Below are 57,671 nucleotides of genomic sequence, written 5' to 3'. Positions count from 1 at the left end.
GCTGGGCCCAGTCCGTGTCGCCGTCGCCGACGTTGGCCTCGGTGTACGTGGAACCCAGCGCGATGCCGGCGAAGGACGGGACCGTCGACGGCAGCGACATGCCGGGCACGACCTGGAAGTCCAGGCCGGCGGCGGCGGCGGCGGCGATCTCGGCCTTGACGCCGTCGCTGGTCAGCGGGTTACCGGCGACCAGGCGGACGACGTTTCCGGTGCCCTCACCCTGGGCGAGGGCCGCGGCCGCGTCATCGAGCGCCTGCGTGAGCAGCTCGACGGTCTGCTGCGGATCCTGCGCGCTGATTTCGCGGATGTCCGCGGCGGTGGGGGCCGCTGGGCGGGCGGGCTTGCGCCGGGCGCCCGCCTCCTTGGCCTCGGCGCAGAGACGCTCGTACGCTTCGTCGGCGGCATCGACTATGGCCTTGGGCACGGGCAGGTGCTCGGCCACCACCTCGCGGATTCCGGCGGAGACATCGGCGTCCGTGACGGCGATGGCGTTGTCCGCCAGCACTTCGCGGGCGCGGACCGTGAGGAGATCGGGATTACCCGGTCCAGCGCCGACGAAAACGATCGTCCCCCGTCGGGGGGTCGAGAGGGCCTGGGTCATGGGGATCTTTTCTAGTCTCGGAAGCGTCGGTCACCCGCACAGCGGGCGCACCCCGGCAGACGGCGAGCAGTCGGCGTAGCGGGGGCGGTCTTTCGCGGCGACCCCGGTGAGCAGCGGTTACAGCTAAAGGGGGCCTATGTCCACCCGTGGTGGATGCCGTGTGGTATCCACAACCATAGGGCAGGGGACCCCAGAAAGAAAAACGTCAACCGGCCTGCCCGGAACACGTCCCGGGCCGGATCAGGCGCCGATGGCCTCCGCGTATTCCTCCGCCGCCGCCAGGCCCGGGGTGGACAGGACGATGCGCCGGAACGTCGCCCCCTGCAGGTGGAGAACCAGGCCGGGTCCGCGGCGGTGGCACAGGGCGAAGGTGCGGTCGCCGCTGCCGTCCTCGGACACGACCGTGCCCGAGCGGGTCAGCCCGGGGACCTTCGCGGACTGCTCGTAGCGGCCCTCGCCGACGGCGTCCCAGGTGTCGGTGACCACGGTGACCCCGGTGATGGCGCGGCGGGGAATGGTCAGGTGCGAGCGGCGGATGGCGGCCTTCTCCCACCAGAAGAGCTGCACACGCACCCGGTCGGACTGGACATCCAGCCGTGCCATGGCGGGCTACTTCTCCATGACGGCCGCGGCGCCGTCGGCGAGCAGCCGCTCGGCCACCTCGACGCCCAGCGCGTGGGCGTCGCTGCCGGTGGCTTCCGCGGTGAGCTGTTCGGAACCGTCGACGGCGAAGACCCCGGCGCGCAGGTGGATCGTGCCGTCCTCCGCGCGGGTCGACCATGCCGCCACGGGGGCGGTGCATCCGGCCTCCAGGCGGGCGAGCACCCAGCGCTCGGCACGGGCGCAGTCGAAGGCCCCGCTCTCCAGCAGGGTGTCGATGGCCTCGCGCGCACGGACATCGTCCGCGCGGCATTCGATAGCCAGTGCCCCCTGGGCCGGCGCCGGGTAGAGCTCCGCGGGGGTGAACACCTGGGTCGCCCGCTCCTGCAGGCCGACGCGGACCAGGCCGGCGTAGGCGAGCACCACGGCGTCGAGCTCGCCGCTGGTGACCTTGCCCATCCGCGTCTCGATGTTCCCGCGCAGCGGGCGGATGTCCAGGTCCGGGCGCTGGGCCCGCAGCTGCGACACCCGGCGCGGGGCGGAGGTGCCCACCCGCGCGCCGCGGGGCAGTTCGTCCAGGGTGAGTCCGTCGCGGGCGATGAGCGCCTCCCGGTTGTCCTCCCGCACGGGCACGACGAGGTGGAATCGTTCGTCGGGGGCCGTGGGCAGGTCCTTGAAGGAGTGCACCGCGAGGTCACACTCCCCCGAGGCCATGGCGTCGCGCAGCGCCTGGGTGAACACACCGACGCCGATGCGCTCGACCGGCGCCATGTTGACGTCGCCGGCGGTGGTGATGATGGTGAGCTCGGCGTCGTGTCCCGCCTCGATGAGCGCGTCGCGCATGTGCCCCGCCTGCGTGGTGGCGAGCAGCGATCCCCTCGTGCCGATCTTCAGCTTCTGTGTCGTCACTGGCCTGCGATCCTTTCCTTGAGCTTCCGGCCCCTGCGGCCGGCGGTGTCCTCCTCGGGCAGTTCTGCGGCATCGACGGCCACGGCGGTGGTGTCGATCACGGAGCCCAGCCCGAAGAGCTGCTGGAGCGCGGTCTCGTAACTCAGCGATCCCGAGTCTGCTGCGAGTCGTTTGGCCTGAATCGTCGGCTCATGGAGAAGCTTATCGACGACCCGGCGCACCGTCCGCGAAATCTCCGCGAATTCCTCGTCCCCCACGTTGTCCAGCTTCGCACGCAGCCGCGCGAGCTCGTCCTCGGCGATGTCGTTCGCCCCCTTGCGCAGGGCGGTGACCGCCGGGGCGACGTCGCGCACGCGCTGCGCCGACGAGTAGGCCTCGAGTTCCTCGGCCACGATCTCCTGGGCCCTGCGGTGCGCGACGGAGGTGGAGTCACGCGAGGTCACGGACTTGTGCAGGGACTCAATGTTGACCAGGCCGACCCCGTCCAGCCCGGCGGCCGCGTCGTCGATGTCCCGCGGCAGCGAGAGGTCGATGAGCATGAGCCGGTCATGGCGGTCGGCGGGGATGTCGGCCGCGGTGATGGTGAAGTCGTCGGCGCCCGTGGCGGAGACGGCGAGGTCGACGTCGCCAAGCACCTGCGCGCGGGAGGCGAAGTCGATGGCCTCGGCCGCCACCCCCGCCTCCCGGGCATGGGAGGCGAGGCGCTCCGCCCGGGCGAAGGTCCGGTTGGCGACGATGATCTTGTCCACCCCCAGCCGGCCCAGATGGGTGGCCGCGAGCGAGGCCATCGCCCCGGCGCCGAGGACGAGGGCGGTGCGGCCGGCGAGGGTGGTCGTGCCCAGCTGGCCGAGGGCGTCGCCGATGGCGAAGCTCACCATGGAGGAGCCGGCGTCGTCGATGGCGGTCTCCGAGTGCACACGTTTGCCGGTGCGCAGGGCCGACTGGGAGAGCGAGTGCAGGCCGGGTCCGACCGTGCCCTTCTCCGCGGCCTCCTGGTACGCGGCGCGTACCTGGCCGATGATCTGCTGCTCACCCACGACCATGGAGTCCAGGCCGGAGGCGACCACCATCAGGTGCTCCGCGGCGGCGTCGGCGTAACGCACGTAGAGGAATCCGCGCAGGGTGTCGGTGTCGACCCCGGAGATCTCCTCCAGGACGGTGACCACGTCACGCACGCCGGCGTGGAAGGAGTTGGTGACCGAGTAGACCTCGAGGCGGTTGCAGGTGGAGATGATCATGGCCTCGGACAGCGACTGCTGCCCCACCAGCGACGTGGCGGCGTCCTCGCGGATCCGGTCGTCCATGCTCAGCCGCTCCAGCAGCGTGACGGGCGCTGACCGGTGCGACATGCCGACGACGAGAACACTCACAGATTCCTCCAGGGTCTACCGCTCCCCGCACCACGACGGGCGGGTTCTATCCAACCAAAGACTACCCCCGGACCCACGGGTGCCGTTAACCCGCCCTGTTTCCCGCCAGCTCGGCGGCGAGCTCCTCGTCGTCGACCTCCCAGCAGGCGAATTCCTCGCCGTCGATGACCACCACGGGGACCCGGTCGCCGAATTCCATGGCCAGCTCCGGGGATTCATCCACGTCGCGCAGGGTGAGCCCAGCTCCCGCCCCCTCCACCACGGGACGGATCTGCTCCGCGACCCGCGCGCAGGACCCGCACGTCCGCCGGACCATCAGTTCCACCTGTCGTGCCATGCCTCTGCCCTTCGTCGCGCGCTCTCTGTGGCGCGCTCTGTGGCGTCACATTCTACGATGGGGGCTCACGAGCCACCCGCGCCAACCCCCGAAAGGTCTTGCCTGCCCTGTGAGTCCGGAATCAGCCGCCCCCGACGAGTTCCCCTCCTCCGCGATGGACTTTCTGTCCTCCTGGACCCTGTCCAGGGGCAACATCCGTAGCTGGGTGGAGGAGTTCGCCGCGCCGCCGCTGGGCGAGGACTTCCAGCGTGAGGCCGGTGAGGCCGCGGCGGAGGCGGCGATCTCCGAGGTCTTCGGGATCGAGTTCGACCAGTACACCTCGGGGGTCGACTCCGTCCACGGCTCCTACGCGGCGGCCGGTTCCCAGCGCCTGACCACCCCCGACCCCGACATTCCTGTCGATGCCGGCGCGGCGGCGTTCTTCGACGTGGACAACACCCTGATCCAGGGGTCCTCGCTGGTGCAGCTCGGCATGGGCATGGCGCGCGGACGGTTCTTCCGGCCCCGCGACGTCGGGTCCATGGTGTGGAAACAGGCCAAGTTCCGCCTCACCGGCAGCGAGAACGCGGCCGACGTGGCCAGCGGAAGGCAGCAGGCGCTCGAGTTCATCCGCGGTCGGGACGTGCGAGAGCTGGTGGAGCTCGCCGAGAAGATCGTCGACACCGCGATGATCGACAAGGTCTACCCCGGCACCCGGGAACTCGCCCAGATGCATCTCGACGCAGGCCAGCAGGTCTGGCTCGTCACCGCCACGCCCGTCCAGCTCGCCCAGGTGCTGGCGGAGCGGCTCGGCTTCACCGGAGCGCTGGGCACGGTCCCGGAAACTATCGACGGTCGGTTCACCGGTCGCCTGCTCGGGGACATCCTGCACGGCTCCGGCAAGAAACACGCCGTCGCCGCCCTGTCCGCGCTGGAAGGCCTGGACCTGGAGCGGTGCACCGCCTACTCCGACTCGGCCAACGACATCCCCATGCTCTCGATGGTGGGCACCGCGGTGGCCATCAACCCGGACAAGACGCTGAAGGCAGAGGCGCAGCGTCGCGGCTGGGCCGTGCGCGACTACCGCGGGGTCCGGCGGGCCGTGCGCACCTGGGGGGCGCCCGCGCTGGTCACGGCGGCGGTCTCCCTCGCCGGTGTCCGACGTGCCCGGAGAAACACGTCAGCCCCGGTCAACGACCGGGGCTGAGCATGAGCGGCAGGAATTTACTTGCCGAGTTTACGACGCTGAACTCGCGTACGACGAAGCATCTTGCGGTGCTTCTTCTTGGACATGCGCTTGCGACGCTTCTTGATGACGGAACCCATAAGATTTCCTCGTTTCGTTGTAGTACGTACCAAAAACCTGCCAGCCGACCCGCCACACCTCCGTGGTGCACACACGGTTGCGGTGACACCCGCGCCCCGGACAGGCGGCGCGGACATCGGATGCGTGATCGAGACCGACACGAATACTGCCCCAGCATAGCGGCCTTGCTGCGGGTGAACAAAAAAGAGACCCGCTCCGGCCCGGAGGCGGAGCGGGCGGGCACCGAGGAACCGGCACCCTGCAACTAAGACCTAGCCGGCCTCGTAGTACGAGGATTCGAGGTATTCGTTGACAGCCTTTTCATGCACACGGAACGATCGCCCCACACGCACCGCCGGAAGTTCACCGGAGTGAACCAGGCGGTACACGGTCATCTTGGAGACCCGCATGATTTCTGCGACCTCCGCGACGGTGAGGAACGTTCCTTTATCTTCGTTAGCCATAAAATATTCAACCCTTCAGCCACGTATCGCGCTGCAGGCTTCCCCTCCCGCAGAATCAACACGCACGTGTCTCAATCATCCTAGCGGGAAACGTGTGACTCTTGCGACTCAGGTTCCCCCGTGGGGTTGTCAGTGGTCCCCGTCCGAGGTGGTCGACGGGGCCCCGAGCTCTGCAGAGCGCTGCGCGCTGATCTCGATGGCGCGGAAGAACGCCCCGCGCAGGCCGGATTCCTCCAGCTCACGGAGCGCGGCGATGGTCACCCCGCCGGGAGAGGAAATGTTCGCGCGCAGCTTGGCCGGCTCGTCCTCACTGGTCTCGAGCAGCGCTCCCGCGCCCGCGGCGACACTGCGGGCGAGCTTCGTCGCCACGTCCCTCTTGAGACCCTGCTGCACGCCGGCCTCGATGAGCGCCTCGGTCATGAGGAAGTAGTAGGCCGGGCCGGCACCGGAGACGGCACTGACCACGTCCATGTCGTCCTCCCCCACGACGACGACATCCCCCACCGCGCCGAGCAGCTCGGAGACGGCGTCCATCTGGTCCTCGGTGACAAAACGGCCGGCGGCGCACGCGCTCAGACCCTTGCCGATGAGCATCGGGGTGTTGGGCATGACCCGGACGACCGGCGAGCCCGCCGACAGCGCATCCTCCATGGCCGACGTGGTCACCCCCGAGGCGAGGGACACGACGATCGAGCTGCCGCTCTGGTCGATCGTCTCGGACAGCTCGCCCAGCAGGGGCACGATCTGCGGCGGCTTCACACACAGGAAGATGTAGTCCGCGCCGTCGGCCGCGGCCTGGTTGTCGTCCGTGGTGCGGATCCCGTAGGTTTTCTCCAGGTACTCGGAGCGGGACCGGGTGCGGTTCGTGGCGATGATGGACTGGGGGTCGCGGTCAGCTGCGAGGAGGCCCGAAATCAGGGCCTCGCCGATGTTGCCTCCGCCGATAATTGCGATAGTGCTCATGCTGCCCCATAGTGCCAGAGCCTCCCCCGGCTCAGCAGAAAACCCCGCCTGCCCCCGGGGACTGCGGGGTGGGCGGGGCCGTGCTGGATGGCGCTTGACGGTGCTGCGGTCAGGTCAGAAGAGCACGAGCGCCGCGGGACCGAACGTCAGGACCAGGCCGACAAGGCCGGCCAGGGTCATGGACAGCCCGTCGCTGGCGGTGCGCAGCCGGTGTGTCACGGCCACCAGGGCCGCGGTGACCACGAGGGCGAGGACTACGACGAGCCAGACGTCGAGACGCGCCCACAGCGCCTGGAAGAGCAGGAACAGAACGATGCCGATGACGATGCCCACGATGGCCAGCACGACGGCGGCTCCGACACCGGAGCCTCCCTCGGTCTCGGCGTCCGGAGCCACCGGCTCCTCGACGCGCTCGGGGGCGATGTCCGCGGGGGCCGGAGCCGGAGCGGTCGCAGGCGCCTCGACGCGCGGAAGAACGCCGGTCTCCGTGGTGTCCTGGACGGCGGGCTTCCCCTTCGCCACCGGCCGGGGCTTCTCGACGACGCGGTCGATCACCCCGGTGTCGTCGTTGGACGGCGCGGCCTTCGCGGGCACGGCTTTCACGGGCTCGGCCTTAACAGGCTCAGCCTTCACCGGCTGTGCAGCCGGCTCGTCCAGGGGCACCGACGAATGCCGCGACTCCACGGGGCTCGCCTTGACGGCCTTGAAGGATCCGGTGAGCTCGGCGACGGAGACTCCGCCGTCCTCGAGGCTCCGGCGGCGCCGACGCTTCGGCTGCTCACCGGTGCCTGCGGACGCTGCCGCCTCCCCGCCCTGGCGGTTGCGGGCGAGCAGCTCGGCGACAGTCAGTTGTTTCTCATCGGCCATGGTGGCTTCCGTCCTTAATGTTCATTGTCAGTCCCTGTCCCAGCTCTAGTCCAGACCTTATTCGAGACTTTATCCAAGACCTTATTCAAGACCTTTGTCGATCCGGCGCAGAATCACGCCTTCTCGCAGCGCCCACGGGCAGATTTCCATCTGTTCCACCCCTAAGGCTCGCATACTTGCCTCGGCAACGAGGGCTCCCGCGACGATCTGGTGGGACCGGTCTGCGCTGATCCCCTCCAGCTCGGCCCGGTCCGCGGCGGTCATGCGCGAGATGAAGGCGATGAGCTGGCGCAGGCCGGGTGCGGTGAGGGTCCTCTTCACGAAGGGCCCGGCGGAGCTGGGTGCCGCGCCGGTCAGGCGCGCCAGTGTACGGAACGTCTTGGACGTTCCCACCGCCAAGCCCGGCTCACCGTAGCGGGCGAATTCTTTGGCGGGGCCCATCAGCTCGGCGTCGATGTAGTCGCGCAGCGAGTTGATCCGGCGCCGCTCGGGGGGATCCGTGTCGAACCACTGGTGTGTCAGCCGACCCGCGCCCAGGTCGAGCGAGCGCGCAAGATCCGGCTGCTCGTCCGTGCCGGTGGAGATCTCCAGGGAGCCGCCGCCGATGTCGAAGTTGGTGATCCGGCCGGCGGACCAGCCGTACCAGCGGCGCACCGCGAGGAACGTCAGCCTGGCCTCGTCCTCGCCGGAGAGCACCTCGAGGCGTACCCCGGTCTGCTTCTCCACGTAGTCGAGGACCTCGTCGGAGTTCGTGGCCGAACGCACGGCGGAGGTGGCGAAGGGAATCATCTCGCGGCAGCCCAGCTTCTCGACGATCTCCGCAGCCTCACCGACGGCACTGGTGAGTTTCTTTTTCCCCTTGTCGTCGATGGCGCCCGAGTCGTCGAGCATCTCCACCAGTCGCAGGGTGGTCTTCCAGTCACTCATCGGGGCCGGTCGTCCACCACCGGTGGCGTCGACCGCCACGAGGTGGACAGTGTTGCTGCCCACGTCTAATACACCTAATCGCACACGTACAGGGTAGACGGTCTACCTTGGTAAAGCGTGAATCACCCGCCCGAACCCCCGGTCAGCACTCCCGTACACCTCGGCTTTCCCGCCTCGTCTCCGGCCGCGGCCTCCATCCGGGCGGGCCGGGAGCTGCCGCCCGATTTCCCGCGGGAGTGGTTCGAGTTCACGGATCCGACGGATCCCGAGCATGTGTTCTCCATCGACCTGACCTGGGTGGAGTCGTTCTACACCTGCAGGTTCGGCCAGCCCGAGTGCCACGGCATTGACGCCGCCCTGCCCGACGTGGGGTGCTGCACCCACGGTGCCTACCTCGCGGATGAGACGGACCGCGATCAGCTCTACGACGCGGTGGCGGAGATGCCCGCCAAGTACTGGCAGCACCGTCCCCGCCGGACGGATGCGTTCCTCGCCGACGCCGAGGCGGTGGAGGTGGAACCGTGGCTGGACTGGGACGAGCTCGACGACGAGGACGGCAACCCCGAGCCGGCGCTGAAGACCAGCGTCGTGGAGGGGGCGTGCATCTTCGCCAACCGCTCGGGATGGGAGACCGGGCCCGGATGTGCGCTGCACCAGTGGGCGATCGCGGAGGGGCGGGAGGTGACCGTCGTCAAGCCCGAAGTGTGCTGGCAGGTGCCCATGCGTCGCCACGAGGCGTACGAGGACCGCACCGACGGCGTGGAGATTCTCCGCACCACCATCGGCGAGTACGACCGCCGCGCGTGGGGCGGCGGGGGCGAGGACTTCGACTGGTGGTGTTCCACTGACTCCGCGTGCCACGTGGCCCAAGAGCCGATGTGGCGGGCGCAGAAGACGGAACTCATCGCCATGATGGGCGAGCCGTCCTACGAGGTCCTGGCCGCGCACTGCCGCAGCCGCGAGGACGTGCCGCGGCTACGGCACCCGGCGAGCAGTCAGATCTCGAACTTGTAACCCAGCCCGCGCACGGTGACGAGGTGGCGGGGGCGCGAGGGCTCCTCCTCGATCTTGGAACGCAGGCGCTTGACGTGCACGTCGAGGGTCTTGGTGTCGCCGACGTAGTCCGCGCCCCAGATCCGGTCGATGAGCTGGCCGCGCGTGAGCACCCGGCCGGAGTTGGAGAGCAGGTACTCCAGCAGGTCGAACTCCTTGAGCGGCATGGGGACCGGCTCGCCGCCCACGGTGACGGTGTGGCGGCTGATGTCCATCTTCACCCGGCCGCCCTCGAGGATCTGCGAGTCCGAGGTGGGTTCATCCTCGGCGATCTCGCCGCCGCGGCGCAGCACCGCGCGGATACGCGCGATGAGCTCGCGGGAGGAATACGGTTTGGTGACATAGTCGTCGGCGCCCAGCTCGAGGCCCACGACCTTGTCGATCTCGGAGTCGCGGGCGGTGACCATGATGATGGGCACGTTCGACGTGGCGCGCATCTGCTTGGCGACGTCCGTTCCCGCCATTCCGGGAAGCATGAGGTCGAGCAGGACAATGTCGGTCTCCCCGCGCTCGAATTCGCGGAGTGCGGACGGCCCGTCGACGACGGTGACAACCTCGAACCCTTCCTTGCGCAGCAGGAACGCCAGCGGATCGGCCAGCGATTCCTCATCTTCCACGATGAGAATCTTTGTCATACCGTCTTGTCCTTTCCGAGGGAAGCCACCCTGGTGACCGCTTTCCGAAGACCTGTCTCCCTGCCTTCACCCACCTCGTCCTCATCACCCTCCGGCGTGGCGGCCGGGACGTAGATGGGGAGCTCGATGGTGAAGGTCGACCCCGTTCCGGGGCGGGACCACAGCCTGATGTTACCGCCGTGGTTCGCGACGACATGCTTCACAATAGCCAACCCGAGTCCGGTGCCGCCCGTCGCACGGGAACGGGCTCTGTCCACGCGGTAGAAGCGTTCGAACACCCGCTCCTGATCGGCCGGTTCGATGCCCATTCCGCGGTCGGTGACCCGGATGTGCACGACCCCGTCCGTCACCTTCTGCGTGACGGAGACGGGCATGGCCTTCGGCGAGTAGTTGATCGCGTTGGACAGCAGGTTGCTCACCGCAGTGACCAGGAGCGAGCGGTCGCCGATGACGACGACTCCCGACGGGTCGCTCTTGGTGAGCTCGATCTCCGCCGCCTCGGCGGTGAACTGGTTGCGCCTCATCGCCTCGGTGATGATGTCGTCGACACGCACCGGGGTCATCTCCGGGAGCGCCTCCGCGCCCTGCAGCTTGGACAGGGAGATGAGTTCGCTGATGAGCTCGCCCAGGCGGTGGGATTCGTCGAGGAGTTTGCTGCCGAAGTACTCCACGTGTTCGACGTCGTCCGGCGAGTCCAGCAGCGCCTCGGCGAGCAGGCTCATGCCCCCGACCGGGGTTTTCAGCTCGTGGGAGACGTTGGCGACAAAGTCGCGGCGGGCGTTCTCCATGCGCACGGACTCGGACTCGTCGGTGCCGTAGATGATGAGGAACCGGTCGTCGACCAGCGTCAGCGGCTTGATCAGTGCCCGGACCTGGGTGACCCGGTTACCCGTGCGGCGCTTGGGCACGGAGAGCTCGATGTCCCGGGACTCCTTGTCGCCGAACACCTGCTTGGCCGCGGTCCAGATTTCCGGGTTGATCGTCCGGTCGTGCACGATCGCCATCTCGTGGGCGCGGGGGTTGGAGAGGATGACGTTGGCCGCGCGGTCGACGACCGTCACCGCCGTCGGTGAACCCTGGGTGGCCAGGTGCAGCACCTGGCTGACGGTGGTGACCTGGTTGTCCTCGAGGGTCGCCGACGGCCGGATGGTGTTCAGCCGGGTCCGGAAACGGGAAGCAAGCGGGAGCCCGATGGCCGCAGCCAGGACTCCCGCGAGAAAGGCGAGAAAAAGTTCCACGGTGTGAAGTGGCGCGCCGTTACTTCTGACCCTGGTTGGCCACGGCGGCCGCACCGGCCGCCGCGGCCTCGGGGTCGAGGTAGGTGCCGCCGGGGTTGACCACCGAGCCGTCCGCGGCGATCTCGTAGACCAGCGGCATGCCGGTGGGGATGTTCAGGCCGGCGATGTCGTCGTCGGAGATGCCGTCGAGGTACTTCACCAGCGCACGCAGGGAGTTGCCGTGGGCGGCGACCATGACTTTCTCCCCCTTCATCGCGCGGGGGAGAATGTTGTCGGTGAAGTAGGGCACGAAACGCTCCACGACATCCTGGAGGCACTCCGTCAGCGGGACCTGGGGCAGGTTGAAGTAACGCGGGTCCCCGACCTGGGAGTACTGGTCGTCCGCAGCGATCTCCGGCGGCGGGGTGCCGTAGGAGCGGCGCCAGGTCATGAACTGCTCCTCGCCGAACTGGTCGCGGATCTCCGCCTTGTTCAGGCCCTGGAGCTTGCCGTAGTGGCGCTCGTTGAGGCGCCAGTTGCGGATGACCGGGATCCAGTGGCGGTCACACGCGTCGAGTGCGATGTTCGCCGTGCTGATGGCGCGGCGCAGGAGCGAGGTGTACACCACGTCCGGCAGGACGTCGTTGTCCTTGAGCAGCCGGCCGGCGTTGATGCCCTCCTGGATGCCCTTCTCCGTGAGGTCGACGTCGACCCATCCGGTGAACTGGTTGGACTCGTTCCAGACGCTCTGACCGTGACGGACGAGGATCAGCTTTCCATTAGTCATGCGCCCCAGCATGCCACTTTTTCCCCCGCCCCGCCCAGCATTTGCTAGCCCCCTGCGTTGCGCTGATGGCAGCCGCTGAGTTCCTCGCTCAGCGCGCGTTCGTAGACGGATTCCAGCCGCTCAGCGGCGCCGGCCCAGCTGAACCGTGCCGCGTGGCCGACGGCCGCCTCTCCCATGGCGCTGCGTCGGGCATCGTCGTCGAGAAGCGCGGCGAGCGCGTCGGCCCAGTCCGAGGCGTCATGGGTGTCCACCAGCAGGCCGGTCTCCCCGTCCGCCACGGCGATGGACAGCCCGCCCGCGCGCGCCGCCACCACGGGTGTTCCCGTCGCCTGCGCCTCCACGGCGACCAGCCCGAAGGACTCGTTGTAGGAGGGCATGGCCACGATGTCCGCGGCCTGGTAGACGTGCACGAGCTCCTCCGGCGGGCGCGGGCCGAGGAAACGCACCCGGCGGGAGATTCCCAGTTCAGCGGCGAGGTCGCGGTAGGTGGTGTCGCTACTCGACGCCCCGGACACCCCTCCGCAGAGGAGAATCCGCAGGTTGCGGTGGGGGTCGCGCTCGAACAGCTCGGCTGCGGCGCGCAGTAGCACCTGGGGGCCCTTGAACTCCTGCAGCCGACCGACGAAGGCGACGACCTTGGCGTGGAGCGGGATGCCCAGCTGTCGCCGGGACAGCTCGGTGTTGCGGTCAGTGCCGGGGGTGAACAGCTCGGTGTCGGCGCCCGGGGGGATGATCTCCACGACGTCCGCGTCCGCGTCGTAGTGGGCGACGAGATCCCGTGTCTCCTCCTCGGTGTTGACCACGAGCAGGTCGGCGTTGTCCACCAGCTGCTGCTCGCAGATGCGCCGCGCCTCGGACTCCGGGGTGTCCTCGTCGGAGCGGTGCGCGTTCTTCACCGCGGCCAGGGTGTGGGCGGTGTGGATGAGCGGGGCCGCCCACAGGTCGCGCAGCAGCCAGCCCACCTGGCCGGAGAGCCAGTAGTGCGAGTGGATGACGTCGTAGGTCAGCGGCTCCCGGCAGCGCACGTACTCCAGGACGCCGCCGGCGAAGGCCGCCAGCTGCGTGGGCAGTTCCTCCTTGGCCAGGCCCTCGTAGGGTCCGGCCACGATGTTGATCACCCGCAGGTTCTCCTCCACCTCGACCACCTGGCCCTGGCTCGGGCGGGTGGCCCGGGTGTAGATGTCCACCTCGACCCCGCGCCGGGCCAGCTGGCGGGCGGTGTTGATGACGTAGACGTTCATCCCGCCCGCGTCGCCCACCCCGGGTTGTTCCAGCGGGGAGGTGTGCAGGGAGATCATGGCCACTTTCATGGGTAGCCATCCTAGGCGAGTCCTCCCGGGGGCTAGTTACGTTAATCTAGGTTCATACCGGCTTGTGACCTACAACGCATGAGCCCCGACGCATGAAGGACGGAGCACGACACCTATGTCCGCATCTGAGACCAAGGCGTGGCTGTCCAGCTACTCCGAGTGGACCCCCCCCGAGCTGGAGTACGGCAGCACCACGCTGCTCGACGTGTACGACGACAACCTGGCCGCCAACCCGGAGAAGACGGCGACGTGGTTCTTCGGCAAGTCGATGACCTACCGGGAGATCGACGAGCAGGTCCGCGGCGTCGCCGCCGGCCTCCGGGCCTTCGGCGTCCAGCGGGGGGAGCGGGTCGCCCTGGCCCTGCCGAACTGCCCGCAGCATGTCATCGCCTTCTGGGCCATCCTCAAGCTGGGCGCCACGGTGGTGGAGCACAATCCGCTCTACACCGCCCACGAGCTCGAGGGCCCCTTCAACAACCACGGCGCGCGCATCGCCATCGTGTGGGACAAGTCGGCCCCGGTCGTCGAGAAGCTCCGAGGCCGCTCGCAGCTGGAGACCATTGTCTCGGTGAACATGATCAACGCCATGCCGAAGATCAAGCAGCTCGCGCTGCGCATCCCTCTTCCTGCGGTTCGCGAGTCCCGCAGCCAGCTGCACGCCGCCGCGCCCAACACCGTGGCATGGGAGTCGCTGGCCGGCACCGCTCTGGGCGGCGACGGCCGCGACGTGAAGTCCGATCCGACCGTGACCAAGGAATCGTCGGCGGTGATCATGTACACCTCCGGCACCACCGGCGAGCCCAAGGGCGCCATGCTCACCCACGGTTCCCTGTTCGCGAACATCTACCAGGGCAAACACTGGGTCAGCGGCCTCGGAGACCAGGAGGAACGTTTCCTCGCGGCGCTTCCGTTCTTCCACGCCTACGGCCTGACCATGGCGCTGACGCTGTCTTTCTACGTCGGCGGCGAGATGGTCATCGTGCCCACCCCCAAGACGGAACTCATCCTCGACGCGCTCAAGCAGCGTCAGCCGACGTGGTTCACGGGGGTGCCCCAGCTCTTCGAGAACACCCTGAAGGCGGTGGACGGGGACCCCAAGGCCTCGCTGAAGTCGGTGCGGTACGCGTTCTGCGGCGCGGCGACGCTGAAGAAGAGTCTCGTCGACAAGTGGGAGTCGCAGAGCTCGGGCATGTTCGTCGAGGGTTACGGGCTCACGGAGACCTCCCCCATCGTCATCGGCACGCCCATGAACGAGCACCGCAAGATCGGTTACATCGGCCTGCCCTTCCCCGACACCGAGGTGCGCGTCGTCGACCCCGAGAACCTCGACGAGATCCAGCCGGACGGCAAGGAGGGCGAGCTCCTCGTGCGAGGCCCGCAGGTCTTCGCCGGGTATCTGGATAACCCCGAGGCGACGGAGAAGGCGTTCCACAACGGCTGGTTCCGCACCGGCGACGTGGGGGTGATGGACCCGGACGGGTTCGTCAAGCTGGTCTCGCGCATCAAGGAGATGATCATCACCGGCGGCTTCAACGTCTATCCCCCGGAGGTCGAGGCCACCATGCGTGAGCACCCGGACGTCGAGGATGTCGCGGTCGTGGGCATGAATCGCCCGGACGGTTCCGAGGACGTGGTGGCGTGTGTGGTGCTGAAGAACGGCGCGGTGCTTGATCCCGAGGGCCTGAAGGAGTTCGCGCGCAACAATCTCACCCGCTACAAGGTGCCGCGTCGCTTCTACCACTTCGACGAGCTGCCCACGAACATGATGGGCAAGGTCGTGCGCAGGGACGTCCAGGCGAAGCTCCTCGAGATGATCGAGGCGGCCGGGCACTCTTAGTTTTTCACAGCAAACTCTATAGACACATCCTATTGTCCTTTCTAGCTGGGACAACACTCATCGACGGCCGTTTTCCCGCGGTTATCTGGCTCACACCTTCGCCGCCGGACGTGGTTTCTACGCCTGCGTAGGTTACGGTTACGTAGTTGATAAGTATTGCCCAGCAAAGTAAGGACCTTTCGCATGTCGTTGACCCCCCTGCTGTCCATGGACAAGGCCGCGCTCATATTCGCCGGCCAGGGTTCCCCGTGGCAGACCGCCCTCGCCGACACCGCCGTCGGCCACCACGCGCAGGTCCGCCTCGCCGAGGCCCTCTCGGACGCCAGGGCACAGATCGGCCCCGTGGCCCGCCTCGTCGCCTCGACCGTGCCCGGCGCGGTGGAGCGGCTGGAGCAGCTCACCGGCCCCGACGCCGCCGATCACCTCTCCGCCCGAGAAGTCGACGCCCACCCCGCCACGAGTATCGCGGGTATCGTCCTCGGCCAGATCGCCGCGGTCGACCAGCTACGCGACCTCGGCCTGGAGCTCTCCCAGGCAGAGATGATCGGCCATTCGCAGGGCATCCTCGGCGTCGCCGCCGCCACCGACCCACGGAGCGCGCTGGCCTTCGCGCTGCTCCTGGGCACCGCGGCCAGCCACGTTCACGGTGCCACCGACTCGCGCAGCCGGATGCTCTCCGTCCGCGGACTGCGGGTGGACGACGTCGAGAAGCTCCTTCCCGGTGGCGCAGAGATCGCGGTCATCAACGGCCCCTCGCACGTGGTGCTCTCCGGAACACCGGACGAGCTCGCCGCGGCGCGCACCGCCCTCGAGGACGCCTCCAGCGCCTTCAACGCCCAGCTCGAGGCCGCCGTCTTCGGCGGCTCCGAAATGCTGCCGCTCTTCGACGAACTCCCCGTCGCCTTCCCCTTCCACCACTCCGTCAACCGCGCCGCCGCGGACAAGGCCGTCGAGTGGGCCGACCTGTGCGGCATCGGGTTCCAGCACACCACCGCGCGCGAGCTCGCCGACGCCATCCTCGTCGACCGCCACGACTTCCCTGCTCAGCTGGACACGCTGCGCCGGGCCCAGGTCAGCCACGCCATCGTCCTGGACAGCGCGGTCGCCCGCATCGCCGCCAAGGCGCTCGCGGGAACCAGCGTCGCCGTCGTCGCCGCCTCCACCACCACGGAACGTGACCTGCTGGCCACCCCCGGCTCTGAGCTGCCGGGGGCCGCCGACTACCGCGACTTCACCCCGCGCCTCGTGCGCCTTCCTGACGGACGGACCTACACCCACACCCGTTTCTCCCGGGTCACCGGACTGTCGCCCGTCATTCTCGGCGGCATGACCCCGACCTCGGCCGACGGCGAGATCGTCGCCGCGGCCGCCAACGCCGGGCACTGGACCGAACTCGCAGGCGGCGGAATGTACTCCGACGAGGTCTTCAACCTGCACAAGAACAACGTCGTCGCCCAGTTGGAACCGGGGCGCAACTTCCAGTTCAACACCATGTTCTTCGACCGCTTCCTGTGGAACCTGCAGTTCGGCCAGGCCCGCATCGTGCCCAAGGCCCGCGCCGCCGGCGCCCCGCTCAACGGCGTGTGTGTCTCGGCCGGCATCCCGGAGGTCGAGGAGGCCACCGAGCTCATCGCGCAGCTTCACGACGACGGCTTCCCCTACATCGCGTTCAAACCCGGCACCACGAAGCAGATCCGCGACACCATCAAGATCGCGGACGCCAACCCCGACGACGCCGTGATCATCATGATCGAGGACGGCCACGCGGGCGGGCACCACTCATGGACCGACCTCGACGACATGCTCATCGACACCTACGCGGAGATGCGCGAGCACCCCAACCTACTCGTCACCGTCGGTGGCGGCATCCACTCCCCCGACCGTGGTGCGGAGCTGCTCACCGGCACGTGGTCCGAGAAGTACGGCCTGCCCGTCATGCCCGTCGATGCCTACTTCATCGGCACCGTGGCCATGGCCACGAAGGAGGCCAAGGCCACCGACTCCGTCAAGGATCTGCTGGTGAACACCCCGGGCGTGCCCGCGGACGAGAACCGCGGCTGGGTCGGACGCGCCTCCGGCGCCGGCGGCGCGGCCTCCTCGCAGTCGCACCTGCTGGCGGACATCCATGAGCTGGACAATTCCTTCGCCGCGGCCTCGCGCCTGATCACCTCGCTCTCCTTCGACGAGTACGATGAGCGCCGCGACGAGATTATCGCCGCCCTGGCCAAGACCTCCAAGCCGTACTTCGGCGACGTGGAGACGATGACCTACGCCGAGTGGCTGAACCACTTCGTCGAGCTCGCCCACCCCTTCGTCGACCCGACCTGGGACGACCGCTTCTTCGACCTGCTCCACCGCATCGAGGCGCGCCTCAACCCCGCCGACCACGGCCAGATCGAGACCCTCTTTGCCGACATCTCCGAGGTCGCCGACGCCCCCGCGGCCGCGGCGAAGCTGCTCTCGGCCTACCCCGAGGCCCACGAGACCCCGGTCTCCCCGCGCGACGCCGCCTGGTGGATCACGCTGAACCGCAAGCACGTCAAACCCATGCCCTGGGTCCCGGCCCTCGACGGCGACCTGCCCTCGTGGTTCGGCAAGGACACCCTCTGGCAGGCGCAGGACGAGCGCTACACCGCGGACCAGGTGCGCATCATCCCGGGCCCCGTGGCCGTCGCCGGCATCCAGCGTAAGAACGAGCCGGTCGCTGACCTGCTCGCGCGCTTCGAGGACCGCACCACCGAGATTCTCGCCGAGGCCGGCATGGAGGCGGAGGAGCGGTTCTCCCGCCTCGCCGACGCCCGCACCGCGGAGGAGTTCATCAAGGCCTGCCCCACCATCGTCTGGCACGGCCACACCATGGCCAACCCGGCCTACGAGATGGACGACGACGCCTACGACCTCATCCAGGACGAGGACGGACTGTGGTCCATCCGCATCAACGCGGACTCCTACTGGGACGACCTGCCCGAGGACCAACGCCCCTTCTACGTCCGCGAGGTCACCGTCCCCCTCGACCTCTCCGAGGGGGTGTCCACCGGCGCCTCCCCGGTCGTATCCGACGAGCGCCTGCCCGATTCCGTCTTCGCCCTGCTCGAGGGCCTGGCCGGCGTGGGTTCCTTCTCCGAGACCGGCGACCACATCACCGAGATGCCCCGCATCATCGAGGGTTCGCAGTCCGCGGACGCCCCCTTCGGCGAGGCGCGGTACTCTTTCACCTTCACCCCGAACCTGCTCACGGCCCACACGAACGTCACCGGCGCGGCGCTGGGCTCCGTGGAACCCGGCACGCCCGACGTCCTTGTCGGCCCCGCCTGGCCCGCGATCTACACCGCCCTGGGCTCTGGCCTGCTCGCCGACGGCTACCCCGTCATCGAGGGCCTGCTCAACGCGGTCCACCTCAACCACGTCGTCGATCTGCGTGTTCCCCTGTCGGAGCTTGCCGACGGCCGCACCATCGACGTCACCTCCAGGTGCACCGCCATCCAGGAGTCCAGCTCCGGGCGCATAGTCACCGTCGAGCTGGGGCTCTTCTCCGGCGACGAGCTCGTGGCCACCCAGATGCAGCGTTTCGCCATCCGCGGCCGCGCCCAGGGCACGGACCTCCCGGTCCCGGCTCCGGAGTTCGGCGGCGGCAAGTCGTCCAGGAAGATCGAGTCCACCCCGCGGTCCTTCGTCGACCGCGCCGTGGTCACCGCCCCCAGCGACATGACGCCGTTCGCCCTGGTTTCCGGCGACTACAACCCGATCCACACCTCGACCAACTCCGCGCGTCTGGTCAACCTCGACGCGCCACTCGTGCACGGCATGTGGCTCTCCGCCACCGCCCAGCACCTGGCGGGCAAACACGGCACGGTCGTGGGCTGGACCTACTCCATGTTCGGCATGGTCCAGCTGGACGACGAGGTGGAGATCACCGTCGAGCGCGTCGGGCGCAAGGGCATCCACCAGGCCCTCGAGGTGACCTGCCGTATCGACGGCGAGGTCGTTTCCGTGGGTCAGGCCCTCATCGCCCAGCCGCGCACCGCCTACGTCTACCCGGGCCAGGGCATCCAGGCCGAGGGCATGGGCCGCGGCGACCGCGACGCCTCCGCCGCCTCCCGCAATGTCTGGCGGCGTGCCGACCAGCACACCCGCTCCCACCTCGGCTTCTCCATCCAGCAGATCATCGACGACAACCCGACCGAGATCTCCGTGCGCGGCGAGGTGTTCAAACACCCCGGGGGTGTGCTGCACCTGACGCAGTTCACCCAGGTCGCCCTGGCCGTGGTCGCGTACTCCCAGACAGAGCGCCTGCGCGAGGCCGACGCCATCGCCTCCGGTGCGCTCTACGCCGGCCACTCCCTCGGCGAGTACACCGCGCTGGCGTCGCTGGCGAACATCTTCGACCTCGAAGCCGTCATCGACATCGTCTACTCCCGCGGCTCCGCCATGGGCACGCTCGTCCCGCGCGACGAGAACGGCCGCACCAACTACGGCATGGCCGCCCTGCGCCCCAACATGATCGGCGTCAGCGGCGACGAGGTGGAGGACTACCTCGCGGCCGTCGCGGAGGAGACCGGCGAGTTCCTGCAGATCGTCAACTACAACATCGACGGCCAGCAGTATTCCATCGCCGGCACCCGCGCCGGGCTCGCAGCCCTGAAGGCCAGGGCCGACGCCGTCAAGAAGCGCGCCTACGTCACTGTTCCGGGCATCGACGTGCCCTTCCACTCCTCGGTCCTGCGCCCGGGCGTGGCAGACTTCGCCGACAAACTCGACGACCTCCTGCCCGCCGAACTCGACCTGTCCGCCCTGGTGGGGCGCTACATCCCCAACCTCGTGGCCCGTCCCTTCGAGCTCACGCAGGACTTCATCGACGCCATCCTCGAGGTCGCCCCCTCCCAGCGCCTCGCCGGCAAGCGGGTGACCGACTTCGCCAGCGACTCCGAGCTCGCCCGGGTGCTCATCATCGAGCTGCTCAGCTGGCAGTTCGCCTCCCCGGTCCGGTGGATCGAGACGCAGCAGGTGCTGTTCGAGCGCGTCGACCAGATCATCGAGGTCGGCCTCGCCGCCTCCCCCACGCTGACCAACCTGGCCAAACGCTCCATGGCCATCGCCGGCGTGGATCTGCCCGTCTACAACGTCGAGCGCGACCAGGACCAGGTGATGCTTGCCGACGTCCGCCAGGCGCCCGCTGTAGAGCCCGTGGAGGTCGACGAGGAGCCTGCCGTCGCTTCCGATCCGGTTGCCGTTCCGGCCGTCGATACGCCTGAAACGCCTGCTCCCGCCGCTCCCGCACCGTCCACCGGCGGTGGCTCCGGCGCGGACGCCCCGGACCTGCCGTTCACGGCCGCCGAGGCGATCATGGCGCTGTTCGCCTTCTCCAACAAGATCCGCATCGACCAGATCTCGGACACCGACACCGTCGAGGAGCTCACCAACGGCGTGTCCTCTCGCCGAAACCAGCTGCTCATGGACATGTCCGCGGAGATCGGCGTGCCCGCGATCGACGGCGCCGCCGACGCGGACGTGGCCACCCTGCGCGAGCGGGTGAAGACCGCCGCACCGGGTTACAAACCCTTCGGCGCCGTCCTCAGCGAGGCCGTCTCCGCCCGCCTGCGCCAGCTCACCGGCGCGGCCGGGGTCAAACCCGCCTACATCGGCGAGCAGGTCACCGGTGCCTGGGGCCTGCCCGGTTCCTGGGTCGGCCACGTGGAGGCCGAGGTGCTGCTCGGCTCCCGCGAGGACGACTCCGTCCGCGGCGGCTCGCTGACCACCATCCCCACGTCCACATCGTCAAAGGCCGAGGTGGACTCGCTGGTCGACGCCGCCGTCCAGGCCGTCGCGTCCCGAAACGGTGTTTCCGTCTCGCTCAACTCCGGCGGCGCTGCGGCCGGCGGCGGGGTCGTCGACTCCGCGGCCCTGACCGCCTACGCCGAGAGTGTCACCGGCTCCGAGGGGGTGCTGGCCACTGCGGCCCGCGCTGTCCTGCAACAGCTGGGCCTCACCCCCGAGGTTCCCGAGTTCGAGGCCCCGGACACCACGGTGCTCGACACGGTCGAGGCCGAGCTCGGCACCGGCTGGGTCGACCTGGTCGCCCCGGCCTTCGACGCCAACAAGGCCGTGCTTTTCGACGACCGCTGGGCCTACGCCCGCGAGGACCTCGCCCGCGTCGCCCTCGGCGAGCTCGACCTGCCCGCCTCCCGCTTCACCGGCGACGGCGAGACCGTGGCCAGGCAGTCCGAGTGGTGGGCCGGACACGGCGCCACCGACGCCGCGCTCATGGCGGACATCGCCGCCGCCGCCCGCGCGGAGGCCCCGTCCACCTACGCCACGGACGTCGCCCTGGTCACCGGCGCCGCCCCGGGTTCCATCGCCACCGCGCTGGTCGAGCGCCTGCTCGAGGGTGGAGCAACGGTCATCATGACCGCGTCCCGTGTCTCCCAGGCACGTAAGGAGTTCGCCCGTCAGCTCTTCGCCGAGCACGCCACCGGCGACGCAGTGCTGTGGCTCGTCCCCGCCAACCTCTCCTCCTACCGCGACATCGACGCACTGGTCGACTGGATCGGCAGCGTGCAGAAGGAGTCCGTGGGCAACGAGGTGAAGATCCTCAAACCCGCACTGACCCCGACCCTGGCCTTCCCCTTCGCCGCCCCGAGCGTCTCCGGCTCCGTCGCCGACGCCGGGCCGTCCGCGGAGAACCAGACCCGACTGCTGCTGTGGTCGGTGGAACGCACCATCGCGCGCCTGTCCGAGCTGGCGCAGAAGGCGGTGGACACCCGCACCCACGTCATCCTCCCGGGCAGCCCCAACCGCGGCATGTTCGGCGGCGACGGCGCGTACGCCGAGGTCAAGAGCGCGCTCGACGCGATCCTGGCCAAGTGGTCCTCCGAGGCCGGCTGGCCCGCGGGCGTCACCCTCGCCCAGGCCAAGATCGGCTGGGTCTCCGGCACGCACCTCATGGGCGGCAACGACGTGCTCATTCCGGCCGCCGAGAAGGCCGGCATCCACGTGTGGACCCCGGAGGAGATCTCCTCCGAGCTCATGGACCTGGCCTCCGCCGAGTCCCGCGCCCGGGCTGCCCAGGCTCCCATCGAGGCCGACCTCACCGGCGGGCTCGGCTCCTCGGCCGTGTCCATCTCGGAGCTGGCCCAGCAGGCCCAGCAGGAACAGGCCGAAGGCACGACCGGGGAGCAAACGAGCGTCGATAAGCCCGCCACCATCCGGGCGCTGCCCAACACCCCCAACCCGGTGCAGCCCACCGGCGCGGAGATCGGCGACGTCACCGCCGACCTCGAGGACATGGTTGTCGTCGTCGGCGTCGGTGAGGTCTCCTCCTGGGGATCCGGCCGCACGCGTTTCGAGGCCGAGTATGGCATCCGCCGTGACGGCGGCGTCGACCTCACCGCCGCCGGCGTGCTCGAACTCGCCTGGATGACCGGCCTGGTCTCCTGGAACGAGGACCCCACCCCGGGCTGGTACGACCAGGAGGGCACCGCCGTCGCGGAGGAGGACATCTACGACCGCTTCCGCGACGAGGTTGTCGCCCGCGCGGGCATCCGCACCCTGACGGACAAGTACCACCTCGTCGACCAGGGCTCGATGGATCTGACCAAGGTCTTCCTCGACCGCGACATCACCTTCACGGTGGCCTCGGAATCCATGGCCCGCGACATCTTCGACGCGGACCCGGACAAGACCGAAATTTCACTTATCGACGGCGAGTGGTCCGTCACCCGCAAACAGGGTGCGACCGCCCATGTCCCGCGCAAGGCCACGCTCACCCGCACGGTCGCCGGCCAGATGCCCGACGATTTCGACGCCACGAGGTGGGGCATTCCGGAGCACATGGTCGACTCCCTCGACCGCATGGCGCTGTGGAACCTGGTCACCGCGGTGGACGCGTTCATCAACGCGGGTTTCTCCCCGACCGACCTGCTCAAGGCCATCCACCCGCTGGACGTGGCCACCACCCAGGGCACGGGCATCGGCGGCATGGAGTCGCTGCACAAGGTGTTTGTCACCCGCTTCCTCGGCGAGGAACGCCCGAGCGACATCCTGCAGGAGGCGCTGCCCAACGTCGTGGCCGCGCACACCATGCAGTCGCTGCTCGGCGGCTACGGCTCGATGATCCACCCGATCGGCGCCTGTGCCACGGCCGCCGTCTCCATCGAGGAGGCCGCGGACAAGATCAACCTGGGCAAGGCGGACTTCGTCATCGCCGGCGGCATCGACGACGTCCAGGTCGAGTCGCTCACCGGCTTCGGCGACATGAACGCCACCGCCGAGACCAAGAAGATGACCGACAAGGGCATCCACGAGCGGTTCATCTCCCGCGCCAACGACCGCCGGCGCGGCGGCTTCCTCGAAGCCGAGGGCGGCGGCACCGTCCTGCTGGCCCGCGGCTCCGTCGCCGCCGACCTGGGCCTGCCGGTCATGGCCGTGCTCGTCCACGCCGCCTCCTACGGCGACGGCGCGCACACCTCGATCCCGGCCCCTGGCCTGGGTGTTCTCGGCGCCGGCCGGGGCCGCGAGAAGTCCGTGCTGGCCCGCTCGCTGCGTCGCCTCGGCCTGACCCCGAACGACGTCTCGGTGCTGAGCAAGCACGACACCTCGACCAACGCGAACGACCCGAACGAGGCCGAGCTGCACTCCCTGCTGTGGCCGGCGATCGGGCGCGACGAGGACCAGCCGATGTTTGTCATCTCGCAGAAGTCGCTGACCGGCCACTCCAAGGCGGGCGCCGCGCTCTTCCAGACCGGCGGCATCATGGACGTCCTGCGCACCGGCAAGCTGCCGCAGAACGCGTCCCTGGACACCGTCGACCCGCTCATCCAGCCCAAGGCGAAGAACCTGGTCTGGCTGCGCAAGCCCCTCGACGTGGGCACGGTGAAGGCCGCGGCGCTGACGTCGCTGGGATTCGGCCACGTCGGCGCACTGGTGGTCTACGCGCACCCCTCGGTGTTCGAGGTCGCGCTCGAGGCCGCAGGGCGCTCGGCTGCCGGGTGGCGTGAGGCTGCCACCGAGCGTCTGCGCGCGGGTTCCGCCCGCCTGCAGGCCGGCATGCTGGGCCGCGCGCCGCTGTTTGAACAGGTGGGGAACCGCCGCTTCCCCGTCAAGGGCGCGCACGAGGCGGAGATCCAGCTGCTTCTCGACGGGGACATCCGCCTCGGCGAGGACGGGGTGTATCCGGCGGCCAGGTAGTTTCCGGGGGTCACTCCCCGGAGCCTGCCGTGGGCGGTTGCCCCGGTCTTAGAGTGGGAGGCGTGAAACTCACACTCGCCATCCTGCCCTTCGCCGCCCTGGTTCTCGCTGGATGCGCCGCCGAGCCCTCCGCCGGAATGGTCACCCCCACCCCGGTGGCGACCACGGCGGCTGCGCTTGCCAGCGAGACCACCCAGCACACCGAGGACTGCACCGCCTCGGCCCCCGCGCTGCCGGATTCGCCGATCCCGACGAACACCTCAATGTCCCTGTACGTCGACAACACCGAGGACAACTTCGATCCTTGCGCGAAGCTCAGCTGGGTCGAGCTCGGCGGCAGCCTGGGCACGCCGGGTAACGGCCCCGCCCACACCGGGGCGAGCATGGTCGAGGCGCTGGTGCTCTTTCACGACGGCGAGATGATCGCGGCCCCGGCGCCCGTGGTCAGTGAATCCATCGAGAGCGTCCAGCGCATCAGCGACCGCGCCCTGTCCGTCGAGCTCGGGCACCGGACCGGAAGCACGGCGGCCGGCATCACCGAGACCGAGAGTGTGGTCTTCGAGTGGGACGGTTCTGCCCTGCGGGTCACCGGCTACACCCCGCCGGCGAACGCTTCCGCGGTGAGCAGCCTCGACCTTTCCCAGGGTTAGGCGCAATACCTGTCCGATGACAGTCCAGACGTCTGGACAGTTTCTCCTGCCGCGGCCAGAACCTCGCGGAGTTCAGCGGTGAGACTCCGGCGGAACTGCTCCGAGGACTGCCCCCACTGGCGACACCTCCGCGAGGCCATGGCCGCGCGGTGAGCGAGCTCGTTGAGCGGGTGCCCGGCGTGACCTCGCACCCAGATGACCCGCACGTCGATGCCGAGGGCGGTGGCATTTCGAAGCTCACTGCAGCAACTCGCCTCGTGCCTTCCCGCGCCCTGGTTCACCGCATGCCCGCGGGTGTTGATCGCCGTGGCCGCGGTCAGCGAATCGGTGAGGATCTCGATGCTGCGCACGGTCTTCGATTCCACCGCCTGCCTCACCGCCAGCCTGATGGCGGCGAACTCGCCGTCGAGGACGGTGCGGGCATCGACGTTGCTCATCTTCACGCTGCCGTCCGACGACACCACGGCGATTCCGACCGTGTTGTCAGTCTTCTTCTTGGACGCATCCGTGGCGGCCACCCGGTGCTCGGTCCGCTCCACCCTCGGCTTCTCCTTCACACCCACGTTGCGCGTATGCGCCCGGCGACAGGCGTCCCAGGTTCGCCGCATTTTTTCACCGGTGACCAGCGAGCGGATTTCCAGGCCGGGGTAGTGGCTGGACAGGTCGTCGAGAAGCTCCCTGATCACCGGGTGCCCGACGTAAAGGATCATGCCGCCGCACTCGCGGCGCCACAGATACCGGAAGGTCTCGACAATCGCGCCGAGCTCGTCGAGCTTCGAGGCAGCGGGCGCGTTGACGAAGTAGCAGGCCACCCCGTCGAGGGCGGCGGTCACGGCGATGCGCGGGGCGCGAAACTCATGTTTGTCGAAATGGATGACAGCGACGGGCTTGGTGGCGTTCATGGTGTCCGATTCCTCTCCGGGGGTTCTGTGGGGCTGGTGAGGACGCACACTATCGGGAGGGGTGGACAGATTGTCCGGACATATCGAACGGATTTTTGAGAGTGGCCCGCGGACCTCGCGGTACCCTCGGAAACCATGAACCTCTTCGACTCCGGCTCCGACTACGCCGCCCACCGGCCGAGCTACCCCGACGAGCTCCCCGCCCTGCTGGCGGAGCTTCCCGCACACCGCACGTGCGCACTCGACGTCGGCTGCGGCACCGGTCAGCTCACGGCGAAAATGGGCGCGTACTTCGACCAGGTGCTGGGTGCCGACCCGAGCGAGAGCCAGGTGGCCAACGCCACCGGCCCGGACAACGTGCGCTTCGAGGTGGGTACCGCGTCCCAGCTGCCTGCTGCAGACAACTCCGTCGACCTCATCACCGTGGCCCAGGCCGTGCACTGGTTTCCGGACCTGGATGCCTTCTACGACGAGGCCCGGCGCGTGGCCGCACCCGGCGCCGCGATCGCGCTGATCTCCTACGGTCTCTGCCACCTGGAAGGCCTGAACGAGATGTACCAGGACTTCTACTGGGGTGATTTCCACCGCCACTGGGAACCGGAGCGCCGGCACGTGGAGAACCAGCTCGCGGACATTACCTTCCCCTTCGAGCGCATCGGCATCGAGAGCCCCGACATCGTCCGCGACCTCACGCTGGAGCAGTTCATCGGCTATCTGGGCACCTGGTCCGCTCTGAAATCACCCGGCGCACGCGAGGAGGCGGAGGCATTCCAGGCCGAGCTGGCCCGGGCATGGGGCGATGCGCAACTCCGTCGCCGCGTGACCTGGCCCGTGACGGTGCTGGCGGGACGCATCTGACATGCACCCCGACGACAGCACACTCCTGAGCATCCTGGCCAAACGCTCCGACCTCTCCCGCCCACGCCCGCAGGACCATTTTTTCTTCCTGCCCACGGAGCAAGCCGCGCTCGAACTACTGGGTCAGCTCGAGGGCTGGACCCAGGTGGGCGACATCCGCCCGGTCGACAACACCTGGGCGCTCACCGTCCGTCGCACCGACCTCCCCGCGAACGAACCCACCATCGCCGGCCTACGCAGACGTTTCACGGAACTGGCCCTGGATCTCGGGGGGCTTTACGACGGCTGGCAGGCCACCACCGATGTCGGCCTGGATCGGCCCACGGACGGCACGGCGATGCTGCTCGAGGAGCTCGACCCGGGAGACCGGGACACCATCGACCAGCTGGTCCCGCTGTTGAAGAAGCTCGGCGCGCTCCATTCCCCCGAAGCTCTGGTCACATTCATCGACGCGGGCCGCCCCGAGTGGAAGATGAAGGCGTTCGAGGACCCGGCCACCGCGGACGATGTCATCCACCTCGTCGGCACCGCCGCCGGTGAGCAGATCGCCGCGGCCACGGGCCTGCGGTGGGTGCTGCTCGTCGAGGACGACGTGGAGGAGATCGTGCTCGCCGACGCCGAGCGCGGAGTCATCCGCCCCTTCTCCATGGCCAGCGAATGGTGGGAGGAGAAGGGCCGGACGGACGTGTCCGACTTCATCCGGGCCGCGATCATGCTGGTTCAGATTTAGTGCGCACGTGCGCACTTTTGGCCAGGCTCTCCCGTTGAGTCGCCAGCAGGTAACGCACGTGACCCCGCTGCCCGCCCAGCAAACCCAGCTTGTCGAGGAATCCCCGCGCGCGGTCACTCACCGGGCTGGCCAGTGAGAAAAACGCGGCCAACCTGTCGTCCGGGGAGGTCATCTCGTTGAGGAGGAACACGGCCAGGATGATCCCGGCGGCTCCGCGTTCGTCGCTGCACTGCCGGTGAAAGACCTTGGGTTGGATGGCGGCTACGTCGGCAAGTAGCCGTCGACACGCGGTCCTCACCTCGGCGGGGTACGGGTGCACGTCGAGGAACTCGTCGATGTAGTCGCTCCACATGGTGACGCGGTCGACGATTTCCCTCTCCAGCAGCGAGACGTCGAGTGCTTCGGCGGGGAGCGGATCGGTGTCGATGTTCAGCAGTTCATCAATCCCACCCGCGCGGTCCACTACCTGCTCCCAGTCCGACCCCTCCTCCTGCTCGCGGCGCCAGCTCCAATTACCGCTGGGCGGGAAGTAGGCGTCGTCGAAGCTCACCACCGGTTGTCCGAAGTAGTCCTCCGTATGGTCGTCGTAGGTCAGCTCCGCCAACAGCCAGCGGGTGCGAAACGCCTCGTCGTCGACCGCGGCGAAGCAACGTAGAACCAGGTCGGCGGGGGCGTCATTCTGCCCGAAGAGCCAGGAGAGGTACGTGCGGACTCCGCGTGCCTGGTGGAAAACCTGGGGCAGCGGCACCTCGCTGTTCCGCCAGAGTTCGCGCAGAATCTGGCCGAGACGTACGGACGAGCATCCACGGGACGCGAAACCCGTCTCCCTGACCAGGGCCACCAGCACCTCCCGGACGAAGTCCCGTGCGACCTCGTCGCTCCCCAGCGCCCTGGCTTCCCACGAGCGGTCGAACTCGATGTACTCCTCGATCACGACGTCGTCGAGATGGGCGGGGAGGAGGGGTCGCGGCAGCATCCGACGCAGCCACGTCGACGCATCGGACCGGAGAAGATAGCCGCCCGCCTCCTCGACCGACACCTCCGTGCGGGCACCCGCGCAGGCAGGAAAATCCTCCTGAAGGGTCGTGCCGGTGACTTTGCCGCTGGTCAGGTCCGCGCCCACGCTCAGCGACAGCACCTCGCGTCCCGAGGTGATCCGGCATTCCAGCGTGATCCGCTCCCCCCAGGGATCATCCACCCGGTGGACCTCGTCGATGGTCCAGTCCATGAGCGCCTGCTGCCACTCGGGGTCGGTGTCCCCACGTTCGGCGAGCACCCGCACGACTCGGCTACGCGCCTTTCCCCGGGGCAGCACCGCCTCCAGGCCCAGCAGCTCCCGCAGCGCCTCGTGGGACGGGTCTCTGCCGAGGATTTGCACACGGGCGAGCAGGGCGGCCCGGCGCGCGGTGTCGTCCTCGACAAGCAGCCGGTGCAGGTCCACGAGCAGCGCGGCGGGGTCGGTGACACACACTGGGCGGCGGAGAATGGAGGTCGGTGAGATCATGACTCCTTAGACCCGCCTCACCCCGCAGCGGTTCCCGGGAAAGCTAGATCGACGCCCCCACCCACACGGGCTCGGGCTCCAGCGTCACGTCGAACGCGGAGAGCACACCCGCGCGAATGTCCCTGGCCAGCGCGATCAGGTCATCCGCTGTGGCGGACCCACGATTGGTCAGCGCCAGGGTGTGTTTGGTGGACAGCCGGGCCGGGGCTCCCTCGCCCGGGTAGCCGCGCGGGAAACCGGCACGTTCGATGAGCCAGGCCGCGGAGAGTTTGACCTCATCGCCCGCGGGCCACGCCGGCATCCGCGCGGCGTCCTCCTTGCCCCGCTCCTCCGCAACCCGCGCGCGCACGGCGTCGGCCACCGCCGACGGCACGATGGGGTTGGTGAAGAAGGATCCGGCGGACCAGGTGTCGTGGTCTTCCGGCTCGAGCACCATGCCCTTGCCGCGGCGCAGCGCCAACACCTCCGAGCGCACCTCGGCCACCGGCCGGCGCTCCCCCGCCTCACCCGCGAGCTGGCCGAAGCGCAGCGGCCGCGACAGCCCGTCGGTGGTCAGCTGCAGCTCGATCTCCAGCACCACCGCTCGCTGGGTGAACTTGAGGTTGGAGTAGCGGTACGCCAGCTCCAGCGACGACGCTGGCTCCCACGACACCGAACCCGTCTCCCGGTCGTACAGCTTGACCTGCGTGAGCACGTCGGAGATCTCCGCGCCGTACGCGCCGACGTTCTGCACCGGGGTTGCACCGGCCGAGCCCGGGATCCCGGACAGGCACTCGATGCCCCCGAGCCCACGCTCGACGGCACCCGCGACCACGTCATCCCACACCGCGCCCGCCTCCGCGCGGACCAGGCCATCGGATCCGAAGGTGACCGAAGAGTTCTCCAGGATCACCGCCGTGAGGTCCAGCGACCCCTCGGCAACCACGAGGTTCGAGCCTCCGCCGACCACGAGGAAAGGGCCGTCGATAAGCGAGCACGCAGCAACGATGGCCTCCTGCGTCGCGCACCGCACCCCCAGCCGCGGGGTGCCGCCGAGGCGCAGGGTGGTCAGCTCGGCAAAGGACACGGGGTCGACGCGGAGACCGGGGACGTCGGCGAGACTGTGGGGCATAAGTGAATCAGACACCCGATTCACGGTAGTCTGTCGGACATGTCAACCCGTAGCGAAACCACCGCAACTGTCAATCAGCCGCTGGATAAGGTTCAGCAGGCATTCGCCAGCGAAGAGTACTGGCGCTACATCGCCGAGAACCTCTCCCCCGAGGCCGGCGAGGTCGCCGAGTTCAAGCCCGGTGAGGTCACCCTGTTCGAGGTCCTGCCGGTCACCCTCCTTCCCGAGGCCGTGCGTGCCATGGTTTCCCAGGCACTGAAGGTCAAGCGCACCGTCACCCTCGAGGGCGACAAGTACACCTACAACGCCGACGTCAAGGGCACCCCGGTGGACTTCTCCGGCGTGGCCACCCTGGCTGCCGCCGGCGAGAACACCACCTTGGCCTACGAGAACGAGGTCTCCGTGAACATCCCGTTCATGGGCCCCGCCATCGAGCCCAAGGTCGGCGACGCCCTCGGTGAGCTGTTCCAGAACGAGGCTGACCTGACCTCGAAGTGGATCGCCGAAAACCTCTAAGTTCGACCCGATGGCCGATCACGCGCACAACCTCCGCGCCGGAGGTGGCCGTGGTCGGCCTTTTGGTGTCATCACCCGCGGCACCACCGGCGTCAACCGTCTGCGCCGCTCCGACCGGTGGAGCATTGCCCAGCCAGCCGTCCGCGCGACGCTGAGCGGCGAGCGGCCCCTGGCCCTCGACGTCGGTTACGGCGCCTCGCACACCACCACGGTGGAATGGGCCCGCTGGCTGCGCCGGGTCAACCCGGACGTGGAGGTCGTGGGCCTGGAGATCGACCCGGCCAGGGTGCTTCCCCCGCGTGACGGCGTGCGTTTCGAACTCGGCGGTTTTGAGCTCGCCGGCTACCGCCCCCACCTCGTGCGTGCCTTCAACGTGCTGCGCCAGTACGACGTCGACCAGGTCGAACCCGTGTGGGAGACCGTCACACGCCGCCTCGCCCCCGGCGGCCAGTTCATCGAGGGCACCTGCGACGAGATCGGGCGCCGCGCCGCATGGGTGCTTATCGACGCCTCCGGCCCCCGCTCCCTCACCCTGGCCTGGGATCCTGCCGACGTGTCGAAACCCTCCGACGTCGCCGAGCGCCTGCCCAAGATCCTCATCCACCGCAACCGGGAGGGCGAGCGGATCCACGCCCTGCTGCGCGCCGCCGACCAGGCCTGGGACCACGCCGCGGGGTGGGAGCCCTACGGCCCGCGGGTGCGCTGGGAGAAGGCGCTCGAGCTGCTCCGCGGCGAGGGAATCCCCCTGATCGTCGCCCGTCACCGCTCGCGCGATGCGGTGCTCACGGTTCCCTGGGAGTCCGTCGCCTGAGGGTGAGTGTGTGGCACACTCTTTCCCATGGCTCAACGTTCCTCCACCCGCTCCGGCGGCACTGTCCTCAAAGTCGTCCTGATCGTCCTCGCCGTTCTCATCGTCCTCGCGGTCGTGGCGGAGATCGTGCTGCGCATGTTTGTCGCGGGCCAGATCCGCTCCGGCTATCAGGAGGAGAACCCCGAGGTCAACGCCCAGGAGGATGTCGACATCTCCTTCGGCGCGGTGCCACTGCTCTTCGGCATCGCCAGCGGCAAGATCAACGAGTTCTCGCTGCGCACCCCGTCCACGCTGCAGATCGACGGTGACAACGTCTCCGGCGCACCGGCCGCGGACGTCAACCTCGACGGCGTGACCCTCGACGACTCGATGACGGCGGACTCCATGGTCGTCACCTCCGAGATCCCGCAGGACTACCTCCTGGCCACCATCCGCAAGCAGATCGCGGAGAATGTCCCCGCGGATGCCGGCCCGCTGGCCGAGCACCTCACGGTGACGAATCTGACCGCGAACCCCGAGGCCGGAGCGCTGGACGTCGAGTTCGTCCACGGCGCCGCCGTGCTCACCCTGACCCCGATCCAGCAGGACGGTCAGCTCACCTTCGCCGCCTCCGGCGGGGAGATCCTGGGCTTCGCCCTGCCCGCGTCCGTCACGGAGCAGATCACGCAGACCCTCCAGGACGGTGTCGCCGGGCAGCTGGACACCAACGGCATGCGGATCGAGAACCTCGAGGTCATCGACGGCGGCGTGCGCACCACCCTGACCGGTCAGAACATCCCGCTCCGTCAGCTCAACGAGGCCACGCAACCAGCCGCGTAGCCCCGCTCTCCAGTGCGGCGACGGCGTCCTCGACCGACGCCACCCGCACGGTGTCACCCTCCCGGTGATGCTTATCGACGACCGCCCCCTCCGCACCCGCCGCGTACGCGACCCGCGCGCCGGCCTCGGTGGCCGCAATGACGGCCAGCCGAACCGGCGGCGGCACCGACTGCCGCACGGCCACCACGTCCGCCAGCAGCGAGTTTTCGTCGGCGATCGTCTCATCCACCGCCAGCCAGACCTCCTCCGCGCCGAACTGCACGGCCAGCCGGGCCTCGGCCGCCTTGACCAGCGAATGGTGCCGGCCGGTGGGAAACCCCACCACGGCGATGCCGGTCATCCCCTCGGGAACGAGCCCGAGGTGGGTGGGGAACACGACACAACGCTCATGCCCGGCCGCCACGGCGCGGGCGAGCTGGGCGCGCACGTCAGCGGCGCTGGCATCAGATGCCAGCGCCGCGAACACTGTCCGGCTGTTGAGCCAGGTGAGGTCGTCCATCTACCAGCCGTAGTTGCCCTGCAGGATGTCCTTGATCTGCGGGCGCACGTCGAACCAGTAGAGGCCGATGGCGACCATGCCGATCCAGGAGAGGAACGGCATCCTGGTGAACACCACGACGGCCGACAGCACAAGAATGCCGGTCCACGCCCATTTGCCCTGCCGACCGGCGGCGTCGTAGGCGTCGTCGCGGGTGGTGGCGGCGAGCACCGCGCCCAAGATCCCGGAGAGGGAGATGAGGGCGTAGAGCGCCCACTCCAGGTATCTGTAGTAATCCAGCAGTAGGGTTTCCAAGAGTTACTTTCCGTCGTCGATGACTTCGCCGTCGATGATATCCGCGTCGCCGCGCAGGTTGTCCATGAGGTTGTCCAGACGCCCCGAGGCGTCCGTGTGCGCCTCGTCTGCGGTGGAGTCGGTCTCGTCCTTGCGGACCTTGGTCACGGCCTCGTCGACGGAGCCACGCACGGAGCCGATGGTCTCGCTGACGAAGCCGCGCGCCTGGTTGAAGGAGTCGGTGTCGCGCACCTCCGAGGCGGCCCCGCGCAGGGAGGCGAAGAGCTCGCGGGCGATGCCCTCGGCGCTCGAGGCGAAGTCGGCGGTCGCGGCCTTGATGTCCTCGCCGCCGTTCGCCCCGGAGAGCCGCGTGCGAGCCTGGCCTGCCGCATCCTTCAGGCGGGCCAGCAGGTCCTCCTGGCCGGCGTCCTCGCGGACGCGGCCGGCGAAGTCGGAGACGACGTCGCCGATCGAGGCTCCGGCAGCCTTGAGGTTGTCCAGCAGGGAGTCGTCGTTCTTCTTCTCGGTCATGTTCCTGGCTCCTTCGTCACTGTGAGTACTGAGGATTATCAGCCACCGAACAGCAGCTGGTTCACAGTGTAAATAACTACCCCGGCCAGTGCACCGACGATGGTTCCGTTGAGCCTGATGTAGGTGAGGTCCTTGCCCACCATGAGTTCGATCTTGTCGCTGGCCTCCCGGGCATCCCAGCGGGAGATCGTCTCCGAGATGATGGCGGTCACCTCACCGGAGTAATTCTCCGCGAGGAACTTCACGGCGCCGTTGATCCTGCGGTCGAGACTGGCACGCAGCTCCGCGTCGGACTGGATGCGCTGCCCCCAGGAGACACACAGTTCGCGGACCTTGGCGCGCAGCGCGGAGGATTCGTCGGAAGCGGCGTCGATAAGCGCCGTGGACAGCGCCTGCCAGATCTGGGCGCCGGCGCCGCGCATCGCGCGGGAATCCATGATGTCGGCCTTGATGGACTCCACCCGGGCGATCATCGCCGGGTCCTCCTGCAGGTCGACGGCCAGCTGCGTGATGAAGCGGCGGATGGAGCGGCGGGCATCATGCTCCGGATCGTTGTCGACGTCGGCGAGGAAGGAGACCACCTCGCGGTAGACCCGCTCGCCCACGAGGTCCCGGGCGAAGCGCGGGGCCCACTGCGGCATACGTTCGTCGATCATGGAGACGATGGACTCCTCGGCCTCGCCGATGCGTTCGCGCGCCCAGGTGATCACCGCGTCGACGACCGGCTCCGTCTTCCCGTCCTCGATGAGGCCCTCGAGCATCCGGCCCGCATGCGGTGCCCATTCCGGCTCCGCGAGGCGGTCGATGACCTGACGGTTGATCAGCTCCTCGGCATCGGCCGGGTCCACCGCCTGCACCGCGTTGACGGTGAACTTGCCCACCTCCCGGGAGACCAGCGCGGCATTGTCCGGCCCGGACAGCCAGCGGCCGATGAGTTCCGGCACCTCCGCCTGGGAGACCTTCTCGGTGATGAGCTGAGGGTTGAGGAAGTTGTCCCCGACAAACCCCGACAACGCGTCACCCAGCTGGTCCTTCTTCGCGGGAACCAGCGCGGTGTGCGGGATGGGCAGGCCCATGGGGCGGCGAAACAGCGCGGTGACGGCGAACCAGTCGGCCAGGCCGCCGATCATTCCCGCTTCCGCGCCGGCACGGACCCAGCCGACCCAGGGGGGTGCGCCACCCGCCCGGCTCTGCCACCAGGAACAGAGCAGGAAGATCAGCGCGGCCACCACGAGCAGGCCGGTGGCGAAGGCCTTGTGGTTGCGCAACGCGCGGCGACGTTGTGCCTCCGCCTCCGGGCTCATTCCCGGGACGGTAGTGAGTTCTGCCATGCGCTCCATTATGACGGCAAATGCCCGGCCCCCCGTTATCCGGGGGGGCCGGGCATGCGCGGAGTCAGGCAGTTAGTTCATGCGGCCGGAGCGCTTGACGTACTCCTTGTAGTCCTTCCGACCCACGACAAGCATGAGGAAGAAGGCGACGGCCAGGAGCACGACGGCACCGATGACGCCGATCCAGATGAACAGCATCGGGTCGTGGTCTACGGTACCGGTGCCCCACAGCAGCTGACCCGTGCCGAAGAGAGCCGTGCCGATGAAGGCGAGCGCCGCCATGAGCAGGCCCATGCCGATCCAGGTGGAGGACTTCAGCAGCGAGGAGTGCTGCGCAGTCAACGATGCCGGATCGTATCCCTCGATGTACAGGCTTTCCGCGTACCCGCCGTGGTAGGTCGGGTAGCCTTCCACCGCGTTCTCGACGTTGGCTGCATGAGCGCTCATAGCTGATTCTCTCTTTCGCTGAATTCTGTGAAAACTAGCTTAGTCGTCCTTGCCGCGGAAGGCGGCACGTGCGCGCTCGCGGCCCACGCTGGACACGGCGGTCAGCGGGATGCCGGCCGGGCAGACATCCGCACACTCGCCGTAGAGCGAGCAGTGACCGAAGTTGGTCTCCAGCTCGTCGACCATCTGACGTGCTCGCTTGCCCCGCTCGTTCTTGCCCAGGGGCATGAGGGAGAGGTGGACAAGCTTCGCGCCGGTGAACAGGTGCGCGGCACCGTTCGGGCAGGCGGCGACGCAGGCGCCGCAGCCGATGCAGGCGGCGTGGTCGAGGGCGAACTCGGCGGTCTGCTCGGTCTGCAGCATCTCGTCGGCGTCGGGGGCGGTGCCGGCGTTGATGGAGACGTAGCCACCCTGCTGCATGACCCGGTCAAGGGCGGAGCGGTCGACGACCATGTCCTTGATCACGGGGTAGGCACCGGAGCGCAGCGGCTCCAGCTTGATGGTGTCACCGTCGGAGAACTCGACCAGGCGCTGCTGGCAGGCCGGGGTGTGCTGGGCGGGGCCGTGCGGGCGACCGTTGACCATGAGGCCACAGGTACCGCAGATGCCCTCGCGGCAGTCGGAGGCGAAGGCGAAGGGCTCTTCGCCGCGCTCGGTGATGCCGGCGTTGATGTGGTCGAGCAGCTCCAGGATGGACATCTGCTCTTCGGCGTCGGTGACCTCAACGGTCTCGAAGGCGCCTTCGTGGTTCGGTCCGGCCTGGCGCCAGATATCTACAGTCAGTTTCATTACTTGTAGTTCCTTGTCTGCAGCGGGATCGATTCGAAGTACAGCGGCTCGGCGTGGCGGATGAATCCGCCGTTGCCGTTCGGCTCCCATGCGGAGACAAAGCACCAGTTCTCATCGTCGCGCTCGGCCTCTCCCTCTTCGGAGAGGTGGTCGTCGCGGTAGTGCGCGCCGCAGGACTCGTCGCGGTCCAGTGCGTCGACGCACATGAGTTCGCCCAGGTCGATGTAGTCCGCGACGCGGGTCGCGTATTCGAGAGCCTGGTTCATGTAGTTCTGCTCACCCGGGACCTGGACGTTGATCCAGAAGTCCTCGCGGAGCGCGCGGATCTTGTTGATCGTGGTCTTGAGGTCCTCGACGTTACGGGAGACGCCGCAGCCCCAGTAGAGGAGCTCACCGAGTTCGCGGTGGTAGGACTCCGCGGTGCGGGGGTTCGGGCCGGAGACGGCGAGCAGCTTGTCGATGCGTGCCTGGGCACGCTGGACGGCTGCGGTGGCGTCCGCGGAATCCACGGCGAGCACGTCGGTGCCCAGGTGGTTCGCCAGGTAGTGGGGAACCGTGAACGGGAGGGTGAACCAGCCGTCGACAGATGCCGAGAGCAGCGAGTTCGCACCGAGGCGGTTCGCACCGTGGTAGGTCCAGGAGCACTCGCCGGCGGCGAAGAGGCCCGGCAGGGACGTCATCTCGTTGAAGTCGGTCCACAGGCCACCCATAGTGAAGTGCACGGTGGGGGCGATGCGCATCGGGCCGTCGTGGGGATCCTCGCCGATGGCCTCCTCGTACATCTTGAAGAGGTTGGAGTAGCGGGAGTCGATGGTCTCGCGACCCAGCTTCTCGAACGCGTCGCGGAAGTCGAGGTACGCCGAGTTCTTCAGCGGGCCGACGCCGTAACCGGCGATGATCTGCTGCGAAATCGCGCGAGAGGCGACGTCGCGGGGCACGAGGTTGCCGAAGGCCGGGTAGCGGCGCTCCAGGAAGTAGTCGCGCTCCTCGTCCGGGATGTCGTTGGGGTTGCGGTCGTCGTCCTTCTTCTTAGGCGACCAGATGCGACCGTCGTTACGCAGCGACTCGGACATGAGGATCGTCTTCGACTGCCAGGTCGCGTTGACCGGGAGGCCGGTCGGGTGGAACTGGACGAAGGCGGGGGACGCGAGGTACGCGCCCTGCTCGTACGCACGCATCATGGCGCCGGCGTTGGAGTTCTTGGCCAGCGTGGACATGTGGTACACGTTGCCGTAACCGCCGGTACCGAGGATGACCGCGTGGCCCGTGTGGGCCTCGAGCTCGCCGGTGATGAGGTTACGGGTGACGATGCCCTGGCAGCGACGCTCGCCGTTGTCCTCCGTGACGATGAAGTCCTGAAGGTCGGAGTGCGTGAAGATCTCCACGTTGCCGAGGTGGATCTGACGCTGCAGGGAGGACGCGGTGGAGAGCTGGAGCTGCTGACCGGTTTGTCCACGGGTGTAGTAGGTGCGGGAGACCTGCACGCCACCGAAGGAACGGGTGGCCAGGGTGCCGCCGTACTCGCGGGCGAAGGGCGCACCGATGGCGGACATGTGGTCGATGACGCGGAAGGACTCGACGGCGAGGCGCCAGCAGTCGGACTCACGGGAGCGGTAGTCGCCGCCCTTGACGGTGTCCTTGACGTGGCGGTAGGCGCTGTCGTTGTCGACCTTCTTGCCACGGGCGGAGTTGACGCCGCCCTGGGCTGCGATGGAGTGCGCGCGTCGGGGGGCGTCGTGATACGTGAAGACCTTCACGTTGTAACCCAGCTCGCCGAGCGCGGCTGCTGCGGCGCCGCCGGAGAGGCCGGTGCCGACGACGAGGATCTCGAACTTGCGGCGGTTGAGCGGGGAGACCAGGTTCATGTGGTCCTTGTTGTACTCCCACATGTCCTTGGACGGGACGCCCTTGGGCTCCGCGTTGTCGAGGATCGTGCCCGGGGTGACTCCGGGGACGCTCGAGGCGGGCTGGGTGAAACCCTTCTCGTTGGCGTTGGTTTCACCGCCGGTGTTCTCGGTGCCCGCATTCACGGTGCTGTTGACCGTCGGTTCGCTACTGTCGGACTGTGCGCCCTTGTCAACCGTGTGTGGTGTGCTGCTCATGGGTGATTCTCCTAGCTGACCAGGCCGAGTGCGATGGACAGGGGCATGATGATGTTGCCGAGGACGACAACGGTGGGGATGACGGCGGCGAGGAAAGCGACGACCTGAAGCCACTTCTTGCCCGTGATGCCCAGGTCGGACGCCGCCAGGCGGATGCCGTGGAAGAGATGCAGGAACAGTGCCAGCATCGCGATGACGTACCAGATGGTGACGGGCCAGCGGGAGAACGTGGCGATCATGTTGCCCTTGACGTCACCGTGGGTGAACTCCGAGGGAGAGACCGGCTGGACACCCAGGGTGAGGTCAAGGATGTGGAAGATGATGAACGCCAGCAGTACGACGCCGGTGATGAGCATCGACCGCGTCGCAGTGGAGTCCAGGCCGCCCATGAGGTTGGTGCGGCGGAACTTGCCGCGCGACTGGCGCGAGCGGCTGGCCAGCGTGATGGCGCCGTGGATGTGGGCAATCACGGCCACGACGAGCACGGCGCGGATGATCCACAGCAGACCCTCGTGCGGGAAGAGCGGCGTGCCCATCTCGCGCAGGAATACTCCGTATTCATTGATCGCCGCCACGCCCGAGTGATCGGGCATGTAGATCTTCAGGTTGCCCACCATGTGACCGATCACATACAGGGCGAAGATCAGGCCGGTGACAGCCATCACGAGTTTCATGGCCCACGTAGGGTAGGCCGGCCGCTGACGCAGCGGCTGTTCGGTAATTTTTCCGTGACGTACTGATTCACGGTCGACGTTCTTAACAGTCATGGCACCTCCAGTGTCGGTATTACTCTAGGGCGCGAAAGCGCGGATAAACCAGCCGGACGTACTGCTAGGGCCTCCGCCCCCTCACCCCCGCAAAGTTAGGTTGACCTCACACAATACTCTCCTTCACACGTCCTGCCACGATTTTTGGCCCATCCTTACAACCTTTGCAGTACATTCGGGCCCAATGTGACCTTCCCCATACCTTCGCCGCGAACCTCCCCCGCTCACCCCGTTAGTTATCAAACTTTCGACGGTTGTCTGAAAGGATCAGCATATGTCCCGGACATACGTGGGCACCCGGCTCCGCCAGCTCCGCCGCGAGCGCGACCTCAGCCAGGCCGCGCTGGCGGAGTCCCTGAACCTCTCGGCCAGCTACGTCAACCAGATCGAGCACGACGTCCGGCCGCTGACCGTCCCGGTGCTCATGCGCATCACGGAGACCTTCGGCGTCGACGCCACCTTCTTCTCCCAGGACGACAACTCCCGGCTCCTCGCCGAGATCCAGGACGTCGTGCGCGACCAGGAGCTGTCCTCGGGCAACATCGATCTGCACGAGCTCTCCGAGATGGTGCACAGCCATCCCGACATCGCCCGCACCCTGGTGGACATTCACCGTCGCTACCGGACGGTGCGCGAGAAGCTCTCCCTCGCCATCGACTCGCGGGGCCAGCAGGCCGTGTCCATGCCACACGACGAGGTCCGCGACTTCTTCTACGCCCGACAGAACTACTTCGACGGCCTGGACTGCTGGGCTGAGTCCGTCGCCTCCGACCTCGGGGTCACTGGCTACCGCATCCACGACACGGAAGCCGCGCTGGCCCAGCGCCTCGCGGACGACCACGGCATCACCCTGACGGAGATGCGTGACGACGGCATCCTCCACCACTTCGACCCCACCACCCGGGTCCTGTCCCTGGCGAGTTTCCTCAGCGCCGGCCAGCGCGCCTTCCGGATGGCGGCGGAGCTCGCCCAGCTCGAGGTCCCCCACATCATCGACGAGCTCATCGCCAAAGAGCCGTTCACCTCGGAGGCCTCGAGGAACCTCGCGCGCCGCGGCGTGGCCACCTACGCCGCCGCGGCCACGGTCCTGCCCTACGGGCTCGTCCACGCGGAGGCCGAGCGCTCCGGCTACGACATCGAACACCTCTGCCACGTCTTCGGGGTGGAGTACGAGACGGTGGCGTCTCGCCTATCGACGCTCCAACGACCGAATCTGCGTGGCGTGCCCTTCACGTTTGTCCGGGTCGATCGTGCGGGAAACATGTCCAAACGCCAGTCCGCGAACGGCGTGCACTTCAGCAACGCCGGGGGAACCTGCCCGCTGTGGGCGGTGTACGAGACCTTCGCCCGCCCGGGGACCATCGTCCGGCAGCACGCCCAGATGCCGGACGGCCGGGACTACCTGTGGATTGCCCGGACGGTGCGGCACCACCACGGCCGATTCACCGATACGGACAAGCTCTTCTCCATCGGGCTCGGCTGCGAAGCCCGCCACGCCGACCGCACCGTCTATGCGGAGGGCCTCGACCTCAGCAGACCCGCCTCCGCCACCCCCATCGGCGACGGCTGCCGCACCTGTCCCCGGCGCAACTGCTCCCAGCGGGCCTTCCCCTCGATCAACGAGACGGTGGAGATCAACGCGCACCAGTCCTCGATCGCGCCCTACTAGGTTCCGTAACTGCCCTCACGCTGGCGCCGGGCGTACTCGCGCGGGTTGTGCACCGCGGAGCGGATCTTCGGCGAGCGGTCGAAGTTGGAGGCGATGGCCCCGGCGAGCACACCTAAGTTGGCGGAGAACCACCCGATCCGAACGTAGGTGACCGCACCGACCGAGTCCCGGCCGATCTGCTCTGCCACGTAGCTGCCCGGCGCAATGATGAGCGAGAGCAGGGTCAGCCCGAAGACACCGAGCACAAAGACGACGATGCCCGTGAGAAAAATCGTCGCCGCGGTGACGGTGTTGCCCAGATGGCCCAGCCACCCCGGTGAACGGTCGGCAGGTTTCTGCCACAGCCCGTTGGTCACGATGAGCGAGGTAGACAGCACCCCGATAGCCACGACACTCAGCAGGATCAGCCGCGGGTAGGACACCGCCTGCGCCAGCGACCAGATGGATCCGTAGAAGATGCCGAAGCCACCGGTGGCCGCGATGCCGACGATCACACCCTTGAGCACGGCGAGCAGACGCGAGGGCTGGTTCGCCCGGACCAACCCGAGGAACAGGCGGACCTTCCCCGCGGGCGCGGACTGCGCGCTGACCTCGTCTTTCAGGAGAGGGTCCAGCTCCCGGGCCAGCCGACGCGCGACTTGGACGGCACCCAGGGCGCTGACGGAGACGAGCACGAGCCGGCCGTCGGCCACGCCCTGGTGGCGGACCGGGGAACCGTCCCGCACCAGCACCTGGTCCGTGACGTAGATGACCCGGCCCCAGCCACGGTCCTCGGCGATGGCCTCGGCCTTCCGCAGCGAGGCCGCCTCCACTTCACCCGAGTCAGACGTGAGGAGGGTTTCGGCGACCACGTCGACGGTGGCGTCGATAAGCGAGAGAGCCTTCCGGAGATCAGCTTCCGGAAGGCCCTCGTCGACGATGATTCCTGGAGTCACTACAGGTTGATCATGTGCCCTTCGATGCCGTGCGCGGCCTCCTTGAGGGCCTCGGACAGCGTCGGGTGGATGTGCACGTTGCGGGCGATTTCCTCAGCCGTGAGGTCGTACTTCTGCGCGAGGGTCAGCTCGGGCAGCAGCTCCGACGCGTTGGCGCCGACGATGTGGCCACCGAGCAGCTCGCCGAACTCGGCGTCGGCGACGATCTTGGCGAAACCGTCGGTCTCGGCCAGGCCCACGGCCTTGCCGTTCGCGGAGAAGGGGAACTTCGCGACCTTGATCTCGCGGTCGGGGAACTTCTCGCGGGCCTGCGCCTCGGTGTAGCCGAAGGAGGCGACCTGCGGGTTGCAGAAAGTTGCGCGCGGCATCATCTGGTAATCGCCGAGCGTCTGGGTCTCTGCGCCGGAGATGGTCTCCGCGGCGACGATGCCCTGGGCCTCCGCGACGTGGGCGAGCTGGAGCTTCGCGGTGACGTCGCCGATGGCGTAGATGTGCTCGACGTTGGTGCGCATGTAGTCGTCGATGTCGATGGCGCCACGCTCGGTGAGCTCGACGCCCGTGTTCTCCAGGCCGAAGCCCTCGGTCCGGGGGCGGAAGCCGACGGAGATGAGGACGCGGTCAACGGTGAGGGTCTCCGTCTTGTCGGTGCCCTTCTTCTGGTAGTCCACCTCGACGGAATCGCCGTTGTCGCGAACCGCAGTGGTGGCATGGCCGGAGAGGATCTTCACGCCGAGCTTCTTGTAGGCCTTGGTGATGGCCGTGGACACGTCAGCCTCCTCGTTGGGGAGCACGCGGTCCATGAACTCGATGACGGTGACGTCCACGCCGTAGTTCGACAGCACGTAGGCGAACTCCATGCCGATCGCACCGCCGCCGACGACGACCATCTTCTTCGGGGCCTCGGGGTTGAGGATCTGCTCCTCGTAGGAGACCACGTTGTCGGAGAACTCCACGCCGCGAAGGTTGTTGACCACAGAGCCGGTGGCGATGATGCAGTCGTCGAAGGTGACGGTCTTGCCCTTGTCGTCGCCCTCGGTGATCTCGATGGACTTGGCATCCTTGAAGGAGCCGAGACCGTTGATCTCGGTGATCCCGTTCTTCTTCATCAGGTAGTGGACGCCGCCGACGATCTTCTCCGAGACCTTGCGGGAGCGCTGGTGGGCATTGCCGTACTCGAAGGAGACGTCGCCGTTGATGCCGAACGTCTTCTTCTCGTGGTTGAAGATGTGGGCCACTTCGGCGTTCTTGATCAGGGACTTCGAGGGGATGCAGCCGACATTGAGGCACACGCCGCCCCAGTACTGCTTCTCGATGACCGCGACCTTCTTGCCGAGCTGGGCTGCGCGGATGGCGGCAACGTAGCCGCCGGGGCCCGCGCCGAGAACTACAACGTCATAATGTTCGCTATTCACGCGACCCACGATACGTAAAAAAGGCCCCGCTCGTCGAACGGGGCCTTTTCGGGGGATCTTTAGAGCAGGTGGAGGGTCACCAGCAGGTCCGAGGAGGCGGAGGAACCGGCGTGGATCCAGCCGCCGAGGATGTTGTTGATGAAGAGCTGGGCGGATTCGAAGGGATTCATATTCTTACTCTTTCCTTTTATGGGGCGAGGTTCTCCCTGTCCTAGCGCGGCCAGGCTGGGAGGCGTTACACATCGATATTCAGTGGTATTATGACACAGCAGTCACACCCGCACCACCCCAACGGTTTTCGCCCAGCTCTTGCCGAGTTTCCATGTGGGCATTAAGGTTCTCCGATGTATCTGGAATTCCACTGTTAACACAGTGCGAGTCCACGACGATTCTCCTAGAGAACGACCAGTTCTCCGCCCTCCCGAAAAGGACACCCAGCCCCGTGAAGAAACTTCTGCGCACGTTCGCCGCGCCGACCCTTGCCGTCTCCCTCGCTCTAGCGGTCACCCCCGTGACGATCGCGCAGGCCGCCACCGCCGAGCCCGCGAGCAACGCCGCGGTGTCGCCGCTCGCCTCCGCTCCCCTGCGGCCCAACGGACAGGCACAGAAGTGGTTTGCCATCGCGCAGGGTGACGCGCGCGTCGACGAGGTCACCGTCCATTCGACCTCCATGAACCGCGACATCCCGCTGGCAGTTATCCCCGCGACCGACGGCGACGGCAACCGCCTCGAGAACGCCCCCACCATCTACATGCTCAACGGTGCGGGCGGCGCGGAGCAGGACAACGACTGGCTCTCCGATAACCCAACCACTGAGGACAATGTCGGCACCATCGAGTTCTACAGCGGCAAGGGTGTCAACGTGGTCATCCCCATGGCCGGCGCCTTCTCCTATTACCTCGACTGGGTGGAGGAGCCCGACGGTGCGTACCTCCAGGGCCCCCAGAAGTGGGAGACCTTTCTGGTCAACGAACTTCCGGGCGTCATCGAGCCGCACCTGAACGCCGGCGATAAACGCGGCATCATCGGCTTCTCCATGTCCGCACTGCCCGCCATGCTGCTCGCCGAGCACAACCCGGGTATGTACGACGCCGTCGCCGGCTTCTCCGGCCACTACCAGACCACCAGTGAAATCGACCACCAGCTGCACGGCCTCACCCTGCAGCGCGGTGGCGCCACCCCGCGCCAGATGCTCGGCCCCGCCGGCAGCCCCGCCTCCGTCGCTGCCGATGCCGTGGGCAACGCCGAGAGTCTCCGCGGCACCGCGATCTACGCCTCCAACGGATCCGGCCTCGCCAGCGAGACCGACCTGCCGGGCTACTACATCGGCCGTGGCGCGAACCAGACCGCAGCCTCCACCGCCTCCGCCACCCTGCAGGTCGAGGGCGGTGTCATCGAGGCAGCCACCAACGCCTCCACCCACAACCTCGACGCCAAACTGCAGTCGCTCGACATCCCGGCCACCTTCAACTACCGCAACACCGGCACCCACTCCTGGCCGTCCTGGCGCTCGGACGTTCACGAGTCGTGGCCCGTCTTCGAAGGTGCCTTCGCGCAGAAGTAACACCCGCCCGCAGCGCCTCACACGCCGGGAACGATGGGCCTGACCCCGATACTGCATCGGAGGTCAGGCCCTTCTGTCATTTCGGGGTACGGATAGCCATGCACGGTCATGTCCCCCGCTCCGACCGAATTTCCCCGGGCGTCCCGGGGTTTTCGGAGGTAGTTTCAATTACGCTGTGGACACCACGCAGCTGAACGACGATTCTCACAAAATTTAATCAGTTCTCCACCGCTCGGAACAGGACACCAAACCAAGTGAAGAAAACCATGCACACGTTCGCCGCGCCGGCTGCCGCACTCGCACTGGCGTTGTGCGCCACCTCCACCGCAGTGGCACCGGTCGCCACGGCCCAGACGCAGACCGCAGCAGTGTCTCCGCTCACCACTGCACCCCTGCGGCCCAACGGAGAGGCGCAGAAGTGGTTCGGCATCGCCCAGGGCGACGATCGTGTCGAGGCGGTATCCGTGCATTCCACAGCCATGAACCGCGACATCCCCCTGGCCCTCATTCCCGCCACCGATGGCAAGGGCGACCGGGTGGAGAACGCTCCCACCATCTACATGCTCAACGGCTCAGGCGGCGCGGAACAGAACAACGACTGGCTGTCCGATAACCCAACCACTGCGGACAACGTCGGCACCATCGACTTCTACTCCGACAAGGGTGTCAACGTGGTCATCCCCATGGCCGGCGCCTACTCCTACTACCTCGACTGGGTGGAACAGCCCAACGGTGCGTACCTCCAGGGCCCGCAGAATTGGGAGACCTTTCTCGTCGACGAACTTCCAGGCGCCATCGAGCCGCACCTGAAGGCCGGCGATAAACGCGGCATCATCGGCTTCTCCATGTCCGCACTGCCCGCCATGCTGCTCGCCGAGCACAACCCGGGCATGTACGACGCCGTCGCCGGCTTCTCCGGCCACTACCAGACCTTCTCCGAGGTCGACCACCAGGTACACGGGGCTACCCTGCAGCGCGGCGGCGCCACCCCGACGCAGATGCTCGGCCCGGCCGGCAGCCCCGCCTCCGCCCGTGCCGACGCCGTCATCAATGCCGAGGGCCTGCGCGGAACCGCCATCTACGCCTCCAACGGATCCGGCCTTGCCAGCGAGTCCGACCAGTTCAGCTACCACGCGAGCCGCGGTGTCGACCCGGCCACTGCCGCTTACGGCGTTGCTGGACTGCAGGTAACGGGTGGTGCGATCGAGGCAGTCACGAACGTCTCCACCCACAACCTCGACGCCAAACTGCAGTCGCTCGGTATCCCGGCCACCTTCAACTACCGCGACACCGGTACCCACTCCTGGCCGTCGTGGCACTCGGACGTCCACGAATCCTGGCCGGTTTTCCAGACCGCTCTCTTCGGCTAGAACCTCGCCGGGCCCTGGGCCGTCGCTTCCGGATTCTCCCGGGGCGGCGGCCCGTTCCCTTTTATCCCGTCTGGCCACTAGCATTACCCGAGTCATGACTCTTCGCCTCCGCTCCACGCCCGTCCCCGGTACCCGCGACACCTATACGGGTGTCGACTTCAACATGGGTTTCCACATCCGCCATTACGACCTGGACCTCACGTACCGCGTGGCCCCCAACCGGCTCGAGGGAACCGCCACCGTTCTCGCGGTGGCGTGGCGGGAACTCTCGGAGATGACCCTGGATCTCGTCTCCAACATGACGGTCCGGCGGATCACGGGATCGCGTGGAATGGGCGTCATCAAGTTCAAACACACCGCCGCCAAGCTGCGGATCTTCTTCGCGCAGCCCGTGCCGGTGGACGCCGACTTCCAGCTGGTCATTCATTACGCAGGCAACCCGCGCCCGCGCCGCACCACCTGGGGCGACATCGGCTGGGAGGAACTTACCGACGGCTCCATCGTCGCCTCGCAGCCCAACGGCGCACCGAGCTGGTTCCCGTGCGACGACACCCCGGACGAGAAGGCCACCTACGACCTGCGTATCACCGCCGATTCGCCGTACACCGTCATTTGCAACGGCGACCTCGTGGAGCCGAAACGCGGCGGTTCGATGACCACGTGGCACTACCGGACGCTGCATCCGATGGCGACCTACCTGGCCACCGTCCAGGTGGGCGACTACACCCGCCTCAAGCTGGGTTCGCGTTGCGACGCCTGGGTGCCCGCGGATCTGCTTCCCGACGCCCGCCGGGAACTTACCCACCAGCAGGACATGCTTGAACTCTTCGAAACCCTCTTCGGTCCGTACCCCTTCCCGCGCTACACCGTCGTCGTCACCGAGGACGACCTGGAGATTCCGCTCGAGGCCCAGGGAATCTCCATCTTCGGCGCCAACCACATGCGTGAGATGGGTGTCTGGGAACGCCTCATCGCCCACGAGCTCGCCCACCAGTGGTTCGGCAACTCGCTCGGGCTGGCGCAGTGGAACGACATCTGGCTCAACGAGGGATTCGCCTGCTACTGCGAGTGGCTGTGGGCGGAGAACCGTGGGGTGCCCATCGCGGACAACGTGCGTGTCCATTACGCGGAGCTCGCCAACAAACCTGAGGATATTCTGGTCGCCGACCCCGGGCCCCGCGACATGTTTGACGACCGCGTGTACAAGCGAGGCGCACTGACCCTCCACGCACTCCGGGTGCTGCTCGGCGACGACGCGTTCTACACCGCCGCCCGCGCCTATGTCACCGCCGGCCAGCACGGCGTCGTCGAACCGATGGACCTGCGCCGCGAGCTCTACGCCGTCGGCGACAAGGCGGAGATCGACGAAGTGCTGAGGGCCTGGCTCGAGCGGATGGAGCTGCCGGAGCTTCCCGCATGAGGTCGCTGTCACTGGCTACGGTGTTCTCCGCGCTGTCGGGCTTCCTCGTCCTCATCATCGCGGGCCGCGCCCTCGGGGTGGAGGGCTACGAATCCTTCCAGGCTTTCTGGGGGCTCTTTTTTGCCATCACCGGCCTCATCGACGGCCTCATGCACGAAACCACCCGCGGCGCCTCCGCTGTCCGAGCCGGCGCAGCCCCGGGTGACGCCCGACCATGGCGCCTAGCGACAGTCATTGCCCTGATCACCGCCGTCACCGCCGCCCTGACCTCCTTCTGGTGGGTTCCGTGGCTGGTCGGCAGCGGCACCGGGGCAACCACCCTCATGGTCATTGGCCTTCTCTCCTACACTTATCAGGCGCTCCTCTCCGGGCTGCTGTCCGGTTCTCACCTGTGGCCGCGTTATGCCAGGTTGTTGACCCTCGATGCAGGCAGTCGCCTGGTGGTGTCCGTAGCCGCGTGGTACTTCGGATGGGGCCTCACGGGATTCGTGGTCACGACCGTGATCGGCGCGGTGAGTTGGATCTTCGTGCTCTCTCGCTCAGCCATAAACGCCCGAGTCGACGTCTCTCGCTCGATCTTCGTCCGCCGAGTGCTGTCCGCCATGGCCGCTTCCGGGTCCACCGCTGCGTTGGTGACGGGCTTCCCTGTGATGCTGAAGATCTTCGAGGACGCCCCGACCCTGACGGGCGTGACCATCAGCGCCGTAATGGCTGCGGTGACCTTCACCCGCGCTCCGATCCTTGTTCCGCTGACTCGATTCCAGTCCGCCCTGATCGTCAGGTTCGTGGACAACCGGTCCCTGCGGGCCCTGCTCATGCCCATCGGCCTCGTCCTCGCGGTGGGTGCGGCCGGTGCCCTGGCCGCGTGGGTGATCGGCCCGTGGCTCATGGTTACCATCTACGGTGACCAGGGATTCTGGGTACCCGGTTGGTTCCTGGCACTGCTGACGTTCGCCTCCGCCTGGATGGGCTCGTTGATGATCACGGGCGCGGCCGCCTTGGCCAGTGAAAAACACGACCTCTATGTGTTCGGGTGGGTGATGGCCTCAATCGTGGCGTTTGCGGTACTGGCGCTCCCCCTGCCCCTCGAGGTTGCCGTGGGTTCGGCGCTGATCCTCGGCCCCCTGACCGGCGGGACCATTCATTCTTTCGCGCTCCGCCATACCGGCCGGGAGACTGCGCATGTGCGCACTCCCTAATCCCCGAAGCTGACCCAGCCCTCTTTATCGAAGTCCTGGTTGATCACTATCGGTGGCTCAGGTATCGCTGCCCCGGTGTAGGGCTCGCCGGCGCATGCGACGCGTAACGGCAGACTGCGGTTCACCGACTCGAACACGGTCCCGTCTCGGAAACGGAACATCAGCCGAGCCGGGTCCCCGAAGCCCAGTTCAACCCCGGCGATGCCCCTGGACACCAGCGAATGGCAGTAGGAGCACAACGGCAAGAGATTCTCCGGATTGGTCAGACCCCCACGGGCCCACTCCACTATGTGGTGGAACTCGATGAACTGGGTGTGCGCGCAACCGGGCATGGCGCACTGGAACATCCACTCGGTGAGCACTGCGGTCGCCACCGCGTCAGACACCAGCCTCCGGGAGCGCCCGAGTTTCATTGTCGCTCCTTTGCCATCCAGCAGATGCCCCCGCATGTATCCGTTGAGCATGGTGCCGGTGAGCGACTCGGCCGTAGCTGCAGGAGCATGAGGCAGATGCGCGTGGCCGTCCTCCGTGTAGATGACATGCACCTGCGCACCGGGTGCGCGGCGCGTGTTGGTCGGCGAGGAGTGCACGATGTTGAGCATGCCCAGAAAAGACGACATCAATTTCGCCGGCATGGGCATGCCGAACCGGCTGCTGCCCAGAGCGTCGACCTCGTCAGGTTCGGCCTCAGCCAGGGCCTCATCCAGCCGTTCGGCGTCCGACAACGTCTCAGGATCAATCTCCGCGAGGTCGACCAGGTTGGCCAGCTCGCCGATCTTCAGCGCCGTCAGAAGCTTCTGCCCTCCGACCGGTCCGAGCTCGCCGCTGAACCTGACTCGCCCGGTCTCTTTGTCCGCCCAAAGGCGGAACTGGTCTTCCCCGCCAGAGCTGCCACGATCCCCGGCCCGGCTCCGACCCGCGAGCGCCCGTTCCAGCTCCCGGTAGGACATGGACTCCGCCAGGAGCACCAGCTCGATCTCGTTCTCCTCGGTGAGATATTTTCCCAGTAGGCGCACCTTGGAGTAGTTGATCCCCGCTTCCAGAAATGAATCCGCGACGAAACGGTACCTGGCCACCGTCCGTGCCACCCGGAGGTAGTCGTACGCGGTGTTGTCTGCGACGTCGAAAATGCGGACGATCCACGCGGCGGTGGACCTGGCACCACACTCCTGCGCCAGACCCCGGTCGTCGAACTCCGCGAGGTTGAGCAGAAAGAGCGCGTGCTGCCTGCTCATTTCTTCGTTGGCGGCTGAAATGGTGGTGATGAGGTCGTGGTCGGACAACGTGGTGGTCAAGGAAAGTGCCGTGGTCATGAAAGCCCCCTGCGGTACGACGTGCGCGGTTCCCGATCCCCCGAAAGATCGAACGCACGTTCTACTAAGGCAAAGTCTACCCCGGCCAACCCGCCGCGTCCAGAGTTAATAGAATGTTTTTTCGATTCGACTGGACATCGCCCGGGCCGCACGTACACTAACCCCCATGACAAGGCTGCTGGTTACCGGTGGCGCCGGATTCATCGGCGCCAACTTTGTTCGTTCCGCGCTCGAACGCGGTTACGACGTCGACGTTCTTGATGCCCTCACCTACGCCGGAAACACAGCCAACCTCGAAGGTCTGGATGCCGAGCTCCACATTGGTGACATCGGGGACGAGGCGCTCGTCGATACGCTAACCCGCCGGGTGGACACGGTCGTGCACTTCGCCGCGGAATCCCACAACGATAACTCCCTGACCGATCCGTCGCCGTTCGTGCGCACCAACGTCAACGGCACGTTCACGCTGCTCGAGGCCTCACGCAGGCACGACACCCGCTTCCACCACGTCTCCACCGACGAAGTCTTCGGCGACCTCGCCCTCGACGACCCCAATCGGTTCACCGAGGACACGCCGTACAACCCGTCGAGCCCCTACTCCGCGACCAAGGCCGCCTCCGACCACCTGGTCCGCGCCTGGGTGCGTTCCTTCGGGCTCCGGGCCACGATCTCGAACTGCTCCAACAACTATGGGCCGTTCCAGCACGTCGAGAAGTTCATCCCCCGGCAGATCACTAATCTTCTCGACGGTCGCGTGCCCAAGCTCTACGGCACCGGCGAGCAGGTGCGCGACTGGATCCATGTCGACGACCACAACGCCGCTGTGCTCACGATTCTCGAACGCGGCCGGATCGGCGAGACCTACAACATCGGCGCGGACAACGACCACGTCTCTAACAAGCAGGTCATCGAGCTGATCTGCGAGCTCATGGGGGCCGACGGCTACGAACACGTCGCTGACCGGCCGGGACATGACCTGCGTTATGCCATGGATTCGAGCAAACTCCGCCGCGAACTCGGCTGGGAGCCCCAATTCACCGACACCGATTCCGGTATGCGTGAGGGTCTGGAGCAGACGATCCGGTGGTACCGGGATAATGAGTCCTGGTGGCGTCCGCAGAAGGACGCCGTGGAGCAGGCGTACGCGGAAAGAGGCCAGTAGATGATCGAGGGACTGCAGGTCATTGACCTCACCGTCCACGCGGATGCTCGCGGGTGGTTCAAGGAAAACTGGCGCGCCGGCTGGCTGGACTTCACGCCGGTGCAGCAGAACGTGTCCTTCAACGCCGACAAGGCCACCACGCGCGGCCTGCACGCCGAGCCCTGGGACAAGCTGGTTTCCGTCGCCACCGGCCGGGTGTTCGGGGCCTGGCTGGACCTGCGGGAAGGCTCCGCGACGTTCGGCGAGACGTACACACACGAGATCGGGCCCGAGACCGCGGTTTTTGTACCCCGGGGAGTGGCCAACGGGTTCCAGGCGCTTATCGACGACACCACCTACACCTACCTGGTCAATGACCACTGGTCCCCCGACGCCGAATACGCCAACGTGTCCTACCGGAACATCGACTGGCCCCTGGAGCCGGCCAACCTCTCCGAGAAGGACCTCGCCCACCCCATGACCACCGATCCGCTGCCGGCCAAGAAGATCCTGGTCACCGGCGCCGATGGCCAGCTCGGCCGGGCGCTGCAGAAAGTGCTCGGAGACCGCGGCGAATACTGCGCACGTGCGCAGTTCGACATCACTGACCCGCCCGAGCTGCGCTGGCGGGACTACAGCGCGATCATCAACGCCGCCGCATACAACGACGTCGACGGCGCGGAGAGCGACCGTGCGCAGGCCTGGGCGGTCAACGCAGAGGGCCCGGCGAAGCTCGCGCGCATCGCGCAGGCCAACGACCTCACCTTCGTGCATGTCTCCACCGACTACGTCTTCGATGGATCCCGGGACAGCTACTCCGAGGACGCTCCGGTGGCGCCGCTGAGCTTCTACGGCGCCACCAAGGCCGCCGGGGATGCCGCGGCCGCGGTTGCCCAAAAGCACTACGTCGTGCGCACGCAGTGGGTGTACGGCGACGGCGCAAACTTCGTGGACACCATGCGCCGCCTCGCGGACAGGGGCGTAGAGCCGAGAGTCGTGCACGACCAGGTCGGGCGGGTCACCTCGGCCGACGACCTGGCCAGAGCCATCGTCCACTTGCTGGACACCCGGGCGGATTACGGCATCTACAACGTCACCGGCACGGGCGACCCGGTCGGCCGCGACATCATCGCCATGGCCATCTTCATCGCCCTCGGGCACGACCCCGCCGAGATTCACCCGGTGAGCACCGCCGATTTTCACGGGGAGACGGACCACGCGCAGCGGCCGTCGAGAAGCGTCCTGGACACGGCGAAGATCGAGGCCACCGGTTTCACGCCCACCAACTGGCGCGTGGGCCTGGCACTATATCTGTCATGAGGGGCATCATTCTCGCCGGTGGATCCGGCACCAGGCTGTATCCAATCACACGCGGCATCTCCAAGCAGCTCATGCCCATCTACGACAAACCGATGATCTACTACCCGCTGACCACACTCATTCAGGCGGGCATCCGGGAGATCCTGGTGATCACCACGCCCGAGGACGCCGACGGGTTCCAGCGCCTGCTCGGCGACGGCTCCCAGCTCGGGCTCATGATCAGCTACGCAGAGCAGCCGGAGCCCGAGGGGCTCGCGCAGGCGTTCCTCATCGGTGAGGACTTCATCGGCGACGACTCGGTGGCGCTGGTGCTCGGCGACAACATCTTCGACGGGCACGGCTTCACGACGGCCCTTTCCCACTGTCGCTCGGTCGACGGCGGAATCGTCTTCGCCTACGAGGTCAGCGACCCGGAACGCTACGGCGTCGTCGAATTCGACCGGGAGGGGCGGGCGATCTCTATCGAGGAGAAACCGACGGAACCGAAGTCGAACCACGCGGTGGTCGGGCTGTACTTCTACGACAACGAGGTGGTGGAGATCGCCAAGAACATCCGGCCGAGCGCCCGGGGTGAGCTGGAGATCACCGCGGTCAACGACGCGTATCTGCGACAGAATCGCCTCGGGGTCCGGCGGATGAACCGCGGCGACGTGTGGCTGGACACCGGGACCTTCGACTCCATGAGCGAGGCCTCCGCCTATGTCGAGGTCATGCAGAAACGCACCGGCCAGGTCATCGGATCACCCGAGGTCGCCGCGTTCGAGGCGGGGTTCATCGACGCCGCCCAGCTGCGCTCGCTGGCCGATCCGCTGATGAAGTCGGGGTACGGGGAGTTTCTGCAGGAGGCGGCCGTGTCCGCCAGTCAGTGCCAGGATTAGGGTCTAGGCTCTAGAACACTATGGAATATCCTTCCGGCAACAGCGACACGTGGCTGATCGTCCCTTGTTACAACGAAGGGCCGGTCATTCGTGATGTCCTTTCCAACGCACGAAAGACCTTCCCCAACATCGTCGCGGTCAACGACGGCTCCGCCGATGATTCCGCGGACCGGATTCGTGAATCCGGTGCTTGGCTGGTCAATCACCCCGTCAACCTGGGGCAGGGCGCGGGCATCCAGACCGGCATCGAGTTCGCGCGCGCACAGCCGGGGGCCAAGTACTTTGTCACGTTCGACGCTGACGGCCAGCACCAGGTTCATGATGTCGAGCGCATGGTCGAGCGGCTGCGCCGGGAGGACGTGGACATCATCGTCGGCACGCGTTTCGGCGAGGGAGAGAAGAAGGATTCGCAGGTTCCGTGGATCAAGCGGGTCGTGCTGAAGACCGCGGTGATGCTCTCCCCGACGACGAGAAAGCTCGGGCTGAGCGACGCCCACAACGGACTGAGGGCCTTCAACAAGACCGTCGCTGACGGGCTGAACATCCGCATGAACGGCATGTCCCACGCCTCGGAGATCGTGTCCACGATCGCGAACGAGGGCTGGCGGGTGTCCGAGGAACCCGTTGACATCCTGTACACCGAATACTCGATGAGCAAGGGCCAGTCGCTCATCAACGGCGTGAACATCCTCGCCGACGGCCTGGTCGCGAGGAGACTGCCATGATCCAGTTCATTCTGCTGCTGAGCGCCGCCGCGCTCGCCTTCTACTTCTTCTCCAACCGTCGCAAGGCGCAGGCGAAGGCGGGCGTGAAGATCGGCTTCGTCGTGCTCATCCTCGCCGCGATCTGGGCGATCCTGCGCCCCGACGACCTCACCGTCCTGGCCAACTGGCTGGGTGTCGACCGCGGCACGGACCTCATGCTCTACGTGCTGGTGGTGGCGTTCTTCTTCACCACCCTGTCGACCTGGGTGCGTTTCCGCGAGCAGGAGCTGCGCTATGCGCGCCTCGCCCGCGCCGTCGCGCTGCAGAACGCGGTGGCGCCGGAGGTTCAGCCCCGGAAGTAATCCACCGTCCGCTGCACGCCTTCAGCGATGGGCACCTGCGGCTCCCAGCCGAGCACCTCGCGGGCGCGGTCGAAGGACAGCGCGCTGCGCGGGAGGTCGCCAAGACGGGCGGGCGCATGCTCGGGCTCGTCCGGCGCGCTGGCTGCCCTAGCCACCAGCGAGTGCAGCTCGCGGTCGGTCGTCTCCACCGACGTGCCCACGTTGAAGCGCATCCCGCCGCCCTGTTCCCCGGACGCGAGGTAGAAGGCGCGGACAACGTCGCCGACAAAGACGTAGTCGCGGGTGTTGTCACCCTCGCCGAAGACCTTGGTGGGCTTGCCCGCCAGCAGGTGCTGGGAGAAGATCGCCACCACGCCGGCCTCCCCGTGCGGATCCTGACGCGGGCCGTAGACGTTGGCCGGCGCGATATGCGAGCACTCCAGGCCGTAGAGGTGGCGGAAGGTGTTGAGGTAGATCTCACCGGCATACTTGCTGGCCGCGTAGGGCGAGTAGGGGTCCGGAACCGTCCCCTCGCCGACCGGCAGCTCGGACGGCTCACCGTAAATGGCGCCGCCGGAGGAGGTGTGCACGATCTTGCGCACGCCGGCCTGGCGGGCGGCGTCGGCGAGCCGAATGACCGGGAGGATGTTGAGCTCCGCGTCGGCGACGGGGTCGGCGACGGACTTGCGCACGTCGATCTGCGCGGCGAGGTGGAAGATTACCTCGGGGTTGTGCTCGGCGAGCAGGGCGTCAAAGTCCGCGGTGCGGATGTCGGCCTCGACAAATTGGAAACGCTCGGAGCCCTGCACACCTGCCAGGTTGGAGGGCTTGCCGTGGGAGAGGTCGTCGACGACGACCACGTTGTGGCCTTCGTCGATGAGCAAATCCACGAGGTGGGAACCGATGAAACCGGCGCCGCCGGTGACGAGAGTGCGCATACAAAAACCCTAACAGGATAAGCTGTCCGCTCATGGAACAGCGCCGATACATTCTCACCCTCATCTGCCCGGACCGCACCGGGATCGTCTCTGAACTGTCGACGTTCTTTGCACGGCGCGGCGGATGGGTCGTCGAGGCCGACTTCTTCACCGACGACGCCTCGGGCCGGTTCTTCACGCGGCTGTCCGTGCGCGCGGAGTCGATCCAGATGAGCTTCGAGCAGCTGCGCGCGGAGGTCGCGGAGTTCATCACGGATCCCGCCGCGACGTGGACGCTGTGGGACACCGAGCGGCGCAAGAAGGTGGCCATCCTGGTCACGCGCGAGAGCCACTGCCTGCACGACCTGCTGGGACGCATCGACCGCGGCGAACTGCCGGCGGACGTCACCTGCGTGATCGGCAACCACGACGACCTGCGCCCGATGGTGGAGTCACGCGGGCTGGACTTCCACCACGTGCCCTTCCCCGCCGACGCTGTGGGCAAACGCCGGGCATTCGATGAGGTGGCGGGGATCGTCGAGAAGCACGAACCCGACGCCGTGGTGTTGGCGAAGTTCATGCAGATCCTGCCGGCGGATCTCTGCGAGCGCTGGGCGGGCCGGGCGATCAACATTCACCACAGCTTCCTGCCGTCGTTCATGGGGGCCAGACCGTACCACCAGGCGTACACCCGCGGCGTGAAACTCATTGGCGCGACCTGCCACTACGCCACGACGGACCTCGACGACGGCCCGATCATCGAGCAGGACGTCACCCGGGTCAGCCACAAGGACTTCCCCGACGACCTCAAGCGCATCGGGCGCGACGTGGAGACGCAGGTGCTCGCCCGCGGGCTGCGGTGGCACCTGGAGGACCGGGTGCTGGTCCACGGCAACCGGACCGTGATCTTCACCTAGTTGCCTTCGCGGATCCATTCCTCCAGGTGCGGGGCCTCCGCGCCGACGGTGGTGTGGTCGCCGTGGCCGGTGCGCACGATCGTCTCGGCAGGGAGCTCGAGGACGGAGGTCTTCAACGACTCGATAATGGTGTCGAAGCTGCTGTAGGAACGCCCCGTCGCGCCCGGCCCGCCCTGGAAGAGCGTGTCGCCGGAGAAGAGCTCGCCGGCCTCCGGGAGGTAGAGGCAGCAGGAGCCGGGCGAGTGGCCGGGTGTGTTGAGCACCCGCATGTCCGTCCCGGCGATCTGGAAGACCTGCTGGTCACGCAGGCCCTCCTCGGGCCCGCGCGCGTGGGTCTGATCCCACAGCATGCGGTCGCCGGCGTGGAGGTAGACGGGGGCGTCGAGCTTCTCGGCCAGTTCGGGGGCCACGGTGACGTGGTCGTTGTGCCCGTGCGTGCAGAGGATGCCCTTGACCCTGCGGCCGGCGACGGCCTCGATGATGGGGTCGGCGTCGTGGGCGGCGTCGATGACGTAGACCTCGGAGTCGTCGCCGACGATCCAGATGTTGTTGTCCACGTCCCATTCGCCGCCGTCGAGCTTGAACTTTCCGGAGGTGACCACGTGGTCGATGCGCAGATCAGACATCAGAGCACCACCACCGAACGAAGAACCTGGCCACTCTTCATCGTCTCGAAGGCCTTCTCCACATCATTCAGGCCGATGCGCTCCGAGACAAACCGGTCCAGCGGGAGCTGGCCGTTCTCGAAGAGCTGGGCGTAGGCGGGGAAGTCCCGTTCCGGCAGGCAGTCGCCGTACCAGGCGGGTTTGAGTGATCCGCCGCGGCTGTAGAAGTCGATCGCGGGCATGTCGATGCGGTCGGTGGTGTTGGGCACACCCACCATGACCATGCGCCCGGCGTGGTCGCGGGAGTAGAACGCCTGGGTGAACGTGGGCATGATGCCCACCGCGTCGATGGCGACGTCGGTGCCGAAGCCGTCGGTGAGCTCGCGCACCTTCTCGGCGACCTCTTCCTCGCTCAGGCCCTCTGAATCAACCACGTGGGTGGCGCCGAACTCGCGGGCCAGCTCGGTCTTGCGGGAGTCGATGTCCACCGCGATGATCTTCGCGGCACCGGCGAGCTTCGCGCCGGCGATGGCGGCCATGCCCACCCCGCCGAGGCCGAAGACGGCGACGGATTCGCCGAGCTGGATGTCCGCGGTGTTCACGGCCGCGCCGAGGCCGGCCATGATGCCGCAACCCAGCAGCCCCACGGCGGCCGGGTCGGCGTCCGGGTTGACCTTCGTGCACTGGCGCTCGTGGACCAGGGTCTTTTCGGCGAAGGAGCCGATGCCCAGGGCGGCGGTGAGCTCGGTGCCGTCGTCAAGCGTCATCTTCTGTGACGCGTTGTGGGTGTTGAAGCAGTACTTCGGCTCGCCCTTGCGGCACGCGCGGCACTCGCCGCAGACGGCGCGCCAGTTGAGCACGACGGTGTCGCCCTCCTCGACGTGGGTGACGGCCGAGCCGACGGTCTCTACGACCGCCGTGGACTCGTGGCCGAGGAGGAAGGGGTAGTCGTCGGCGATGTCGCCGTTGCGGTAGGACAGG

52 protein-coding genes (2 of these 52 cut by a window edge) are annotated in these 57,671 nt (G+C 67.4%); 21 read left to right on the top strand and 31 right to left on the bottom strand.

Annotated elements, in window-relative coordinates; all coding sequences use genetic code 11:
* From CDOO_RS02265 to CDOO_RS02245, 5 genes are all read right to left on the bottom strand, one after another.
* Positions 1–601: the 5' portion of a bifunctional uroporphyrinogen-III C-methyltransferase/uroporphyrinogen-III synthase gene (locus CDOO_RS02265; protein WP_018021375.1), read on the bottom strand. It extends 1,163 nt beyond the left edge of the window; 601 of the gene's 1,764 nt are visible here — the first part of the coding sequence; it begins with the start codon at positions 599–601; its stop codon lies beyond the left edge, outside the window.
* Between the two features lie 240 nt (positions 602–841).
* On the bottom strand, positions 842–1,204 hold the full coding sequence (locus CDOO_RS02260; protein WP_018021376.1) for a hypothetical protein: 363 nt from the start codon (positions 1,202–1,204) through the stop codon (positions 842–844).
* A 6-nt stretch (positions 1,205–1,210) separates the two neighbouring features.
* Complete coding sequence (gene hemC / locus CDOO_RS02255) at positions 1,211–2,044, bottom strand: hydroxymethylbilane synthase (RefSeq protein WP_051064020.1); 834 nt, start codon at positions 2,042–2,044, stop codon at positions 1,211–1,213.
* 62 nt (positions 2,045–2,106) lie between these two features.
* A complete protein-coding gene (locus CDOO_RS02250) occupies positions 2,107–3,480 on the bottom strand; it encodes a glutamyl-tRNA reductase (RefSeq protein ID WP_018021378.1) in 1,374 nt (457 codons plus the stop codon).
* A gap of 85 nt (positions 3,481–3,565) precedes the next feature.
* The gene (locus CDOO_RS02245; RefSeq protein WP_018021379.1) at positions 3,566–3,817 is read right to left on the bottom strand and encodes a glutaredoxin family protein; all 252 of its coding nucleotides are present in this window, start codon (positions 3,815–3,817) and stop codon (positions 3,566–3,568) included.
* A gap of 109 nt (positions 3,818–3,926) precedes the next feature.
* On the opposite strand from CDOO_RS02245, the gene CDOO_RS02240 reads away from it, so the two are divergent.
* On the top strand, positions 3,927–5,003 hold the full coding sequence (locus CDOO_RS02240; protein ID WP_018021380.1) for an HAD family hydrolase: 1,077 nt from the start codon (positions 3,927–3,929) through the stop codon (positions 5,001–5,003).
* A 17-nt stretch (positions 5,004–5,020) separates the two neighbouring features.
* On the opposite strand, the gene CDOO_RS13515 is transcribed toward CDOO_RS02240, so the two are convergent.
* From CDOO_RS13515 to CDOO_RS02220, 5 genes are all read right to left on the bottom strand, one after another.
* Positions 5,021–5,122, bottom strand: coding sequence for a 30S ribosomal protein bS22 (locus tag CDOO_RS13515; protein WP_003855542.1), 102 nt, complete (start codon positions 5,120–5,122; stop codon positions 5,021–5,023).
* A 252-nt stretch (positions 5,123–5,374) separates the two neighbouring features.
* Positions 5,375–5,566, bottom strand: coding sequence for a helix-turn-helix domain-containing protein (locus CDOO_RS02235; protein ID WP_018021381.1), 192 nt, complete (start codon positions 5,564–5,566; stop codon positions 5,375–5,377).
* 129 nt (positions 5,567–5,695) lie between these two features.
* Positions 5,696–6,529, bottom strand: coding sequence for a pyrroline-5-carboxylate reductase (proC, locus tag CDOO_RS02230; protein WP_018021382.1), 834 nt, complete (start codon positions 6,527–6,529; stop codon positions 5,696–5,698).
* A 114-nt stretch (positions 6,530–6,643) separates the two neighbouring features.
* The gene (locus CDOO_RS02225) at positions 6,644–7,396 is read right to left on the bottom strand and encodes a hypothetical protein (RefSeq protein ID WP_018021383.1); all 753 of its coding nucleotides are present in this window, start codon (positions 7,394–7,396) and stop codon (positions 6,644–6,646) included.
* 81 nt (positions 7,397–7,477) lie between these two features.
* On the bottom strand, positions 7,478–8,407 hold the full coding sequence (locus tag CDOO_RS02220) for a Ppx/GppA family phosphatase (RefSeq protein ID WP_038573200.1): 930 nt from the start codon (positions 8,405–8,407) through the stop codon (positions 7,478–7,480).
* 33 nt (positions 8,408–8,440) lie between these two features.
* Here CDOO_RS02220 and CDOO_RS02215 point away from each other — a divergent pair, with 33 nt between their 5' ends.
* Complete coding sequence (locus tag CDOO_RS02215) at positions 8,441–9,337, top strand: DUF3109 family protein (protein WP_018021385.1); 897 nt, start codon at positions 8,441–8,443, stop codon at positions 9,335–9,337.
* Here CDOO_RS02215 and CDOO_RS02210 read toward each other — a convergent pair.
* From CDOO_RS02210 to mshA, 4 genes are read right to left on the bottom strand one after another with little or no spacing between them, the layout of a single operon-like run.
* Entirely contained in the window at positions 9,319–10,011 is a 693-nt protein-coding gene (locus CDOO_RS02210) for a response regulator transcription factor (RefSeq protein ID WP_018021386.1), read from the bottom strand. The two genes, CDOO_RS02215 and CDOO_RS02210, sit on opposite strands and share 19 nt — an antisense overlap.
* Complete coding sequence (locus tag CDOO_RS02205) at positions 10,008–11,249, bottom strand: sensor histidine kinase (RefSeq protein WP_018021387.1); 1,242 nt, start codon at positions 11,247–11,249, stop codon at positions 10,008–10,010. The genes CDOO_RS02210 and CDOO_RS02205 overlap by 4 nt, the downstream gene beginning before the upstream one ends.
* Positions 11,250–11,268: 19 nt before the next feature.
* Positions 11,269–12,015 carry a phosphoglyceromutase gene (locus CDOO_RS02200; RefSeq protein ID WP_026159280.1) on the bottom strand — a complete coding sequence of 249 codons (747 nt, stop codon included), beginning with the start codon at positions 12,013–12,015 and terminating at the stop codon, positions 11,269–11,271.
* A gap of 44 nt (positions 12,016–12,059) precedes the next feature.
* Positions 12,060–13,325: a D-inositol-3-phosphate glycosyltransferase gene (gene mshA / locus CDOO_RS02195; RefSeq protein WP_018021389.1), complete on the bottom strand. Its 1,266-nt coding sequence runs from the start codon at positions 13,323–13,325 to the stop codon at positions 12,060–12,062.
* A 115-nt stretch (positions 13,326–13,440) separates the two neighbouring features.
* On the opposite strand from mshA, the gene CDOO_RS02190 reads away from it, so the two are divergent.
* From CDOO_RS02190 to CDOO_RS13205, 3 genes are all read left to right on the top strand, one after another.
* Positions 13,441–15,162, top strand: a complete 1,722-nt coding sequence (locus tag CDOO_RS02190) for a long-chain-fatty-acid--CoA ligase (protein ID WP_018021390.1) — start codon at positions 13,441–13,443, stop codon at positions 15,160–15,162.
* Positions 15,163–15,345: 183 nt separating this feature from the next.
* Positions 15,346–24,345 (top strand): type I polyketide synthase, encoded by a 9,000-nt coding sequence (locus CDOO_RS02185; protein ID WP_018021391.1) that lies wholly within the window; start codon positions 15,346–15,348, stop codon positions 24,343–24,345.
* Positions 24,346–24,407: 62 nt separating this feature from the next.
* A complete protein-coding gene (locus CDOO_RS13205; RefSeq protein ID WP_018021392.1) occupies positions 24,408–24,995 on the top strand; it encodes an LppP/LprE family lipoprotein in 588 nt (195 codons plus the stop codon).
* Here the strand turns inward: CDOO_RS13205 and CDOO_RS02175 are convergent.
* Complete coding sequence (locus CDOO_RS02175; RefSeq protein WP_018021393.1) at positions 24,992–25,897, bottom strand: ribonuclease H family protein; 906 nt, start codon at positions 25,895–25,897, stop codon at positions 24,992–24,994. The two genes, CDOO_RS13205 and CDOO_RS02175, sit on opposite strands and share 4 nt — an antisense overlap.
* A gap of 135 nt (positions 25,898–26,032) precedes the next feature.
* On the opposite strand from CDOO_RS02175, the gene CDOO_RS02170 reads away from it, so the two are divergent.
* A complete protein-coding gene (locus CDOO_RS02170; RefSeq protein WP_018021394.1) occupies positions 26,033–26,755 on the top strand; it encodes a class I SAM-dependent methyltransferase in 723 nt (240 codons plus the stop codon).
* 1 nt (position 26,756) lies between these two features.
* Entirely contained in the window at positions 26,757–27,485 is a 729-nt protein-coding gene (locus tag CDOO_RS02165) for a ribonuclease E inhibitor RraB (protein ID WP_018021395.1), read from the top strand.
* Here CDOO_RS02165 and CDOO_RS02160 read toward each other — a convergent pair.
* Together CDOO_RS02160 and CDOO_RS02155 are read right to left on the bottom strand one after the other, a co-directional pair.
* Entirely contained in the window at positions 27,466–28,989 is a 1,524-nt protein-coding gene (locus tag CDOO_RS02160) for a hypothetical protein (protein WP_018021396.1), read from the bottom strand. The two genes, CDOO_RS02165 and CDOO_RS02160, sit on opposite strands and share 20 nt — an antisense overlap.
* Before the next feature lie 43 nt (positions 28,990–29,032).
* Positions 29,033–30,100: a UDP-N-acetylmuramate dehydrogenase gene (locus tag CDOO_RS02155; protein WP_018021397.1), complete on the bottom strand. Its 1,068-nt coding sequence runs from the start codon at positions 30,098–30,100 to the stop codon at positions 29,033–29,035.
* Positions 30,101–30,139: 39 nt separating this feature from the next.
* On the opposite strand from CDOO_RS02155, the gene CDOO_RS02150 reads away from it, so the two are divergent.
* Genes CDOO_RS02150 through CDOO_RS02140 form a run of 3 tightly spaced genes read left to right on the top strand, consistent with a single transcriptional unit; the run spans position 30,140 to position 32,246 of the window.
* A complete protein-coding gene (locus tag CDOO_RS02150; protein WP_018021398.1) occupies positions 30,140–30,616 on the top strand; it encodes a DUF2505 domain-containing protein in 477 nt (158 codons plus the stop codon).
* A 10-nt stretch (positions 30,617–30,626) separates the two neighbouring features.
* Positions 30,627–31,427 (top strand): class I SAM-dependent methyltransferase, encoded by an 801-nt coding sequence (locus tag CDOO_RS02145; protein ID WP_018021399.1) that lies wholly within the window; start codon positions 30,627–30,629, stop codon positions 31,425–31,427.
* Between the two features lie 27 nt (positions 31,428–31,454).
* Entirely contained in the window at positions 31,455–32,246 is a 792-nt protein-coding gene (locus CDOO_RS02140; protein WP_018021400.1) for an LmeA family phospholipid-binding protein, read from the top strand.
* Here the strand turns inward: CDOO_RS02140 and CDOO_RS13200 are convergent.
* From CDOO_RS13200 to CDOO_RS02100, 8 genes are all read right to left on the bottom strand, one after another.
* The gene (locus tag CDOO_RS13200; protein WP_018021401.1) at positions 32,218–32,745 is read right to left on the bottom strand and encodes a hypothetical protein; all 528 of its coding nucleotides are present in this window, start codon (positions 32,743–32,745) and stop codon (positions 32,218–32,220) included. The two genes, CDOO_RS02140 and CDOO_RS13200, sit on opposite strands and share 29 nt — an antisense overlap.
* Positions 32,746–33,039 carry a DUF2516 family protein gene (locus tag CDOO_RS02130; RefSeq protein ID WP_018021402.1) on the bottom strand — a complete coding sequence of 98 codons (294 nt, stop codon included), beginning with the start codon at positions 33,037–33,039 and terminating at the stop codon, positions 32,746–32,748.
* Positions 33,040–33,042: 3 nt separating this feature from the next.
* Positions 33,043–33,549, bottom strand: coding sequence for a CGLAU_01105 family protein (locus CDOO_RS02125; RefSeq protein ID WP_018021403.1), 507 nt, complete (start codon positions 33,547–33,549; stop codon positions 33,043–33,045).
* A 38-nt stretch (positions 33,550–33,587) separates the two neighbouring features.
* Positions 33,588–34,880, bottom strand: a complete 1,293-nt coding sequence (locus tag CDOO_RS02120; protein WP_081610329.1) for a DUF445 domain-containing protein — start codon at positions 34,878–34,880, stop codon at positions 33,588–33,590.
* Between the two features lie 72 nt (positions 34,881–34,952).
* Positions 34,953–35,327 carry a hypothetical protein gene (locus CDOO_RS02115; protein ID WP_018021405.1) on the bottom strand — a complete coding sequence of 125 codons (375 nt, stop codon included), beginning with the start codon at positions 35,325–35,327 and terminating at the stop codon, positions 34,953–34,955.
* 39 nt (positions 35,328–35,366) lie between these two features.
* Complete coding sequence (locus CDOO_RS02110; protein ID WP_018021406.1) at positions 35,367–36,116, bottom strand: succinate dehydrogenase/fumarate reductase iron-sulfur subunit; 750 nt, start codon at positions 36,114–36,116, stop codon at positions 35,367–35,369.
* The gene (locus CDOO_RS02105; protein ID WP_018021407.1) at positions 36,116–38,218 is read right to left on the bottom strand and encodes a fumarate reductase/succinate dehydrogenase flavoprotein subunit; all 2,103 of its coding nucleotides are present in this window, start codon (positions 38,216–38,218) and stop codon (positions 36,116–36,118) included. The genes CDOO_RS02110 and CDOO_RS02105 overlap by 1 nt, the downstream gene beginning before the upstream one ends.
* 11 nt (positions 38,219–38,229) lie before the next feature.
* Entirely contained in the window at positions 38,230–38,985 is a 756-nt protein-coding gene (locus CDOO_RS02100; RefSeq protein ID WP_026159285.1) for a succinate dehydrogenase cytochrome b subunit, read from the bottom strand.
* Between the two features lie 274 nt (positions 38,986–39,259).
* Between CDOO_RS02100 and ramB the strand changes: the two genes are divergently transcribed.
* A complete protein-coding gene (gene ramB / locus CDOO_RS02095; protein WP_018021409.1) occupies positions 39,260–40,654 on the top strand; it encodes an acetate metabolism transcriptional regulator RamB in 1,395 nt (464 codons plus the stop codon).
* On the opposite strand, the gene CDOO_RS13195 is transcribed toward ramB, so the two are convergent.
* Positions 40,651–41,589 (bottom strand): hypothetical protein, encoded by a 939-nt coding sequence (locus CDOO_RS13195; RefSeq protein WP_018021410.1) that lies wholly within the window; start codon positions 41,587–41,589, stop codon positions 40,651–40,653. The two genes, ramB and CDOO_RS13195, sit on opposite strands and share 4 nt — an antisense overlap.
* On the bottom strand, positions 41,589–43,001 hold the full coding sequence (gene lpdA / locus CDOO_RS02085; protein WP_018021411.1) for a dihydrolipoyl dehydrogenase: 1,413 nt from the start codon (positions 42,999–43,001) through the stop codon (positions 41,589–41,591). The genes CDOO_RS13195 and lpdA overlap by 1 nt, the downstream gene beginning before the upstream one ends.
* Before the next feature lie 442 nt (positions 43,002–43,443).
* Between lpdA and CDOO_RS02080 the strand changes: the two genes are divergently transcribed.
* From CDOO_RS02080 to CDOO_RS02065, 4 genes are all read left to right on the top strand, one after another.
* A complete protein-coding gene (locus CDOO_RS02080; RefSeq protein ID WP_018021413.1) occupies positions 43,444–44,565 on the top strand; it encodes an alpha/beta hydrolase in 1,122 nt (373 codons plus the stop codon).
* A gap of 266 nt (positions 44,566–44,831) precedes the next feature.
* On the top strand, positions 44,832–45,935 hold the full coding sequence (locus tag CDOO_RS02075) for an alpha/beta hydrolase (RefSeq protein WP_018021414.1): 1,104 nt from the start codon (positions 44,832–44,834) through the stop codon (positions 45,933–45,935).
* A 94-nt stretch (positions 45,936–46,029) separates the two neighbouring features.
* Positions 46,030–47,355 carry a M1 family metallopeptidase gene (locus CDOO_RS02070; RefSeq protein WP_018021415.1) on the top strand — a complete coding sequence of 442 codons (1,326 nt, stop codon included), beginning with the start codon at positions 46,030–46,032 and terminating at the stop codon, positions 47,353–47,355.
* A complete protein-coding gene (locus CDOO_RS02065; RefSeq protein WP_018021416.1) occupies positions 47,352–48,554 on the top strand; it encodes a polysaccharide biosynthesis protein in 1,203 nt (400 codons plus the stop codon). Before CDOO_RS02070 ends, CDOO_RS02065 begins: the two co-directional genes overlap by 4 nt.
* Here CDOO_RS02065 and CDOO_RS14485 read toward each other — a convergent pair.
* Positions 48,551–49,867, bottom strand: a complete 1,317-nt coding sequence (locus CDOO_RS14485) for an HNH endonuclease signature motif containing protein (protein ID WP_018021417.1) — start codon at positions 49,865–49,867, stop codon at positions 48,551–48,553. The genes CDOO_RS02065 and CDOO_RS14485 overlap by 4 nt on opposite strands.
* Positions 49,868–50,033: 166 nt before the next feature.
* Here CDOO_RS14485 and rfbB point away from each other — a divergent pair, with 166 nt between their 5' ends.
* The 5 genes from rfbB to CDOO_RS02035 are packed head-to-tail and all read left to right on the top strand — an operon-like array spanning position 50,034 to position 54,272.
* Complete coding sequence (rfbB, locus tag CDOO_RS02055) at positions 50,034–51,029, top strand: dTDP-glucose 4,6-dehydratase (protein ID WP_018021418.1); 996 nt, start codon at positions 50,034–50,036, stop codon at positions 51,027–51,029.
* Positions 51,030–52,328 (top strand): dTDP-4-dehydrorhamnose reductase, encoded by a 1,299-nt coding sequence (gene rfbD / locus CDOO_RS02050; RefSeq protein WP_018021419.1) that lies wholly within the window; start codon positions 51,030–51,032, stop codon positions 52,326–52,328.
* Entirely contained in the window at positions 52,325–53,206 is an 882-nt protein-coding gene (gene rfbA, locus CDOO_RS02045) for a glucose-1-phosphate thymidylyltransferase RfbA (RefSeq protein ID WP_018021420.1), read from the top strand. The genes rfbD and rfbA overlap by 4 nt, the downstream gene beginning before the upstream one ends.
* A gap of 20 nt (positions 53,207–53,226) precedes the next feature.
* Positions 53,227–53,931 carry a glycosyltransferase family 2 protein gene (locus CDOO_RS02040; protein WP_018021421.1) on the top strand — a complete coding sequence of 235 codons (705 nt, stop codon included), beginning with the start codon at positions 53,227–53,229 and terminating at the stop codon, positions 53,929–53,931.
* Entirely contained in the window at positions 53,928–54,272 is a 345-nt protein-coding gene (locus tag CDOO_RS02035; protein ID WP_018021422.1) for a DUF2304 domain-containing protein, read from the top strand. The genes CDOO_RS02040 and CDOO_RS02035 overlap by 4 nt, the downstream gene beginning before the upstream one ends.
* Here the strand turns inward: CDOO_RS02035 and CDOO_RS02030 are convergent.
* A complete protein-coding gene (locus CDOO_RS02030) occupies positions 54,257–55,189 on the bottom strand; it encodes an NAD-dependent epimerase/dehydratase family protein (protein ID WP_018021423.1) in 933 nt (310 codons plus the stop codon). The genes CDOO_RS02035 and CDOO_RS02030 overlap by 16 nt on opposite strands.
* A gap of 32 nt (positions 55,190–55,221) precedes the next feature.
* Between CDOO_RS02030 and purU the strand changes: the two genes are divergently transcribed.
* On the top strand, positions 55,222–56,085 hold the full coding sequence (gene purU / locus CDOO_RS02025; RefSeq protein WP_018021424.1) for a formyltetrahydrofolate deformylase: 864 nt from the start codon (positions 55,222–55,224) through the stop codon (positions 56,083–56,085).
* Here the strand turns inward: purU and CDOO_RS02020 are convergent.
* On the bottom strand, positions 56,082–56,711 hold the full coding sequence (locus CDOO_RS02020; protein WP_018021425.1) for an MBL fold metallo-hydrolase: 630 nt from the start codon (positions 56,709–56,711) through the stop codon (positions 56,082–56,084). The two genes, purU and CDOO_RS02020, sit on opposite strands and share 4 nt — an antisense overlap.
* Positions 56,711–57,671 carry the 3' portion of an S-(hydroxymethyl)mycothiol dehydrogenase gene (locus CDOO_RS02015; RefSeq protein ID WP_018021426.1) on the bottom strand. 134 nt of this gene lie beyond the right edge of the window, so the window shows 961 of its 1,095 coding nt (coding positions 135–1,095); its start codon lies beyond the right edge, outside the window — the gene reads right to left on this strand; its stop codon occupies positions 56,711–56,713. The genes CDOO_RS02020 and CDOO_RS02015 overlap by 1 nt, the downstream gene beginning before the upstream one ends.

Source organism: Corynebacterium doosanense CAU 212 = DSM 45436, from assembly GCF_000767055.1.
In the GTDB taxonomy this organism is placed as follows: domain Bacteria; phylum Actinomycetota; class Actinomycetes; order Mycobacteriales; family Mycobacteriaceae; genus Corynebacterium; species Corynebacterium doosanense.
Note: the sequence above shows the minus strand (reverse complement) of the source record. Positions and strands in the feature narration are given on the sequence as shown.

Coding starts and splice junctions, on each gene's coding strand:
- CDOO_RS02260 (WP_018021376.1), bottom strand. CDS start 1,204: ATGGCACGGCTGGATGTCCAGTCCGACCGGGTGCGTGTGCAGCTCTTC.
- hemC (WP_051064020.1), bottom strand. CDS start 2,044: ATGCGCGACGCGCTCATCGAGGCGGGACACGACGCCGAGCTCACCATC.
- CDOO_RS02245 (WP_018021379.1), bottom strand. CDS start 3,817: ATGGCACGACAGGTGGAACTGATGGTCCGGCGGACGTGCGGGTCCTGC.
- CDOO_RS13515 (WP_003855542.1), bottom strand. CDS start 5,122: ATGGGTTCCGTCATCAAGAAGCGTCGCAAGCGCATGTCCAAGAAGAAG.
- CDOO_RS02235 (WP_018021381.1), bottom strand. CDS start 5,566: ATGGCTAACGAAGATAAAGGAACGTTCCTCACCGTCGCGGAGGTCGCA.
- proC (WP_018021382.1), bottom strand. CDS start 6,529: ATGAGCACTATCGCAATTATCGGCGGAGGCAACATCGGCGAGGCCCTG.
- CDOO_RS02225 (WP_018021383.1), bottom strand. CDS start 7,396: ATGGCCGATGAGAAACAACTGACTGTCGCCGAGCTGCTCGCCCGCAAC.
- CDOO_RS02210 (WP_018021386.1), bottom strand. CDS start 10,011: ATGACAAAGATTCTCATCGTGGAAGATGAGGAATCGCTGGCCGATCCG.
- CDOO_RS02200 (WP_026159280.1), bottom strand. CDS start 12,015: ATGACTAATGGAAAGCTGATCCTCGTCCGTCACGGTCAGAGCGTCTGG.
- mshA (WP_018021389.1), bottom strand. CDS start 13,325: ATGAAAGTGGCCATGATCTCCCTGCACACCTCCCCGCTGGAACAACCC.
- CDOO_RS02190 (WP_018021390.1), top strand. CDS start 13,441: ATGTCCGCATCTGAGACCAAGGCGTGGCTGTCCAGCTACTCCGAGTGG.
- CDOO_RS02185 (WP_018021391.1), top strand. CDS start 15,346: ATGTCGTTGACCCCCCTGCTGTCCATGGACAAGGCCGCGCTCATATTC.
- CDOO_RS02175 (WP_018021393.1), bottom strand. CDS start 25,897: ATGAACGCCACCAAGCCCGTCGCTGTCATCCATTTCGACAAACATGAG.
- CDOO_RS02170 (WP_018021394.1), top strand. CDS start 26,033: ATGAACCTCTTCGACTCCGGCTCCGACTACGCCGCCCACCGGCCGAGC.
- CDOO_RS02165 (WP_018021395.1), top strand. CDS start 26,757: ATGCACCCCGACGACAGCACACTCCTGAGCATCCTGGCCAAACGCTCC.
- CDOO_RS02160 (WP_018021396.1), bottom strand. CDS start 28,989: ATGATCTCACCGACCTCCATTCTCCGCCGCCCAGTGTGTGTCACCGAC.
- CDOO_RS02155 (WP_018021397.1), bottom strand. CDS start 30,100: ATGCCCCACAGTCTCGCCGACGTCCCCGGTCTCCGCGTCGACCCCGTG.
- CDOO_RS02150 (WP_018021398.1), top strand. CDS start 30,140: ATGTCAACCCGTAGCGAAACCACCGCAACTGTCAATCAGCCGCTGGAT.
- CDOO_RS02145 (WP_018021399.1), top strand. CDS start 30,627: ATGGCCGATCACGCGCACAACCTCCGCGCCGGAGGTGGCCGTGGTCGG.
- CDOO_RS02140 (WP_018021400.1), top strand. CDS start 31,455: ATGGCTCAACGTTCCTCCACCCGCTCCGGCGGCACTGTCCTCAAAGTC.
- CDOO_RS13200 (WP_018021401.1), bottom strand. CDS start 32,745: ATGGACGACCTCACCTGGCTCAACAGCCGGACAGTGTTCGCGGCGCTG.
- CDOO_RS02125 (WP_018021403.1), bottom strand. CDS start 33,549: ATGACCGAGAAGAAGAACGACGACTCCCTGCTGGACAACCTCAAGGCT.
- CDOO_RS02120 (WP_081610329.1), bottom strand. CDS start 34,880: ATGGCAGAACTCACTACCGTCCCGGGAATGAGCCCGGAGGCGGAGGCA.
- CDOO_RS02115 (WP_018021405.1), bottom strand. CDS start 35,327: ATGAGCGCTCATGCAGCCAACGTCGAGAACGCGGTGGAAGGCTACCCG.
- CDOO_RS02110 (WP_018021406.1), bottom strand. CDS start 36,116: ATGAAACTGACTGTAGATATCTGGCGCCAGGCCGGACCGAACCACGAA.
- CDOO_RS02105 (WP_018021407.1), bottom strand. CDS start 38,218: ATGAGCAGCACACCACACACGGTTGACAAGGGCGCACAGTCCGACAGT.
- CDOO_RS02100 (WP_026159285.1), bottom strand. CDS start 38,985: ATGACTGTTAAGAACGTCGACCGTGAATCAGTACGTCACGGAAAAATT.
- ramB (WP_018021409.1), top strand. CDS start 39,260: ATGTCCCGGACATACGTGGGCACCCGGCTCCGCCAGCTCCGCCGCGAG.
- CDOO_RS02075 (WP_018021414.1), top strand. CDS start 44,832: ATGCACACGTTCGCCGCGCCGGCTGCCGCACTCGCACTGGCGTTGTGC.
- CDOO_RS02070 (WP_018021415.1), top strand. CDS start 46,030: ATGACTCTTCGCCTCCGCTCCACGCCCGTCCCCGGTACCCGCGACACC.
- CDOO_RS02065 (WP_018021416.1), top strand. CDS start 47,352: ATGAGGTCGCTGTCACTGGCTACGGTGTTCTCCGCGCTGTCGGGCTTC.
- CDOO_RS14485 (WP_018021417.1), bottom strand. CDS start 49,867: ATGACCACGGCACTTTCCTTGACCACCACGTTGTCCGACCACGACCTC.
- rfbB (WP_018021418.1), top strand. CDS start 50,034: ATGACAAGGCTGCTGGTTACCGGTGGCGCCGGATTCATCGGCGCCAAC.
- rfbD (WP_018021419.1), top strand. CDS start 51,030: ATGATCGAGGGACTGCAGGTCATTGACCTCACCGTCCACGCGGATGCT.
- rfbA (WP_018021420.1), top strand. CDS start 52,325: ATGAGGGGCATCATTCTCGCCGGTGGATCCGGCACCAGGCTGTATCCA.
- CDOO_RS02040 (WP_018021421.1), top strand. CDS start 53,227: ATGGAATATCCTTCCGGCAACAGCGACACGTGGCTGATCGTCCCTTGT.
- CDOO_RS02035 (WP_018021422.1), top strand. CDS start 53,928: ATGATCCAGTTCATTCTGCTGCTGAGCGCCGCCGCGCTCGCCTTCTAC.
- CDOO_RS02030 (WP_018021423.1), bottom strand. CDS start 55,189: ATGCGCACTCTCGTCACCGGCGGCGCCGGTTTCATCGGTTCCCACCTC.
- purU (WP_018021424.1), top strand. CDS start 55,222: ATGGAACAGCGCCGATACATTCTCACCCTCATCTGCCCGGACCGCACC.
- CDOO_RS02020 (WP_018021425.1), bottom strand. CDS start 56,711: ATGTCTGATCTGCGCATCGACCACGTGGTCACCTCCGGAAAGTTCAAG.